This is a genomic window from Marinomonas flavescens, from assembly GCF_004352835.1.
GTDB classification, from domain to species: domain Bacteria; phylum Pseudomonadota; class Gammaproteobacteria; order Pseudomonadales; family Marinomonadaceae; genus Marinomonas; species Marinomonas flavescens.
The window spans coordinates 112,854-170,043 of the sequence record NZ_SJSB01000006.1 but is presented as its reverse complement, the minus strand read 5'-3'; the positions used below and the strand labels follow the sequence as shown (position 1 = coordinate 170,043).

The 57,190-nt window shown below is 41.8% G+C and carries 57 protein-coding genes, 1 other RNA gene and 2 pseudogenes (2 of these 60 only partly in view); 43 read left to right on the top strand and 17 right to left on the bottom strand.

All coding sequences use genetic code 11. The annotated features are described in order from the left end of the window. Together glnE and E0D70_RS08440 are read left to right on the top strand one after the other, a co-directional pair. Positions 1–289, top strand: the end of a protein-coding gene (gene glnE, locus E0D70_RS08445) for a bifunctional [glutamate--ammonia ligase]-adenylyl-L-tyrosine phosphorylase/[glutamate--ammonia-ligase] adenylyltransferase (RefSeq protein ID WP_133011830.1). Its footprint begins 2,642 nt before the window's first position; the window shows 289 of its 2,931 coding nt (coding positions 2,643–2,931); its start codon lies beyond the left edge, outside the window; its stop codon occupies positions 287–289. 174 nt (positions 290–463) lie between these two features. Next, the gene (locus E0D70_RS08440) at positions 464–676 is read left to right on the top strand and encodes a hypothetical protein (RefSeq protein ID WP_133011829.1); all 213 of its coding nucleotides are present in this window, start codon (positions 464–466) and stop codon (positions 674–676) included. Positions 677–809: 133 nt separating this feature from the next. Here the strand turns inward: E0D70_RS08440 and sbmA are convergent, their stop codons facing one another. The 3 genes from sbmA to E0D70_RS08425 all read right to left on the bottom strand — a co-directional run bounded on the left by sbmA (position 810) and on the right by E0D70_RS08425 (position 8,543). Further along, positions 810–2,084 carry a peptide antibiotic transporter SbmA gene (sbmA, locus tag E0D70_RS08435; protein WP_133011828.1) on the bottom strand — a complete coding sequence of 425 codons (1,275 nt, stop codon included), beginning with the start codon at positions 2,082–2,084 and terminating at the stop codon, positions 810–812. Between the two features lie 358 nt (positions 2,085–2,442). Beyond that, positions 2,443–3,669, bottom strand: a complete 1,227-nt coding sequence (locus tag E0D70_RS08430; RefSeq protein ID WP_276312844.1) for an aspartate aminotransferase family protein — start codon at positions 3,667–3,669, stop codon at positions 2,443–2,445. A 50-nt stretch (positions 3,670–3,719) separates the two neighbouring features. Beyond that, the gene (locus E0D70_RS08425; protein ID WP_133011826.1) at positions 3,720–8,543 is read right to left on the bottom strand and encodes an NAD-glutamate dehydrogenase; all 4,824 of its coding nucleotides are present in this window, start codon (positions 8,541–8,543) and stop codon (positions 3,720–3,722) included. A gap of 293 nt (positions 8,544–8,836) precedes the next feature. Between E0D70_RS08425 and E0D70_RS08420 the strand changes: the two genes are divergently transcribed. The 5 genes from E0D70_RS08420 (at position 8,837) to E0D70_RS08400 (ending at position 13,062) form a co-directional block, all read left to right on the top strand. Next, positions 8,837–9,856 (top strand): GlxA family transcriptional regulator, encoded by a 1,020-nt coding sequence (locus E0D70_RS08420; RefSeq protein WP_133011875.1) that lies wholly within the window; start codon positions 8,837–8,839, stop codon positions 9,854–9,856. Between the two features lie 133 nt (positions 9,857–9,989). Further along, positions 9,990–10,757, top strand: coding sequence for an ABC transporter ATP-binding protein (locus E0D70_RS08415; RefSeq protein WP_133011825.1), 768 nt, complete (start codon positions 9,990–9,992; stop codon positions 10,755–10,757). Between the two features lie 66 nt (positions 10,758–10,823). Then, positions 10,824–11,579: a transporter substrate-binding domain-containing protein gene (locus E0D70_RS08410; RefSeq protein WP_133011824.1), complete on the top strand. Its 756-nt coding sequence runs from the start codon at positions 10,824–10,826 to the stop codon at positions 11,577–11,579. Positions 11,580–11,658: 79 nt separating this feature from the next. Next, the gene (locus E0D70_RS08405) at positions 11,659–12,348 is read left to right on the top strand and encodes an ABC transporter permease (RefSeq protein ID WP_133011823.1); all 690 of its coding nucleotides are present in this window, start codon (positions 11,659–11,661) and stop codon (positions 12,346–12,348) included. Positions 12,349–12,351: 3 nt separating this feature from the next. After that, the gene (locus E0D70_RS08400) at positions 12,352–13,062 is read left to right on the top strand and encodes an ABC transporter permease (protein WP_133011822.1); all 711 of its coding nucleotides are present in this window, start codon (positions 12,352–12,354) and stop codon (positions 13,060–13,062) included. Positions 13,063–13,216: 154 nt separating this feature from the next. Here the strand turns inward: E0D70_RS08400 and E0D70_RS08395 are convergent, their stop codons facing one another. Continuing rightward, on the bottom strand, positions 13,217–13,555 hold the full coding sequence (locus E0D70_RS08395; protein ID WP_133011821.1) for a P-II family nitrogen regulator: 339 nt from the start codon (positions 13,553–13,555) through the stop codon (positions 13,217–13,219). 128 nt (positions 13,556–13,683) lie between these two features. On the opposite strand from E0D70_RS08395, the gene E0D70_RS08390 reads away from it, so the two are divergent. Further along, entirely contained in the window at positions 13,684–14,055 is a 372-nt protein-coding gene (locus E0D70_RS08390) for a hypothetical protein (RefSeq protein ID WP_133011820.1), read from the top strand. Between the two features lie 94 nt (positions 14,056–14,149). On the opposite strand, the gene hemE is transcribed toward E0D70_RS08390, so the two are convergent. From hemE to E0D70_RS08375, 3 genes are all read right to left on the bottom strand, one after another. Next, positions 14,150–15,256 carry a uroporphyrinogen decarboxylase gene (gene hemE / locus E0D70_RS08385; RefSeq protein ID WP_133011819.1) on the bottom strand — a complete coding sequence of 369 codons (1,107 nt, stop codon included), beginning with the start codon at positions 15,254–15,256 and terminating at the stop codon, positions 14,150–14,152. A gap of 150 nt (positions 15,257–15,406) precedes the next feature. Further along, on the bottom strand, positions 15,407–16,216 hold the full coding sequence (locus E0D70_RS08380; protein WP_133011818.1) for a DUF2927 domain-containing protein: 810 nt from the start codon (positions 16,214–16,216) through the stop codon (positions 15,407–15,409). Further along, positions 16,173–16,709, bottom strand: coding sequence for an NUDIX hydrolase (locus E0D70_RS08375; protein WP_133011817.1), 537 nt, complete (start codon positions 16,707–16,709; stop codon positions 16,173–16,175). The genes E0D70_RS08380 and E0D70_RS08375 overlap by 44 nt, the downstream gene beginning before the upstream one ends. 226 nt (positions 16,710–16,935) lie before the next feature. Between E0D70_RS08375 and astE the strand changes: the two genes are divergently transcribed. From astE to traF, 7 genes are all read left to right on the top strand, one after another. Beyond that, positions 16,936–17,967, top strand: a complete 1,032-nt coding sequence (astE, locus tag E0D70_RS08370; protein WP_240537039.1) for a succinylglutamate desuccinylase — start codon at positions 16,936–16,938, stop codon at positions 17,965–17,967. Between the two features lie 107 nt (positions 17,968–18,074). Further along, the gene (gene znuA, locus E0D70_RS08365) at positions 18,075–19,070 is read left to right on the top strand and encodes a zinc ABC transporter substrate-binding protein ZnuA (RefSeq protein ID WP_133011816.1); all 996 of its coding nucleotides are present in this window, start codon (positions 18,075–18,077) and stop codon (positions 19,068–19,070) included. Positions 19,071–19,220: 150 nt separating this feature from the next. Then, on the top strand, positions 19,221–20,231 hold the full coding sequence (locus E0D70_RS08360; RefSeq protein WP_133011815.1) for a KpsF/GutQ family sugar-phosphate isomerase: 1,011 nt from the start codon (positions 19,221–19,223) through the stop codon (positions 20,229–20,231). Between the two features lie 68 nt (positions 20,232–20,299). Beyond that, the gene (kdsA, locus tag E0D70_RS08355) at positions 20,300–21,157 is read left to right on the top strand and encodes a 3-deoxy-8-phosphooctulonate synthase (protein WP_133011814.1); all 858 of its coding nucleotides are present in this window, start codon (positions 20,300–20,302) and stop codon (positions 21,155–21,157) included. A gap of 3 nt (positions 21,158–21,160) precedes the next feature. Further along, entirely contained in the window at positions 21,161–21,745 is a 585-nt protein-coding gene (locus E0D70_RS08350; RefSeq protein WP_133011813.1) for a KdsC family phosphatase, read from the top strand. Continuing rightward, on the top strand, positions 21,742–22,515 hold the full coding sequence (gene kdsB, locus E0D70_RS08345) for a 3-deoxy-manno-octulosonate cytidylyltransferase (protein WP_133011812.1): 774 nt from the start codon (positions 21,742–21,744) through the stop codon (positions 22,513–22,515). Before E0D70_RS08350 ends, kdsB begins: the two co-directional genes overlap by 4 nt. A gap of 201 nt (positions 22,516–22,716) precedes the next feature. Next, positions 22,717–24,021 carry a conjugal transfer protein TraF gene (gene traF, locus E0D70_RS08340; RefSeq protein ID WP_133011811.1) on the top strand — a complete coding sequence of 435 codons (1,305 nt, stop codon included), beginning with the start codon at positions 22,717–22,719 and terminating at the stop codon, positions 24,019–24,021. A gap of 136 nt (positions 24,022–24,157) precedes the next feature. Here traF and E0D70_RS08335 read toward each other — a convergent pair whose 3' ends face one another. From E0D70_RS08335 to E0D70_RS08325, 3 genes are all read right to left on the bottom strand, one after another. Beyond that, entirely contained in the window at positions 24,158–24,748 is a 591-nt protein-coding gene (locus E0D70_RS08335; RefSeq protein ID WP_133011810.1) for a 5-formyltetrahydrofolate cyclo-ligase, read from the bottom strand. Between the two features lie 4 nt (positions 24,749–24,752). Beyond that, positions 24,753–24,930: non-coding RNA, 6S RNA (gene ssrS / locus E0D70_RS08330), on the bottom strand. A gap of 135 nt (positions 24,931–25,065) precedes the next feature. Beyond that, complete coding sequence (locus E0D70_RS08325; RefSeq protein ID WP_133011809.1) at positions 25,066–25,359, bottom strand: cell division protein ZapA; 294 nt, start codon at positions 25,357–25,359, stop codon at positions 25,066–25,068. A 145-nt stretch (positions 25,360–25,504) separates the two neighbouring features. Between E0D70_RS08325 and prfB the strand changes: the two genes are divergently transcribed. The 9 genes from prfB (at position 25,505) to E0D70_RS08280 (ending at position 35,471) form a co-directional block, all read left to right on the top strand. Further along, positions 25,505–26,600, top strand: a protein-coding gene (gene prfB, locus E0D70_RS08320) for a peptide chain release factor 2 (RefSeq protein WP_133011808.1) whose coding sequence is annotated in 2 segments (ribosomal slippage) — positions 25,505–25,576 and positions 25,578–26,600 — 1,095 coding nt in all. Because the reading frame shifts where the segments join, the coding sequence is not laid out codon by codon here. A 37-nt stretch (positions 26,601–26,637) separates the two neighbouring features. Continuing rightward, positions 26,638–28,140 (top strand): lysine--tRNA ligase, encoded by a 1,503-nt coding sequence (gene lysS, locus E0D70_RS08315; RefSeq protein WP_133011807.1) that lies wholly within the window; start codon positions 26,638–26,640, stop codon positions 28,138–28,140. A 131-nt stretch (positions 28,141–28,271) separates the two neighbouring features. Next, positions 28,272–29,339, top strand: coding sequence for a histidinol-phosphate transaminase (hisC, locus tag E0D70_RS08310; RefSeq protein ID WP_133011806.1), 1,068 nt, complete (start codon positions 28,272–28,274; stop codon positions 29,337–29,339). A 1,329-nt stretch (positions 29,340–30,668) separates the two neighbouring features. Next, a complete protein-coding gene (locus tag E0D70_RS08305; RefSeq protein WP_133011805.1) occupies positions 30,669–30,920 on the top strand; it encodes a hypothetical protein in 252 nt (83 codons plus the stop codon). A 147-nt stretch (positions 30,921–31,067) separates the two neighbouring features. After that, positions 31,068–32,153 carry a DUF262 domain-containing protein gene (locus E0D70_RS08300; RefSeq protein WP_133011804.1) on the top strand — a complete coding sequence of 362 codons (1,086 nt, stop codon included), beginning with the start codon at positions 31,068–31,070 and terminating at the stop codon, positions 32,151–32,153. Next, positions 32,153–32,635: a HEPN domain-containing protein gene (locus E0D70_RS08295; protein WP_133011803.1), complete on the top strand. Its 483-nt coding sequence runs from the start codon at positions 32,153–32,155 to the stop codon at positions 32,633–32,635. Before E0D70_RS08300 ends, E0D70_RS08295 begins: the two co-directional genes overlap by 1 nt. Before the next feature lie 927 nt (positions 32,636–33,562). Further along, complete coding sequence (locus E0D70_RS08290; RefSeq protein ID WP_133011802.1) at positions 33,563–34,306, top strand: hypothetical protein; 744 nt, start codon at positions 33,563–33,565, stop codon at positions 34,304–34,306. Positions 34,307–34,430: 124 nt separating this feature from the next. Then, complete coding sequence (locus tag E0D70_RS08285) at positions 34,431–35,033, top strand: hypothetical protein (RefSeq protein WP_133011801.1); 603 nt, start codon at positions 34,431–34,433, stop codon at positions 35,031–35,033. Positions 35,034–35,174: 141 nt separating this feature from the next. After that, positions 35,175–35,471, top strand: coding sequence for a hypothetical protein (locus E0D70_RS08280; protein WP_133011800.1), 297 nt, complete (start codon positions 35,175–35,177; stop codon positions 35,469–35,471). Between the two features lie 35 nt (positions 35,472–35,506). Here the strand turns inward: E0D70_RS08280 and E0D70_RS17625 are convergent. Then, positions 35,507–35,680 (bottom strand): annotated as a pseudogene (locus E0D70_RS17625) (IS110 family transposase); the annotation flags it as partial. A 142-nt stretch (positions 35,681–35,822) separates the two neighbouring features. On the opposite strand from E0D70_RS17625, the gene E0D70_RS08275 reads away from it, so the two are divergent. The 11 genes from E0D70_RS08275 to E0D70_RS08225 all read left to right on the top strand — a co-directional run bounded on the left by E0D70_RS08275 (position 35,823) and on the right by E0D70_RS08225 (position 43,339). Next, a complete protein-coding gene (locus tag E0D70_RS08275) occupies positions 35,823–36,215 on the top strand; it encodes a DUF3465 domain-containing protein (RefSeq protein ID WP_133011799.1) in 393 nt (130 codons plus the stop codon). A gap of 42 nt (positions 36,216–36,257) precedes the next feature. Beyond that, positions 36,258–36,596 carry a DUF805 domain-containing protein gene (locus tag E0D70_RS08270; protein ID WP_133011798.1) on the top strand — a complete coding sequence of 113 codons (339 nt, stop codon included), beginning with the start codon at positions 36,258–36,260 and terminating at the stop codon, positions 36,594–36,596. A gap of 803 nt (positions 36,597–37,399) precedes the next feature. Further along, entirely contained in the window at positions 37,400–37,846 is a 447-nt protein-coding gene (locus tag E0D70_RS08265) for a hypothetical protein (protein WP_133011797.1), read from the top strand. A 256-nt stretch (positions 37,847–38,102) separates the two neighbouring features. Then, a complete protein-coding gene (locus E0D70_RS08260) occupies positions 38,103–38,852 on the top strand; it encodes an SDR family oxidoreductase (protein WP_133011796.1) in 750 nt (249 codons plus the stop codon). Between the two features lie 293 nt (positions 38,853–39,145). Further along, a complete protein-coding gene (dhiT, locus tag E0D70_RS08255; RefSeq protein WP_133011795.1) occupies positions 39,146–39,403 on the top strand; it encodes a type II toxin-antitoxin system toxin DhiT in 258 nt (85 codons plus the stop codon). Positions 39,404–39,410: 7 nt separating this feature from the next. Next, entirely contained in the window at positions 39,411–39,935 is a 525-nt protein-coding gene (dhiA, locus tag E0D70_RS08250; RefSeq protein WP_133011794.1) for a type II toxin-antitoxin system antitoxin DhiA, read from the top strand. 392 nt (positions 39,936–40,327) lie between these two features. Continuing rightward, positions 40,328–40,594 carry a type II toxin-antitoxin system Phd/YefM family antitoxin gene (locus E0D70_RS08245; protein WP_133011793.1) on the top strand — a complete coding sequence of 89 codons (267 nt, stop codon included), beginning with the start codon at positions 40,328–40,330 and terminating at the stop codon, positions 40,592–40,594. Between the two features lie 99 nt (positions 40,595–40,693). Next, on the top strand, positions 40,694–40,891 hold the full coding sequence (locus E0D70_RS08240; protein ID WP_240537038.1) for a type II toxin-antitoxin system RelE/ParE family toxin: 198 nt from the start codon (positions 40,694–40,696) through the stop codon (positions 40,889–40,891). Positions 40,892–41,255: 364 nt separating this feature from the next. After that, positions 41,256–41,717, top strand: coding sequence for a YccF domain-containing protein (locus E0D70_RS08235; RefSeq protein WP_133011792.1), 462 nt, complete (start codon positions 41,256–41,258; stop codon positions 41,715–41,717). Between the two features lie 117 nt (positions 41,718–41,834). Beyond that, complete coding sequence (locus E0D70_RS08230; RefSeq protein WP_133011791.1) at positions 41,835–42,083, top strand: Rho-binding antiterminator; 249 nt, start codon at positions 41,835–41,837, stop codon at positions 42,081–42,083. A 146-nt stretch (positions 42,084–42,229) separates the two neighbouring features. Then, on the top strand, positions 42,230–43,339 hold the full coding sequence (locus tag E0D70_RS08225; protein WP_133011790.1) for an NAD(P)/FAD-dependent oxidoreductase: 1,110 nt from the start codon (positions 42,230–42,232) through the stop codon (positions 43,337–43,339). A 118-nt stretch (positions 43,340–43,457) separates the two neighbouring features. Here E0D70_RS08225 and E0D70_RS08220 read toward each other — a convergent pair whose 3' ends face one another. Continuing rightward, positions 43,458–45,515 carry a right-handed parallel beta-helix repeat-containing protein gene (locus tag E0D70_RS08220; RefSeq protein WP_133011789.1) on the bottom strand — a complete coding sequence of 686 codons (2,058 nt, stop codon included), beginning with the start codon at positions 45,513–45,515 and terminating at the stop codon, positions 43,458–43,460. 366 nt (positions 45,516–45,881) lie between these two features. Between E0D70_RS08220 and E0D70_RS17785 the strand changes: the two are divergent. From E0D70_RS17785 to E0D70_RS08205, 4 genes and pseudogenes are all read left to right on the top strand, one after another. After that, positions 45,882–45,980: pseudogene (locus E0D70_RS17785) on the top strand (IS30 family transposase); the annotation flags it as partial. 61 nt (positions 45,981–46,041) lie between these two features. Continuing rightward, the gene (locus E0D70_RS08215; RefSeq protein ID WP_133011788.1) at positions 46,042–46,332 is read left to right on the top strand and encodes a hypothetical protein; all 291 of its coding nucleotides are present in this window, start codon (positions 46,042–46,044) and stop codon (positions 46,330–46,332) included. 62 nt (positions 46,333–46,394) lie between these two features. After that, positions 46,395–46,841 carry a methyltransferase family protein gene (locus E0D70_RS08210; RefSeq protein ID WP_133011787.1) on the top strand — a complete coding sequence of 149 codons (447 nt, stop codon included), beginning with the start codon at positions 46,395–46,397 and terminating at the stop codon, positions 46,839–46,841. A 172-nt stretch (positions 46,842–47,013) separates the two neighbouring features. After that, positions 47,014–47,466 carry a DUF302 domain-containing protein gene (locus tag E0D70_RS08205; protein ID WP_133011786.1) on the top strand — a complete coding sequence of 151 codons (453 nt, stop codon included), beginning with the start codon at positions 47,014–47,016 and terminating at the stop codon, positions 47,464–47,466. Here the strand turns inward: E0D70_RS08205 and E0D70_RS08200 are convergent. Continuing rightward, positions 47,440–49,257, bottom strand: coding sequence for an ABC transporter transmembrane domain-containing protein (locus E0D70_RS08200; protein ID WP_207923233.1), 1,818 nt, complete (start codon positions 49,255–49,257; stop codon positions 47,440–47,442). The genes E0D70_RS08205 and E0D70_RS08200 overlap by 27 nt on opposite strands. A gap of 261 nt (positions 49,258–49,518) precedes the next feature. On the opposite strand from E0D70_RS08200, the gene E0D70_RS08195 reads away from it, so the two are divergent. Both E0D70_RS08195 and E0D70_RS08190 read left to right on the top strand, forming a co-directional pair. After that, a complete protein-coding gene (locus E0D70_RS08195; protein ID WP_133011785.1) occupies positions 49,519–49,851 on the top strand; it encodes a YnfA family protein in 333 nt (110 codons plus the stop codon). A 138-nt stretch (positions 49,852–49,989) separates the two neighbouring features. Beyond that, positions 49,990–50,379: a VOC family protein gene (locus tag E0D70_RS08190; protein WP_133011784.1), complete on the top strand. Its 390-nt coding sequence runs from the start codon at positions 49,990–49,992 to the stop codon at positions 50,377–50,379. 125 nt (positions 50,380–50,504) lie between these two features. On the opposite strand, the gene E0D70_RS08185 is transcribed toward E0D70_RS08190, so the two are convergent. Further along, positions 50,505–50,768, bottom strand: a complete 264-nt coding sequence (locus tag E0D70_RS08185) for a hypothetical protein (protein WP_133011783.1) — start codon at positions 50,766–50,768, stop codon at positions 50,505–50,507. A 534-nt stretch (positions 50,769–51,302) separates the two neighbouring features. Here E0D70_RS08185 and E0D70_RS08180 point away from each other — a divergent pair. Further along, positions 51,303–52,694 carry an MFS transporter gene (locus E0D70_RS08180; protein WP_240537037.1) on the top strand — a complete coding sequence of 464 codons (1,392 nt, stop codon included), beginning with the start codon at positions 51,303–51,305 and terminating at the stop codon, positions 52,692–52,694. A 346-nt stretch (positions 52,695–53,040) separates the two neighbouring features. Beyond that, positions 53,041–54,201 carry an N-acetylmuramoyl-L-alanine amidase gene (locus E0D70_RS08175; RefSeq protein WP_133011782.1) on the top strand — a complete coding sequence of 387 codons (1,161 nt, stop codon included), beginning with the start codon at positions 53,041–53,043 and terminating at the stop codon, positions 54,199–54,201. A 93-nt stretch (positions 54,202–54,294) separates the two neighbouring features. Here E0D70_RS08175 and E0D70_RS08170 read toward each other — a convergent pair whose 3' ends face one another. From E0D70_RS08170 to E0D70_RS08160, 3 genes are all read right to left on the bottom strand, one after another. Continuing rightward, positions 54,295–54,930, bottom strand: a complete 636-nt coding sequence (locus E0D70_RS08170) for an SDR family oxidoreductase (RefSeq protein ID WP_133011781.1) — start codon at positions 54,928–54,930, stop codon at positions 54,295–54,297. Positions 54,931–55,144: 214 nt separating this feature from the next. Beyond that, positions 55,145–57,025, bottom strand: a complete 1,881-nt coding sequence (gene dxs, locus E0D70_RS08165; protein ID WP_133011780.1) for a 1-deoxy-D-xylulose-5-phosphate synthase — start codon at positions 57,023–57,025, stop codon at positions 55,145–55,147. A 53-nt stretch (positions 57,026–57,078) separates the two neighbouring features. Next, positions 57,079–57,190, bottom strand: partial view of a polyprenyl synthetase family protein gene (locus E0D70_RS08160; RefSeq protein WP_133011779.1) — the end only. It continues 770 nt past the right edge of the window; 112 of the gene's 882 nt are visible here — the last part of the coding sequence; the start codon falls outside the window, past its right edge — the gene reads right to left on this strand; its stop codon occupies positions 57,079–57,081.

Sequence of the window (57,190 nt, the reverse complement as noted above, 5' to 3'; positions counted from 1 at the left end):
AGACATTGAGTTTATTGTCCAATACTTTGTTCTGGCTTGGTCTTGTCGTTACCCAGAACTTATGGAGTATTCAGACAATGTACGTCAGATAGAAGCGGCGTCTAAAGTGGGTTTGATTTGTTCTGAAACCGCAGAAAAAATGATCGATACCTACACGCTTTATCGCTCCCATACCCATAGATTAACCTTGCAGAAGCAAGGTCGAGTTATTCAGGGGGATGCATTGATAGCGAATCAAGAGTGGGTTAGTCGTTACTGGGATGAATTCGTAAACTCACCAGACCTTTAATGAGCAGGTCTTATTGCGAAGTAAATCTACCGATACAAAGATGGTAGTCTAGAATAAAAGTTGGTCGTAAAGTGATCAACTTTTCGTTATAGTGACTTAATAGGTTTATTTTTGATCAGTGATAGCTGTGCTTTATCTATTGCAGCTACATGAATAGATTGGGAGTGGTTGATTATGTCAAGTATTAGCGATTCAAGCTCGGCAGTGTCTTATGCAAAAGAAGCGTATGGCGCCAGTTTGGCTAAAGTGGCTCAAGTCGATAAAGGTCAGCAAGCTTTAGATTTGCTAGAAAGCGCTAAAGTGGTGAATCCTACTACTCCGGCTGCGAGCAGTGGTAGTCATATGACAACAGATAATCTTGGCCAAAGTGTGAATATTCACGTTTAATGCCGCGTATCTTTTTTATAGGTTCATAACCAGTTCAGTGAGATGATTTTTGACCAAACTGTCGATGTAAAAAAGCCCGTATGTTTAATTTCATACGGGCTTTTTTAATGTCTATGAGAGGGATTAAGTGGTGTTATTTACCAATAAACTCTTTATCAATCTCAGGTAAAGGCTGGTCGTTAATCGCTGCTTCAAAAGCTTTTAGGCGCTTATGAATAGACAGTAATTCCACAATGGTTGTCCAAGAATTTACTAAGAACTGGAAAGAGCTTTCAACTTGACCAAAAGCATTGGAAATTCGCTGCATTATACCTAGAGTAAAGGCACCTGCGACGATAGAAGGACCTAAAGCGATCAGTGGAATTAACACCCCAGCTTGTAGATAGCCATAACGAACAACGTTGAAATATAGGTAGTTAAAATAGAGACGAAAATAGTTTTTTCGTACATTGGCGAACAGCTCTGATAACTTAGCCGGTTCTGCACGGTCTTCGAAATCTTCCCCATAAACCAATTCTTTTCGATAAGCGGCTTCAACTCGTTGGTTTTTGAATTCCAGACCAGGTAAGCGAATACCTGCAACCGCTAATAAAGTGGTACCAATAATAGCCCAAAGAATAGCGACAAATACCAAAGCCTGAGGTACTTCTCCTATTAGAGGTAGGGAAGTCACGTAAGAAGAAAGTCCCCATAATACAGGCAAGAAAGCCAGTAAAGTCATGATGGAGTCTAAAAAGCGAACGCCAAGACTTTCTACAATACTGGCAAAGCGCATAGTATCTTCTTGGATACGTTGTGACGCCCCTTCTATTTGACGTACCTGCTGCCATTTTGACGTGTAGTAGTTATTCATCGCGGTGCGCCAGCGGAAAACATAATGGCTGACAAAAAAGTTGTTTAGAACAGAGACCGTAATGGCAACAAGTGCGATGGTTGCGAAGGTCGATAGCTCTGAATAAAATTCGGTTAACGTGATGCTGTTAGGTGCGCTTAAGGCTTTCTGGATAAGGTCGTAAAAACTACCATACCACTCGTTAATCATGACGCTAATTTGTACTTGGAACCACGTTATAAAGACGATTAAACCGGACCCTATAACAGACCATTTAGCCCATTTTTGGCCGCCGTAAGCAACCCACGCCCCGATAAAAATGGCATAACAAACAATCATGTATTGGTATAACCAGACGTCGAGTGCGACCTCTTGATTATGAGAAAAAGCCGCTTTTTCGGCGGCACTAGCACCTTGTGCTAAGGCTTCAGGAAAGTGCACATTAAACAATGAACCTAAACTTAGCGTATCGCCTAAATTTTGTACCGCAAGATACCAGCCGATAACACAGACAAGTGCCCATAAGGCAAAGCTCAAAAAGAATAACTTGGGTTTCGGGAAAAAGGATAAAAACACGGATAGTTCTCTCTTTGGCTAATTTAAAATCGAAGGGTAGGCTAAGCGATTGATCTAACAAATACTTGCCTAATAATGCTTATTTGAAGCTTAAACTAGTACCGAGTGAAGAACAATAAAACTCCCATTAAGGAAGCTGTAAACAAAGAATAAAAATGCGTGAGTTATTGGAATTGGTAAATAAGCAGCTCGAAATCGAGCATAACGTTAGCGGCGACTTAACGGTTCTATATTTCATGATTTAAAGGTAAAAAAAACGGGCCTTAGATAAAATCTAAGTCCCGATTTTTAATGTTGATTAAGTCTAATAACGCTCTCTAAGTGTTGTTACCTGAGAGTAAGAAGCGTTAGATTAATCTTATTTAGTCAGATTATGCTCTGCAGCAACTTGTGCAACAGCACGCTCTAAACGAACGAAACCTTCTGCAATATCGGCTTCAGGGATGATAAGAGATGGCGCAAAACGAACCACATCGGCACCCGCTACCAAGATAAATAAGCCTTCTTTCGTCGCAGCGTTAAGAATCGCTTTCGCTTGGCCTTTCAAACTATCAACCACTTCAGCGCCAATCAACAATCCCATACCACGAATATCTTTAAAGACATGATATTTTTTATTAATAGCCGTTAAGCCAGCAACAAAAAGATCGTGGCGTTTGTTTACTCCACTTAGTACGTCAGGCGTGTCGATAATATCAACCACGGCTTCTGCAATAGCACACGCCATTGGATTGCCGCCGTAAGTACTACCATGAGTACCAATCGCTAAGCTTTTAGCCACGTCCGCAGTTGCCAGCATGGCACCAACAGGGAAACCATTGCCCAGAGCTTTTGCTGTTGTAAGTACATCAGGTTTAACGTCTAGTTGCTCATAAGCATAGAAGGTACCTGTACGGCCAACGCCTGATTGCACTTCATCGAACACAAGCAGTGCATTATATTGATCACATAATTCACGAACTTGTTTAGCAAATTCTTTATCTGCTGGAATAATACCGCCTTCGCCTTGGATGGGTTCCATGACAACCGCGCAGGTCTTATCAGATATTAAGGCTTTTAGCTGATCAATGTTGTTGTAGTCACAGTGGCTAATGCCTGCAGGTGTTGGCTCGAAACCTTCTTTATATTTAGGTTGTCCGCCAACAGAAACTGTAAACAAGGTGCGTCCGTGGAATGATTTATTAAACGCGATAATTTCGTTTTTTTCTGGACCGTAATGATCAAACGCGTAACGGCGAGCAAGTTTAAACGCAGCTTCATTCGCTTCGCCACCGCTGTTACAGAAAAATACACGATCAGCAAATGTTTTTTCAGTCAGCTTTTTAGCTAAGCGTAACGCTGGCTCATTTGTCATAACATTTGATAAATGCCAAAGTTGGTCAGCTTGCTCGCGCATGACGTTGACTAGCGTTGGGTGTGAATGACCTAATGCCGTTACCGCGATGCCGCCAGCAAAATCAATATACTCTTTACCTTCCTTGTCCCATACGTGAGAACCTTCACCACGTACTGGAATAATCGCAGAAGGTGCGTAATTAGGAACCATTACTTCGTCAAATGTTGCTCTCGTTACTTGTTCAGTCACTTGTATACACCTCTTAAAATGGGCGGCTGTAGTGCCAGCCGCCATTTGCTTTATATCAGATTTCTCAACTCGCGAATAGCGACAGTTACCATAGCAAGTGTGAGTTCACCTCCAGATTTAATTTCTTTGAAAGTGGTTCTGTAATGCTTGATATTGTCACTATTTTGTTCGCTCCAGTAGGCCAACCTTTTGTCGAGTTCTTTGATGTCAGAACTCGACTGAATGACTTCCTGAGTGAGGGTTCTTAAACTGTTATCGACTTCGTCTCCAAGACCTGCTTTTGCACGGCGCTGCCACATATCATCCGCAGACAATTCTTGAACACTGTGGCGTAACCAATGCAGTTCTAGGTCCATCTCCAAAGCAAAGTACGTTTGTGCGACATCTAATACTTCTTTTTCAGTATTAGAGGCGACACGAATAATGTCTAATCCGTAGAAAAGGTAATGCAGAGCCGATAGCTTTTCAGCAACGTCAGCGGTAATACCTTGTGCAATGAGATCAGCATTAATTTCTGCTAAATGCGCTTGGCTAGGTTCTGTTAGAATCGCCTGCATATTGGCACGAATAATTTCAACACCCGGTTTGTAAGTGTCTTTCAAGCGTTGAATAGACAGACTTTCACGAGTATTGCGTAGCAACCAAAGCGTAGCTCGTTCTAATAACGCCTGAATGCGGATTAACAAACCATTTAAGACAGTATTAGGTACTTGGAAATCCAAGCTATTAATTCCGTCCCATAGCGATGAAATATCAAAAATATCTTCCGCAGCCATATAAGCGCGAACAAGATTCAGAGCCGATGCGCTGGTTTCTTCTTGCACATAAGTACTGAATGTTGGCCCCATTCGATTGCCAAGGTTATTCGTTACATGGCCGGCAATGATTTCTTGTGCCAATGGGTGCGACGCCATTTGATCGCCAAAGCGTTTGCTTAGTTCTTTCGGGAAGTACTGATGGATTTGGTTTATCAAATCTTCATCTTCGCCAATATTATTTTCAACCAACTGCTCTGATAACTTAATTTTGGAATAAGCCAATAATACAGAAATCTCAGGGCGGGTTAAGCCTTGATGTTTGTTCAAGCGTTTTTTGATTTGTGCATCGCTTGGTAAAAACTCAATGTCACGATTGAGTCGACCTTCTCGAACCAGCGATTGGATTAAGCGCCAGTGATCAGCCAAACGTTCGGGTGCTTGAGCATTGGCTAAGGACAATACATGGCTTTGTCCTAAGTTATGATGCAGAACAAGATGACCAACTTCGTCTGTCATTTGAGCAAGCAAAGTATTACGTTGCTTCTCTGTCATATCGCCATTTTCGACAACACGGTTAAGTAATATCTTGATGTTTACTTCATGGTCAGAGCTGTCTACGCCTGCGGAGTTATCGATGGCGTCTGTGCTGATTAAGCCGCCACTTTGCGCAAACTCAATACGGCCAAGTTGTGTTAAGCCAAGATTACCGCCTTCGCCAACTATTTTACAGCGCAGTTCTTTACCATTAACGCGCAGTGAGTTATTACCGCTGTCTCCAACGTCCGCGTGTGTTTCGCTTTCTGCTTTGACGTAAGTACCGATACCACCGTTCCAAAGCAGATCTACTTCCGCTTTTAGAATGGCATTAATCAAGTCTGTTGGTGCCATAGACTTGGTATTGCCTTCGATGCCCAGTGCTTTACGAATATCTGCATTAATCGGAATAGATTTCGCAGAACGGTTAAATATGCCGCCGCCTTTTGATATCAACTCTTTGTTGTAATCTTCCCATGATGAGCGCGGTAATTTAAACATACGCTGGCGTTCTTCAAAGGAACTAGCAACATCCGGTGTAGGGTCAATGAAAATGTGCATATGGTTAAATGCAGCGATGAGACGGATATGTTTAGACAACAGCATGCCGTTGCCAAATACATCACCGGCCATATCGCCCACACCAACCGCCGTAAAGTCAGTGGTTTGGCAATCTATGCCAATTTCTTTGAACTGACGTTTAACCGATTCCCAAGCGCCGCGAGCGGTGATACCCATTTTCTTATGGTCATAACCGTTGGAACCACCAGAAGCAAAAGCGTCGCCTAACCAGAAACCATATTGTTCAGAAATGCTGTTAGCGAGATCTGAGAAGGTGGCGGTGCCTTTGTCAGCAGCAACAACTAAGTATGGGTCGTCTTCGTCGTAACGTTCAACAGACAGAGGTGCAACCACTTCGTTTTGTACTAGGTTATCGGTGATGTCTAACAAGCCACTGATAAAGGTGGTGTAACAACGAACGACTTCCGCTTGAACTTCTTCGCGAGAGGCATTTTTCTTAAGCTGTTTGGCAACAAAGCCACCTTTTGCACCGGATGGCACAATGACGGCGTTTTTCACCATTTGCGCTTTTACAAGACCAAGGACCTCAGTACGGAAATCTTCCATACGATCTGACCAACGCAAGCCACCACGTGCGACTTTACCGCCACGCATGTGAACACCTTCAACCCAAGGAGCGTAAACGAAGATCTCAAATTTAGGGCGAGGCAGTGGCACCGCAGGAATCAAAGAAGGGTCTAATTTGAAAGACACGTAATCTTTAATTTCGCCATTGACATCAGGTTGGTAGAAGTTAGTACGAATCATCGCCTGAATGACAGACAAGTAATGTTTCAGAATGCGATCTTCGTCCAAGTTCGCCACTTGATCCAATTCTAGATCAATTTTCTCAAGCAGTTTCTGTACTTTTTCATCGCGTTTAGCCGTTAGGCTAGGATCGAAACGTTGTTCAAATAATTGCACTAATAAACGCGCAATGCTGGCGTTCTTTTCTAGCGTTTGTTGCATGTACTGTACTGAGAAGGGTACTTGTAACTGCATTAAGTATTTGGTCAATGCGCGCAGCATAGTGACTTGGCGCCACGTCAAAGAGGCATCCAATACTAGGGCGTTAAAGCGGTCATTCTCAATACGACGGCTAAAGACTTGGTTGAATGCATCTTGGAAAGCCAAACGTTGTGCACTTTTCTCAAGATTTACGTCGGCATCCACACTAATGGCAAATTCTACAATCCAAGTGTTTTTGATGTTTTCTTCGTGATTGTCTAATTCGTAAGGGCGCGCTTCAAGAACGCGTAATCCCATACATTCAAGGATCGGCAATACATCAGACAGTACTAAAGACGTACCAGAGCCGTAGACTTTAAAGAAGTAGTTGTTTTTGTTTTGACCCACTTGGCGGTATAGGTGAGTACTAATGTCGCCTTCACCGGCTAAAGAGTTAAGACGCTCAATATCTAAAACAGCCGTGTTTGGAGAAAAATCTTCACGGTAAGCCGCCGGTAAGTAATGGGCGTATTGAGAAAAGAGGGTGTTGCCCGTCTCTTCACCATTGCTGGTTTGTAATGCGGCTAGGAGCTTGTCTTCCCATGAACTCATCGCCTCTTGCATCTTACGTTGGATGTCTTCCACGTCGATAGAAGGGCTGTTCTGTGGATCAGCGATTTGAATAGTGAAGTTGACCCGGGCCAATACCAGCTGAGAAAACTGAACATTAAACTCAGAGCTTGTCCCATTGCAGGCATTCATCAAGATGCCTTGCATATGAACACGCAATTCAGTGTTGTAACGGTCACGAGGTACATATACCAAGGCGTTTAAGAAGCGGCCGTAAATATCTTTGCGCAAGAATACACGTAATTGACGGCGTTCTTGAATTGCCAAGATGCTTTCGATTGTATCGTACAATTCCGCCACTGGAGCTTGCAGCATTTCATCGCGCGGGTAGCTATTTAGAATGTGCTTAAGGTTCTTGCCTTTATGGCTATTCGGATCCACATTTGCACGCTCAATAATATGATCGAGCTTTTTACGCAATAAAGGAATATCTTGTAGACGAGCAACATACGCGGCAGAAGAATACAAACCGAAGAAGCGCCATTCACCAATAACCTTGCCTTGTTTATCGAAACGTTTCACCCCTAAATAATCTAGGTGAACAGGGCGGTGAACGGTGGATATCGCGGTTGATTTTGTCAAAATAAGCACGTTTGTGCTGTCTATTGCCAATTCGGCTAGGCGATTATTAAGAATAATATCGCGCTTGACCTTTTTGTCATTCACATCGCGGAACGTGCCAAGACCTGATCCGTTAACTAATTTAAGATGCGTTTCTTCTTTTTCGACAACGAGGTCATAGGCGCGAAAACCAATAAATGTAAAATGGTTGTTGGACACCCAGCGTAAAAAATCAAGGTTCTCCTGGTGTTCTGCATTGCCTTTTAAATGAACAATTTTTTCAGATTCACTGATGATTTCATTTAGATTTGTGCGCATCGTAGGCCAGTCAGTAACGGCTTTTTTGACATCGATTAAGCTTAAAAGTAGTTCGTCTTTTATTTCATCTAATAAATTGGTATCAGACAAGTGATCAATCTCAAAGCGCATTAGGGCTTCATGAGATTCGACAGGACCATCTACATTGATAGATTGCAGATCGCCTTTTTTATTACGAGTAGTAGAAATTACCGGATGAGCGGTTAAATGAATGGTATGACCCAAACGTACCAATGCCATATTGAAAGAGGAGACGAGGAAAGGCATATCATCGGTTAAAATTTCGATAACAGTGTGTGTTGAATGCCAGCTATGCTCTTCATAGTTTGGGTTATAAACACGAACCTTAGGCTCGGAACCGGATCGTTGTTGTAAAAAATCCCATAGGCATACAATGGTGCCATATAAGTTTTCGATGGATTCGTTCACCATGTCTTCCGTTAATGAATCTTGGAAGTATGAATGGGTCAGATGAACGAGATTTTTAGCTTCGTTAGCACTAAAGTTATCTCGGATTTCAGCTTCAATTCGGTCGATTAATTCGCATTTTTTATTATCAGTCATTAGAACTCATCCTCATGAGTGGTGTTCTTTATAAAACGAGTTGTCATAGCAAGATCACAAAAGTACTGTATTAGGACTGCAAAGTGATTATTATGAAAACTAGTCTCCTTTGAAAGGGGTTAATTTTTGTAATAGCGACATTTAGTTCTCTTATTTGAATGTTTTTAATAAATAGAGCTTGATTCAAACAGGAAAACCCTTTGTTATCCATTTTAAACGAAATAAACTTCTTTTTTACTCACTGATCGCAGGATAATAATTTGTACAAGAGTGAATTTGCATCGAGAGAAATCATGCAGGCGAGTAAAAAACCACAAAAATACGGTTTTTTGCTGCTACCCAACTATTCAATGCTAGGTTTTTCTTCCGCTATAGAAACTTTGCATATGGCAAATTGGGTAACAGGAAAAGACTTATATCGTTTCTGTACGATTGGTCATGGAGGGAGTGAAATCCTCTCAAATACAGGCGTTACAACGCATACTGACTACCTAACAGTGGACACACCTAAGGATCTGGATGCTATTTTTGTGTGTGGTGCCTCACCTGTGACACAAAACGAAAGTCAAACTTTAGAAAATTGGTTGAAAAAACAAGCGCAAAAGCAGATTCATCTTGGTGGACTTTGCACTGGAAGCTACTTATTGGCCAAAGCTGGGCTGTTAAATGGTTACCGCGCGACCATACATTGGTGGAATATTGCCAATTTACGCGATGAGTTTCCCGATACGATTGTATCGAGCCATCTTTTTGAAGTTGATCGTGACCGGTTTACTTGCAGTGGCGGAACGGCAGCGATGGATATGATGCTGTTTCTAATTGGCAAACAGCATGGCATGACGTTGGCAAGTACGATATCTGAGCAGTTTGTTTGCGAGCGAATTCGGACTCACGATGACCCTCAGCGAATTCCATTGCAGGCTCGTATTGGGACAGGCCAGCCAAAATTGGTTGAAGCCGTGCAATTAATGGAAGCGAATATTCGAGAGCCTTTATCTTCTGATGATATTGCTTATCATGTGGGTGTCTCTCGACGTCATTTAGAACGGTTATTTAAACAGAATTTGAGTGCAGTGCCCTCTCGATACTATTTAGAGCTACGACTACAGCATGCAAAACAAATGCTAGTGCAGACGGATAAGTCGATTACAGAGATTGGATCAGAGTGCGGATTCACCACCGCGCCCCATTTTAGTACAACGTATAAAAGCTTTTTTGGGTTGTCTCCAAGGGCTGAAAGAAAGAATTTGCAAATTAAGGTGAGTCAACCTGATCAAACCGACAGGAAAAAAAGACAATTGTGGAAAAAATAATTTAAAATACGTTCAATGGGTTGTTTTGAGCTACGAATGATTTTTTTTCGTGCTCATCGGAAAACTGGAACAGTATTTGAATGTGCTATTTTCGTACTTGAAAATAAAAACGATATATAAAAAGGTAATAAACATGTCGAAAGTCCCAGCTCTAGAGCTAATAGACATTCATAAGACGTTTGGTGATGTAGAAGTGCTTAAGGGTATTTCACTTAAAGCCTATGACGGTGATGTTATTTCTATTCTTGGATCAAGTGGCTCAGGAAAAAGTACATTTTTGCGTTGCATCAATATGCTGGAAAATCCAACCCAAGGAGAGATCATTTTTAATGGCGAATCCTTGAAGTTGACTCCTGGTGGAACCGACTTGGTTCCTGGGGATATGAAGCAACTGACGAAAATGCGTCAACAAATTGGTTTTGTTTTCCAAAGTTTTAACTTGTGGCCACACATGACTATTTTGCAAAATGTCATGGAAGGTCCAGCTCATGTGCTTAAGCGTCCACGACGTGAAGTGATTGAATACGCAGAGCATCTACTGGATAAAGTGGGCATCGCAGATAAAAAAGACATGTATCCAAACCAATTGTCTGGTGGTCAGCAGCAGCGTGTTGCGATTGCTAGAACCTTGGCGATGGACCCGCAAGTCATTTTGTTTGATGAACCTACTTCGGCGCTTGATCCAGAATTAGTGGGCGAGGTGTTAGGTGTCATGCGTAAATTAGCTGATGAAGGCAGAACCATGCTAATCGTAACTCACGAGATGAATTTTGCTCGAGAGGTATCCAGCGAGGTGGTGTTTCTTCATCAGGGTGTGGTTGAAGAAAAAGGCACACCAAGTAAAGTCTTTGGATCTCCAGATTCAGAGCGATGCAAAGCGTTCATATCAAGTGTGTTTTAGAAAAAAGACTAAGCAGCTGTTTGGTCGCAGAAATGAAAAAAATAATTATTCACTAAGGAATCTTTCATGAAATTAAAAACTATTATAATCGGGTCGGCTCTTTTTGTTGGTGCTGCACTAACAGGTGTTTCTGCTCAAGCAGCAGAAAAAATTCGTTTTGCTACAGAAGGTGCTTGGGCACCTTTCAACTACATTGATTCCGCTGGCAAGCCACAAGGTTTTGATGTCGATATTGCTCACGCACTGTGTAAGCAAATGAAAGCAGATTGTGAAGTGGTTACTCAGGATTGGGATGGTCTTATTCCTGGTCTGAAAGTACGTAAATTCGATGCTATTATCGCGTCTATGTCCATCACGCCTGATCGTGAGAAAGTCGTTGATTTCACAAACAAATACTACTCTGGCGGTTTGCGTTTCTTAGGTCGCACTGGAGAAAAATTTGATCTTAAGAATTTAGACGGCAAAACGATTGGTGCACAGCGTGCAACACTTGCCGCGCAATATTTGGAAGATCACTACACAGGCAAAGCAAAACTTAAGTTTTATGACAACCAAGACAATGTTTACCTAGATCTAGTATCTGGCCGTCTTGATATCGTATTGTCTGACGAACTGCCTACTTACAACTGGTTGAAAACATCAGGCAACGGCAAAAAATTCGATTTTAAAGGCGCTGCCTTCATGAAAAATGACAAAATCGGTATTGCTGTTCGTAAAGGCGATAAGTTAAAAGATAAATTAAATGAAGCACTAAAAGAAATTTTAGCGAACGGTACTTACCAAAAAATCAACGCTAAATACTTCCCATTTTCTATCTACTAAACAATAGAAAATCGACATACCCTTTGGCTCTGTTACTGAGTCAAAGGGATTGTTTTCTGCTTAATTCTGAGAAAAAAATATGATTGATCTTCATGGATTCGGTCATCAGCTGTTACAAGGCGCATTGGTCACGGTAGAGCTTGCTCTTGCTTCTTTAGTTGTTGGTCTTGTGCTTGGTTTATTAGGCGCCGCCGCTAAGTTATCGTCAATAAAACCGCTACAGTGGATTGCGAATATCTATACGACCTTGATTCGGGGTATTCCGGAATTATTGACAGTATTGATTATTTATTTTGGTGCTACGTCCGTGTTAATGGCGATTGCCAGTGTGTTTGGTTACGACAAATATATTGAAATAGGTCCGTTTGCTGCCGGTGTAACGGCGCTAGGATTGACGTTTGGTGCTTACGCGACAGAAGTGTTTCGTGGTGCTTTACAGTCTATTCCTAAAGGACAGGATGAAGCAGCCGTCGCATTAGGGATGGGGCCAGCTCGTAAGTTTTATCGAATAATTTTACCGCAGGTTTGGCGGATTGCTTTACCAGGTTTAGGTAATTTATTTTTAGTATTGCTAAAAGATACAGCATTGGTGTCTATCGTTGGTCTAGAAGACATTATGCGTAAGGCTAATATTGCAGTGAGTAGCACTAAACAGGCTTTCTTGTTCTATCTAGTGGCTGCTTTTATGTATCTGGCATTGACCGTAGTTTCTATGGTTGTGGTTTCTTATTTGGAAAAGCGCGCACGTCGTGGCTTAACAAGAGGGTAGACGATGGATTTCTCAGTAATCGTAGAATACTTCCCTCGTTTATTAGAAGGGGCTTGGGTTAGTTTACAATTGGTTATCTTGTCGATTGTACTAGGCGGAGCTTTAGCATTACCGGTAGCGTTAGCACGCATTTCTCCTGTGCTATGGATACGCGCGGTACCATTTGCTTATATCTTCTTTTTTCGCGGTACGCCGTTGTTGGTACAGATTTTCTTAGTTTATTATGGCGCGTCACAATTTGATGCCGTTCGCGATAGTTTTCTATGGCCAATTTTGCGAGAGCCATTTTGGTGTGCAATTATTGCCTTTACCTTAAATACTTCTGCTTACACGGCAGAGATATTTCGTGGCGCTATTCAGGCGATTCCACAGGGTGAAGTGGAAGCCTGTAAAGTGGTTGGTATGAGCAAAGCACAAATGTATCGTCGTGTACTGTTACCACGTGCATTTGGTATAGTGTTGCCTGCTTACGGTAATGAAATTATCTTGATGTTAAAAGGCAGTGCCTTGGCCAGTACCATCACGATTTTGGATTTGACCGGTATGGCGCGAACCATTATTGCTAGAACGTATACGCCAATGGAAATATTCCTAGCAGCGGGTGTTATTTATCTAGCGATTAGCATTGTTATTATTGCTATTTTCCGTCAGATAGAAAAACGTCAAAATCGCTATTTGGGAACAGTATCCATTAAGGTGCCAAATAAAGGTTAATCCACTACGTGGACGGATCAGTATAAAAATGGTGGTGTGAGGTGTTTTACCAAACGCCACCATAAAAAAAAGAGGCTCAGCCTCTTTTTTTTATGGTGATTTGCATTGTGCTTTTTTGTTCAGACAATACCTTTAGGGCTAAACAGCGAGACGCTTAGATCGCATCGGCACCTGTTTCACCGGTACGGATACGGATAATCTGTTCGAGATCGGTAACAAAGATCTTACCATCGCCAATTTTTCCTGAGTTTGCGCTGTGTTGGATTGCTTCAATAGCACGTTCCATTTGATCAAGATCAACAGCAAGTTCGAGTTTCACTTTTGGAAGAAAGTCGACAACATACTCTGCACCTCGGTATAGCTCAGTGTGACCGCGTTGGCGACCAAACCCTTTTACTTCAGTGACGGTAATACCACTAATACCTATCTCAGATAACGCTTCGCGTACCTCATCTAATTTAAAAGGCTTAATAATGGCGGTGATTAACTTCATTGTTTTTTCTCCATACAAGTAAATATGCATTGTTTAAGTAAAAGTAACACTCTCGTGTAAAACTCGCTACTGACGAATCCGTTATGGTCTATATTAGTTATCCCACTGATGGATCGTTGAGGTGTAATATGCAAAATAATGACTCTTTTCTTGTCTTCAAGTCTGAAGTAGAAGGATTTATGGCACGCTTAATCCAGAGTTTACAGAAAGTGGCCAAGATGCATTTTACCAGAACCTCAGCGCCGCAGAATTTAATGAGTTTTTCTGTTCAAAACAGCAGCATGGATCTTCAACTTAGATTTGTTGTGATCGGCCAAGGAAACGACATGACACTAGGTCGATTGTCTTGGTTAGACCAAAGAGGCTATGACCACGTTTGTTGTTATGTAAATGATGACTTTAAATGTATGAAACGTACAGGAAATGGCGTTTGGTGTGAGCAAAATAAACGCGTAGACGAAGCCTGTACCCATCGTTTATTAGCCATCAAAGCCGCTTAACGCAAGATTGTAGAATAAAAAAAGCGCCTGCTTTAATCGCTATTAAAGCAGGCGCCTTTTTTTGTGCTAGCAAAATCACATCGTCAAATTGACGTTATGAATCCAAGTCATTTAATGAGTCTAGGTCATCGAATTTTTGTTCGTGGTATTTTGCGCTAAGTTCGTGAACCGCGTCGATCATGTATTTCGGTTGATCAGGGTCTACAAATTGATGAATACCATGGCCCAGATTGAAGACATGCCCGGTGCCATGACCAAACCCTTCTAATACCGTTGCCACTTCTCTTTCGATAATGGCTTTATCCGCATAAAGCACACATGGGTCCATATTGCCTTGAAGTGCGACCTTATCACCAATGCGTGCACGAGCTTCAGCTATGTCGGTTGTCCAGTCCAGGCCGATAGCATCAGGCCCAGTAGCGGCGATGTTTTCTAGCCATTGTCCGCCGTTCTTGGTGAATACAATGACTGGAATTTGTTGACCTTCATGATTGCGGATCAAACCATCCATAATTTGTTTCATATACATCAGTGAAAATTGTTGGTACATAGGGCCGCTTAGTACGCCGCCCCAAGTGTCAAAAATTTGAACCGCTTGAGCGCCAGCAAGAATCTGGCCGTTAAGATACGCCGTAACAGATTGAGCAAGCTTATCTAATAATGCGTGAAGGACTTCTGGAGACTGGTACATCATCGCTTTGATATGGCGGAAATCTTTACTTGAACCGCCTTCAATCATATAGGTTGCGAGAGTCCATGGGCTGCCAGAGAAGCCAATTAACGGTACGCGACCATTTAGGGCATGACGAATCGTCGTGACGGCTTTCATCACGTAATCTAAATCGTTAGCCGTGGTGATAGGCAGGGCGTCAACGTCTGCTTTTGAGCGAATGGTATGCTTGAATTTTGGACCTTCACCGGTTTCAAAGTACAGACCTAAGCCCATAGCATCAGGAATGGTTAGAATGTCTGAAAATAGAATGGCAGCATCTAGCTCATAACGTTCAAGTGGTTGAAGTGTTACTTCGCAGGCGAAAGCATCATTTTTACATAGGCTCAAAAAATCGCCAGCGTGTGCACGACTTGCTCGATACTCTGGTAAATAGCGACCTGCTTGACGCATCATCCATACTGGCGTTACATCAACAGGCTGCTTGAGTAGGGCACGCAAGAAGCGATCATTTTTGAGCTCAGGAAACATTCAGACTCTCCGATTAGTTCTTTGGTGAGGGTATTTTACCTAACTTGCTTAGTAAAAGTAGATTCAATAAATACAATTTATGGGAAGTTATGTAAAAAAGACTGAGAAGTTGATTTATCTCATACTTTCTTACGATGATCTAAAGTCCGATTAGTCTCCTACATAGCTCCGTAAACTGTCAATTTGTACGCGACTGGCTGCATTTTCAATATCGCCGGAAGCATGTAAGTCTTTGAGTACCTTGGGAAAGGCGGCTTTGGTTTGTTTTACTGTCATCCCAGGTCTGAGGTGAGGCGAATAAAGTGCCTTTAGTAAAATATAATCTAATGGGCTTAAATAAGTATCGATACTGACGTCATTAAACACAGAAGGAAATACATCGTTTGAATCGTTAGGTAAGCCCAGTGTTTGGGTTATTTCTTCAACGACGCAATCAAGCAAACGTGCTTTTTCTCTTGCGAAATCTACAGGAATGATAATAACCGCCCGAGTTATTTCGGAGCGCTTATTGGTACGAAAGTTACCCAAACAAACGGCTTCATTTAGTGCTTTACGGATTTTCTCTGGATCACCAATATAGGTTCGAACCTTATCTTCTATGGTGTTATAAGAGGTAAATATTATTAAAATCCCAGCGTCTTTTGCGTAGGGTGTAAAGCTGATAGGCATACCTGAAATATGGGCAAGATGCTGCATCTGTATGGTGAGTAGGTTGCGTTGAAGTTGAGCATCGCCCATATCGCTTTTGAAAAATACCTTAATGGGCTTTTCCCAGCGAATGAGTTTGGGGTGTTTGGACTCTTTATACTCGCGCTCCAGTGCTATTTTGATAAAGCTCTGTTGTATATAAGCGTCTGTCTGCCAACGTTCTTGAGCAACCGCTTTGCCGGATAAAAGCAAAGCGACAAGCATAATGTTAGGCAGGATCGCTTGGCAGCGGTTGAGTAAGTTTGTTTGCATAGTGTCGTAAGGCATCCAAAGAGTCTGGTGTGAAAAGCAAATTATCTGGGTTTTCTAGTATGTTATTTATACTCATTTCGTGGATAGATGCCACTTCTTTAGCTTGAAGTTTGAGTTCACCATCACGCTTCTCATCATAGCAACAGGTATAAATTTTCCCCCAAATTCTAAAGCTTTCTCCTTCAGTAAAAAAAATACCTTGAGAAGTAAGTGGCAAGTCTATACCGAGCTCTTCTTCCAGTTCTCGGTGAGCAGAGTCAATATAAGATTCTCCACTATCGACAACGCCCCCCGTCGAGACGCCATAGTAACCGGGGCAAAAAGCCTTGTTGTCAGTGCGTTTTTGGACGATTAAATGACCACTTTTATTAAACACTAAAATGTAGGTGACTCGGTGATAATCTTCTCCAAAATTCATCAAACGGCGAGGAATTTCTCCAATGACAGTATTGTGTTTATCCACTAAAGTGATGATTTCGTCGGTGGTGGGCATAAGGGTCTCGGAATGTAAAAGGATGTGTCAGAACAAAGGGTATCGGCATTTTTAATGAAAGAAAAGGATTGCTGCTAGAGTCTGCTGTCTAAAAGTCGACCTTAACTTTTCTTTCAGGTCTTTTGGGTATCTGAGAAAGGGATACTAACGAGTAAAAAAGGTATGATAGAGCAGCCTAATTTGTTTTTTTATTTAGATATTTAAGACTCTTCAATAAGCCGTTTTAATGGAAACTATGATGATCCCTGATAATGATTTTCTTGCTCTGACCCTAAAAAATCCTACTGCTCTTACTCCTTTTGAGGTGGCTTTTTCCAGCGGCGTTGGTTTTATTGAGGAAACAGGGATTTTAAGATTGGAGCCTAAGCAAAAGTCCGACATTAATCTCGTGTTATCCGTGGGCATTCATGGCAACGAAACAGGCCCTATTGAACTGGTTAATCAATTGGTGAAAGCCATTTTGGAAGATCGTCTTGTTTTGAACGTTCGTCTTTTAGTGATTATTGGCAACCCTGTTTCAGCCAACATTGCTGAGCGTTTCTGTGATGTTAACTTAAATCGATTGTTTAGCGGAGCATGGCGCAACCATGAGGGTATTGAAGTGCCCAGAGCTCAGCGATTGGAGCAAGCGGTAACGAGTTTTTTCAATGAAAGCCCTAAAGGAAGCCAGCGTCTTCATTATGATCTGCATACCGCCATTCGCGGCTCTGAGTACGAAAAATTTGTCGTATATCCTTTTATTGGTGACGCGGCATACGATAAAGAGCAGTTGGCGTTTTTGGCGGCATCAGGCATTGATGCGGTGCTGTTATCTCATCAGCCTACGACCACATTTTCGTATTACTCTTCAGCTGTACATGGTGCTCATGGGTTCACGGTTGAACTAGGCAAAGTATATCCTTTTGGTGAAAACGATTTATCTCGTTTTGATAGTATTAAACACACTCTGACATCACTTATCAGCGATGGCTTTTTTCAATCAGACGCGGTTCAGTTAGACAATCACCCAATGAAATTGTTTGTCGTACAGGACGCCCTGTTGAAAGACCATGAAGATTATCAACTGACTATTTCTGACGACGTTAAAAATTTTACCGAGTTTGAACAAGGTTATGAATTGGCGCATTCTTCTAAAAGTCAGTATTTAGTTAAAGCGACGGGTGATGCGATCATTTTCCCTAATACCAATGTGCCGATTGGCCAGCGTGCCGGTTTGGTAGTGCGCCCAATTACCTTAAATTCTTTGCAACTTAAGTAGAGTGAGTAGGTTTAATCTTTAGATAACTTTGTTAAACCTACTTGAAACTAGCTCGTTAATTTTGTAATGTTACGTTATAACATTTATTTAAGAGTGATTTAACAACAATGAATAAGCTTCTGGTTGCCTTGAGTGTGTCTGTATTGTCTCCGGTTTTGTTTGCTAAACCTACGATAGTTACCAGTATTAAACCGGTATCTATGGTGGTTGCTGCTATTGCTGGTGATCGTGCGAATATAGAGCAAATTGTTTCTAGTACTGCTTCTCCCCATGACTTTGCGTTACGTCCTTCTGACCTTAGAAAAATCAACCAAGCTGATACTGTCGTTTGGGTGGGTGAATCTTTGGAACGTTTCTTAGAGAAACCATTAGAAAATGCGGGGAAAGAAAAATCGTCGATTGAATGGTTGGCGTTAAAAGGCATGACCTTACAAGAATTTGATAAAGGTCATGAAGAAGAACATCACGAAGAGCACGTAGGTCATGATGAACATGCAGACCATGATGATCATGCAGATCACGAAGAGCATCATGACGGAGATATGGACCATGATGAACATGCCAGTCACGAAGAAGGGCATCATCATGAAGGCGTCAATCCTCATGTTTGGTTATCACCAAACAATGCCAAAGTTCTTGCTGAAGCAGTAACAAAACGATTAGTCGCTCTAGACTCAGCAAACGCTAGCTATTATCAACAAAACCTCGTTACCTTTGAAAAAGGGTTAGCGAAAAAAGATGCAGAAATTAAAGCCTCTTTAGCGTCTGTTAAAAATGTACCTTATATCGTATTCCATGATGGTTATGGCTACTTTGAGCAGCACTATGGCTTAGACCATGTTGGGGAAGTGACAGTGAGCCCAGAGCGTAAACCTGGTGCGAAAAAAGTGGCCGAACTGCGTGACATGATTAATGATCACAAGGTGCAATGTGTTTTTAGTGAGCCGCAATTTAGTCCTGCTATCGTCAAAACATTGTTAGAAGGCACTAAGGTTAAATCGGTTCCTCTAGACCCATTAGGAACAGACATAGTGATGAATCGTGGTGCTTATCTGGCCTTTTTGACAGAAATTAGCGGCCAGTTCATGAGCTGCCTTCGTTAAGCGGTTACGACATCATAACGCAGCCTTAATACACCAATAGCGTAATCATGCGCTAAGTCACCACAGAGTGAGCGGGAAAGTTCGCTCTGTGGTAGGCGACCTGCTTCGACCTCTGTATAATCATTTAACTTAATTATTCAGAGATGTCTTATGAGCGATCCATCTTCTACTAGTCCATCTTTTATCAAAGCTTCTTTAGAGCCTAAAAGTATTCACTCTGATACCCTTATCGAGAGTGCTCATCGGACCTTATCAATACAAGCTCAAGCCCTAGCCAGCCTAGCGAATCAAGTGACGGAAGAGTTTGCTAAAGCCGTTCGCATGATCTTGTCTAGTAAAGGTCGAACGGTCATTTGTGGAATGGGTAAGTCTGGTTTAATCGGCAAGAAGATCGCCGCCACCTTAGCTTCTACAGGCACTCCAAGTTTTTTTCTTCATCCCGGTGAAGCGTTTCATGGCGACCTTGGCATGATTCAGCCACAAGACACCTTGGTATTAATTAGCTATTCAGGTGAAACCGAAGAGTTGATGCGTTTATTGCCATCATTAAAAAGCTTCGGTAATCCCAGTATTGCGATTGTAGGTAATATCCATTCTACCTTGGCGAAGCATTGTGATTGTGTCTTGGATATTTCCATCGACCGTGAAGTTTGTCCCAATAATTTAGCACCTACCACCTCAACCACAATGACCACCGCCATGGGCGATGCGTTGGCGGTTGCGTTAATGGAATGTCGAGATTTTCAGCCACAAGATTTTGCGCGTTTTCACCCCGGTGGCAGCTTAGGTCGTAAGTTATTGACCCGAGTTAAAGACCTTATGCACAGTGATAATCTACCTGTGTGTGAACCTGACGCTACGTTAAAAGAGGCGATTTCAGTAATGACCCATGGTCGTATGGGGGTGGTGTTGATACAGGAAAAAGGTCATCTTCTGGGTATTTTTACCGATGGCGATTTACGTCGCGCCATGCTCAAAGACAGCGCGGGTATGATCGATAAAAAAATGTCTGAATTGATGACGCCGAATCCCAAAACGATCAATGAAAACATCATGATCGTACAAGCTGAAGAGCAAATGTTGCGCGATAAAATCACCTTGCTGGTGGTCACGAACGACGAAAATGCTCTGACCGGTATTCTAGAAATTTACGATCGATAAAAGCTATTTTATTTGTTGCTCCCGTTTAAAGAGGAGCGCATGAACCAAACTATAAACTGGAGCGACTAATGTCACACGGAAATAAAATTATTAAAATTGGCGCGAATATCGAAGTCGCAAACCACCTTCCTTTTGTGCTTTTTAGTGGTGTGAACGTATTAGAGTCCCGTGACTTGGCAATGAAAGTGGCGGAAGAGCACGTTAAAGTGACCGAAGCATTGGGCATTCCTTATGTGTTTAAAGGCTCTTTTGATAAAGCGAATCGCTCTTCTATCAACTCTTTTCGTGGCCCAGGCCTAGAAGAAGGGTTGAAGATCCTACAAGAAATCAAAGACACCTTTGGTGTGCCAGTGATTACCGATGTTCATGAAGAACACCAATGTGCCGCTGTGGCAGAAGTAGCTGACGTAATCCAATTACCCGCCTTTCTTTCTCGTCAAACTGATCTTGTAGTGGCGATGGCCAAAACGGGTGCGGTTATTAACATCAAGAAAGCACAATTTCTTGCGCCACACGAAATGAAACATATTTTGACCAAGTGTGAAGAAGCCGGTAACAGCAATCTTATGCTGTGTGAGCGTGGCACCATGATGGGTTACAACAACTTGGTGGTGGACATGTTGGGCTTTGGTGAAATGAAGAAATTCGAATACCCAGTGATGTTTGACGTAACGCATTCTTTGCAGCGCCCTGGTGGCCGTTCTGATTCGGCCGATGGTCGTCGTGCGCAAGTGACTGAATTGGCACGAGCAGGCATGTCTCTTGGTTTATCCAGTTTATTCTTAGAAACGCATCCTGATCCTGATAACGCAAAATGCGATGGTCCATGTGCCTTGCCATTAGGCAAATTAGCGCCGTTCTTAAAGCAAATGAAACAGCTTGATGAATTGGTTAAAACATTTGAAACGCTAGATACGAGCGCCTAACCAATGGATGTGGATTTTCTTGCGTCTTACCCATCGTTATTAGAAGCAAAAGCCCTTAAAGAAAAGCTATCAGCCTTGAAGCTAGTTGTGTTTGATGTGGATGGCGTTTTAACGGATGGCGGTCTGCTTTACTCCGCTCAAGGGGAAGAAATTAAGCGCTTTAATGTCAAAGACGGGGTAGCGATGAAGTTGCTACCCAAGTGGGGCGTTACCGTGGCGGTGATTACCGCCAAAGATTCTGCGCCTTTGCGCAAACGCATGGAAGATTTGGGGGTAGAGCATTTTTATCCGGGTTGTCATGATAAAGCCGCCGCCTTTGATGAGCTGGTTGAAACGCTTCAATTAACCCCAGAGCAAAGCGCGTATGTGGGTGATGATGTGATAGACCTACAAGTGATGCCCAAAGTTGGGGTGTCTTTTTGTCCAAGCGATGCCCATGTTTTAGTACAGCGTCACTGTCACTTTATATTAAATAAAGCCGCAGGGCAGGGCGTTGCTCGTGAGGTCGCTGATGTGATTTTAGCCTTTCGTATGGCATTAGAAGACGCTTATGCACTGGCACAAAAACCGGAGTTCGAGAAAAAATGAGTGTATCCTTGCCTGATTTCCACATCGTTATTCCTGCTCGCTATGCGTCTCAGCGTTTTCCGCAGAAGCTCATGGCAGATTTAGGTGGTAAGCCTGTTTTGCAGTGGGTTTATGAGCTGGCGTTAAAAGCCGGTGCAAAATCTGTCACTGTCGCGACCGATCATGAGGTAATTGCACAAGCCGCAAAAGCCTTTGGAGCGCCCGTCGTAATGACCCGTGATGACCATGAAAATGGCACTGAGCGCCTAGCGGAAGTCGCATCTATTATGGGTTGGCAGCAAGATGAAATCATCGTGAATGTACAAGGTGATGAACCGTTTCTGCCAGTTGCCCTTATCCATGCTACGGTCGCAGCCCTAGCAGATGATGCTGACTCTGAAATGGCGACCATAGCTTGTTTGATTGATGACGTAGAGGAATTGTTTAATCCTAACGTCGTCAAAGTAGTGTGTGATGAAAAGCAGCGAGCGCTGTATTTCAGTCGCGCGGCAATACCATGGGATCGCACTGGTTTCATGGACAAAACGCAACCGCAGTCGCTTCCTGCTGACTTCCCAGCGCTACGCCATATTGGCTTGTATGTTTACCGTGCGAGTCTGTTGGCAAAATATGCTACCTTGCCAATGTCGCCATTGGAAAAGTGGGAAAAGCTAGAGCAGCTTAGGTTTCTACACCAAGGCATTAACGTTCAGGTTGCGAAAGCAGATGGATTGCCGCCGCACGGTGTGGATACAGAAGAAGATCTAGAGGCATTGCGTCGCCTGCTTTGATTCTTGCTTAACAGTTGTCATCTAATGTAATGACTTAAAAGCCGTTTAACGTACCCGTTACACGGCTTTTTTTGTGGAAAATTATCACTGTCAGTTTTTAGTCAGTTGATGTTCGTCTTTTCTTCTATATTATGAGGTGATGGTGATCTACTTTTACCTCTTTTGTACACTCCCTAAAGGAAGAAAGGCGTGGTTGAAAACATGAAGAAGTCTCTTACTTTGACAGCAATGTGCCTGCTGAGCAGTGCTGCCATGGCTGCCATGCCAGTGTATTTACCGGTTGGTTCCAGTTACACATTAAGTGGCGCAGTGAATCCTCGGGCCTTATCCACATCGCTTTCTAACCCAGCAGCACCCTATGTTATGGCCAGTACATCGGCGGGTAAAAGCTGGCGAGCGGGGTTTTTAGGGCCCATTGGTTTGTCTTACGAAGTGGGTAAAGTGAGTCATTTCACCGATCGAGTGGATGATTTAGAGAATATTCTAGATCGCACTAATTATTCGTCAGTGGCAGAAGCGAACGCAGCCATAGGCGATGCCAATTCTATTATTAGTGATATTGCCGATAGTGCTTATGTCAAAGTGTCTGGCAGTACTCAAGTGCCTTTTATGCCTTTCATTTATAAAACCCGTACGCGCGGTGCGTTTATACTGGATGCCAGTGGCTCTTTTGTTGGTAAGGCAAATGTCTTATCAGACGACATTACTTCCACAGCATCAGGTTCAGATTATAAGCTGAGTTCAAATACCTCTTTGTATGTGAAAGCCGCCACAGACATTCGTGTTGGCCTTGGTTACAGTCAATTAATGCTAAGAACACCGGTTGGCGAATTGGTCGGCGGCGTGAAAGCCAATTTTCATAGAATCTCGTTAGGTCGTTCTTTAGCAGTATTAACAGACGAGAATGACGATGCGAGCGATGTCTTCATGGATTCGTTAACCGACGGAAAAAAGGCCTCGTCGGGCGTGGGCATTGATCTAGGGGCGATTTGGGTAAGCAATCATTATCAGCTTGGTGCGACCCTTGCCAATATAAATCAGCCCACGTTTGATTTTGGTGATTTGGGCGATTGCTCAGGATTATCGGGCTCTTCATTGACCAGCTGTCAAGCCGCCAATGCGTTGGCTGGTGATGGCAAATTATCACTTTCAGACACCTATAAAATGGAAGTGCAAGGCACCATTGATGGGGCGATTACTTCACGAAATAGACAATGGATCTTATCTGCATCTTACGATGTTAATGGCGTAAAAGACCCAGTAGGCGATGATTACCAATGGGGCGTTGTCTCGCTGGCGTACTTTAGTGATTCGGTGTTTGCACCAGGCTTAAGAGTTGGTTATCGCGAGAACTTTGCTGGTACGCAACTGAGTTATGTGACCGCAGGTTTGACCTTGTTCCGTCGCCTTAACGTCGATGTCGCTTATGGTTTGCAAAAAATAGAAGGTGGTAGCGTGCTGCCAAGAAGCATGGCTCTTTCTATTGGTTATGATATGGCGTTTTAATCCATGCGCTGGTTGAGACGTCAACGCTAGCTACGTGACGCATAAAAAGACCGATAAGATTGCCTCATATCGGTCTTTTTGTATTTGATCTTGTTCGTTGTCACCACTAGGCGCTAAGTGTTCTAAGTATTGGGCGCTAGGGATTAAGTTGAATCAAAGAAGAAGGCGTCAGTATGATATCAAGAGGCACATCCCAGCTTTCCACTGGCAGTTTAGCCACTTCTTGGCAATCATGAGCCAATCCGATTAAAACAGGAGTAGAGTGGGCTTGTTTATGCTCAAAGGTGCGATCATAAAAACCACCGCCCATGCCTAAACGACCGCCTTCAACATCAAAGCCGACCAAAGGCAAAAATACCGCGTCCAGTTCTAATCCATCAATGGGGTCTGAATCAATGGGTTCTTTAATGCCAAAACGATTTTCAGTCCATTCGGATGTCGAAGTATAACGTGCAAATTTTAGTGCGTTGTCATGGATGACTGGCAAATAAACGTCAATGTTGTGTTGCCAAAAATATTGGCATAAGGAATCTGGGGAGATTTCACCATCGTTGCTCAGGTAAAGTGCAATACGAGTACCTTGAGAAAGAGTGTCAGATAAAGGGCTGGTAACGAATTGAGCAATAAGTTGCTCAGCAGCAAGTGCTTGTGCTTCGTTGGACAAGTGTCGTCTGGCTTGACGCAGTTGGCGTCTGAGTATTTCTCTAGAATTAGAAGGTGAAGGCATAAAAGAGTTTCCCAAGTTGCCGTTTCGACTATTGGCCTTGAACCCAGTGGTTCAAGGTGGAGGGATCTGAAGTTTTTTAGGCTTTCCGACGCACGGACATGCACACCAAACTCACAGTCTCCTTCCGGGGTATTACTCATAGGCTCAAGGGCGTTAAGCCGCCTCGAACAACCCAGGAAACAAGAGAAGTATAAAGTAACTTCTAGTAGAAATCACCCATACTCCTCTTATGTTTTCTGAGCTATATGAAGAATATTCGTGTTGTCTAGCTTGCAATGCAAAAAATAGGTTAAAGAATAATCCGTGTGGATTACTCTTTAACCAGCTTTTGTTTTATGCGTTAAAGCCGAATCCAACTGTGAAGTCAGTTCTCGCAGTTGTTGCTCGTTTGAACGGGCGTGTTTTTGCCCTGAAAGCATATCGTGAGTAATATTCAATGCAGCTAATACGGCAATCTTTTCTAAACCGATGATTTTTCCACCGGCTTTGATTCCGCGCATTTGATTGTTGAGATACTCAGCGGCTTCTTTCAAATCTGCTTCATGCCCTTTAGGGCAATTTATCTTAAATGTTTGTCCCAATATATTCACTGAAACGCTTGGCTTGTCCATATAGACTCCAGTCGATAGCAAGGCCCACAAAAAAATGGTCTGTTTTTCCATCATTAGGTAGCAAATGGCATTTTATGCTGCGGGTAAATTCGTTACAATTCTAGATTCACTTTATCCACACTGTTTATAGCAAATTGACGCCAATATGGAAATCAACCCGATACTTTCTAAGATAAAAGACCTGTCTGAACGTGCTTTAACCCTCCGGGGGTATCTTTGACTACGAGTCAAAGAAAGAGCGCCTAGAAGAAGTTAACCGAGAACTTGAAGATCCAGATGTTTGGAATGACCCAGACTATGCTCAAAAACTAGGTAAAGAACGCGCTTCTTTAGAAGCCGTGGTCGATACGTTAGAGAGTATGGAAAGCGGCCTAGTAGATTCCAAAGATTTATTGGACCTTGCTGTTGAAGACGACGATGAAGAATCCGTAGACGCGGTTAGGCTTGAATTGTCCGACCTTGAAGAACTACTGGCCAAACTTGAATTTCGCCGTATGTTTTCCAAGGAGATGGATGCCAGTAGCGCCTTCCTTGATATTCAATCTGGTTCCGGTGGTACCGAAGCTCAGGATTGGGCGAATATCCTATTGCGCATGTATTTGCGTTGGGGTGAAGACAAAGGCTTTAAAGTTGAGCTGATGGAAGTCTCCGCTGGCGATGTAGCAGGTATCAAATCGGCAACGATTCGTTTTGAAGGCGAGTACGCCTTTGGCTGGTTACGTACCGAAACAGGCGTTCATCGCTTGGTTCGTAAATCGCCATTTGACTCTGGTAATCGTCGACATACCTCATTTGCCTCTGTGTTCGTTTCTCCAGAAGTAGACGACAACGTAGACATCGAGATTAATCCGGCGGATATCCGTACTGACACCTACCGTTCATCCGGTGCTGGTGGTCAGCACGTAAACACCACTGACTCGGCTGTTCGTATCACGCACATTCCAACGAACATCGTTGTACAGTGTCAGAATCAGCGCTCGCAGCACGCTAACCGTGATTTCGCCATGAAACAACTTCGTGCCAAATTGTACGAATTTGAAATGATGAAACGCAACGAAGCAGCGCAAGCAGTAGAAGACAGTAAGTCTGACATTGGTTGGGGCAGCCAGATTCGCTCCTACGTGCTAGACGCGTCACGCATTAAAGATTTGCGTACCGGTGTGGAATCATCAAACACAGGCGCGGTGTTGGATGGCAATCTAGATCAATTTATCGTCGCAAGCTTAAAACAAGGCCTGTAAAGCGCCAGAACCCATTTTGAAGAGTAGCTAGCAAATCATGTCTAACGAAAACAGCACAGAGTTAAACACACAATCTGAAGACAATCGCTTAGTAGCGGAACGTCGCAGTAAATTGTCTGCCATCCGTGAGCAGCGCAATGCCTACCCTAATGCGTTTCGTCGCGACGCTTACGCCGCCGACCTACAAGAAGAATTTGGCGACATTGAAAAGCCAGCATTAGAAGAAAAGAATCACGTTGTTAGCATCGCCGGTCGTATCGTGCGTAACCGTGGTGCTTTCATGTTGTTACAAGACATGACAGGTCAGATCCAAGCCTACATCAACCGTAAAGTGTTGAGCCCTGAATTGCTTGCAGAACAGAAAACATGGGATTTGGGCGATATCATTGGTATCTCAGGCCCAGTGCATAAGTCTGGTAAAGGCGATTTGTACATTGACATGCACGAAGCGCAATTGCTAACCAAATCATTACGTCCATTGCCAGATAAGCACCATGGTTTGTCTGACATGGAAATGCGCTATCGCCAGCGTTATGTTGACTTGATCGTTAACGATGAATCTCGTGCTACGTTCCAAATGCGTTCAAAAATCATCTCTACGATTCGTCGCTTCCTAGAAGATCGTCGTTTCATGGAAGTAGAAACGCCAATGCTACAAACCATTCCTGGTGGTGCGACGGCGCGTCCTTTCATTACGCATCACAACGCAATGGACATGAGCATGTACTTGCGCATCGCTCCTGAGCTTTACTTGAAGCGTTTGGTCGTGGGTGGTTTTGAGCGCGTATTCGAGATCAACCGTAACTTCCGTAACGAAGGGACTTCCACTCGTCACAACCCAGAATTCACCATGATCGAATTCTACCAAGCGTACGCTGACTACAAAGATCTAATGGATCTAACAGAAGCGATGTTGCGTGACGTAGCAGATAAAGTATTGGGCACAATGACAGTGACGTACCAAGGGTCTGAATACGACTTCGGCGCGCCGTTTGTTCGCATGACCATGCTTGAGTCTATCCTGCACTACAACCCAACGTTGACCGCAGACGACCTAAGCACATTAGAAAAAGCCACTGCCGTAGCGAAAGGACTTAAAATCGACGTTAAACCGATTTGGGGTCTTGGTAAACTATGGACTGAAATCTTTGAAGAAACGGCTGAGCACAAATTGGATCAGCCGACATTCATCACAGAATACCCAGCAGAAGTGTCACCTCTTGCACGTCGTAACGACGACAACGACTTCATTACTGACCGTTTTGAATTCTTCGTTGGTGGCCGCGAAATCGCCAATGGCTTCTCGGAGCTTAACGACCCTGAAGACCAAGCTGAACGTTTCAAGCGCCAAGTAGCAGAAAAAGACGCGGGTGATGATGAAGCCATGCATTACGATGCAGATTACATCAACGCCCTAGAATACGGCCTACCACCAACCGCTGGTGAAGGTATCGGTATCGACCGCTTGGTGATGTTGTTCACCGATGCGCCATCTATCCGTGACGTATTGTTGTTCCCTCATATGAAGCCTCAGGACTGATCCTAGGCCGGACAGTGACTGACGAATCGTAATGTATTTATAAGGCCTCAATTGAGGCCTTATTTTATGGATACCCAGCAGCAAATACCACAGCGTAAAGGGTCTGACCCCTTTAACAAATGGAGAGTAGAATGAGTCGTTTTTGGACAGATAAAATAGCTTCTCTTGACCCTTATGTGCCAGGCGAACAACCGCAAGACAAAAAGTACATCAAGCTAAACACCAACGAAAGTCCCTACGCGCCATCACCAAAAGCGCTAGTTGCCATGCAAGAGCAAGTAAGTGAACGCTTACGACTTTATCCAGATCCAAATTGCGTGACGCTAAAAAATGCACTCGCAACCAGCTATCATCTCAACGCGGATCAAGTGTTTGTGGGCAACGGTTCAGACGAAGTACTGGCCTTGGCATTTATGGGCTACTTTGCGGGTGGCAAGCCATTAGCGTTTGCCGACATTACCTACAGCTTCTATAAAGTGTACGCGGGTTTATACAGCATCGAACCTAAGCTGATCCCACTGGATGACGACTTCAATATCGTACCAGCAGATTACCAAAACCTAGACGTTTCTGGCGTCGTCGTCACTAACCCGAATGCACCAACGGGCATGGCATTACCGCTGGCAGACATCGAAGTCATCCTAAACGCCAACCCAGAAGTGGTTGTGTTAGTAGACGAAGCCTACGTCGACTTCGGCGCACACAGCGCCGCGACCCTAGTGAACCAATACCCGAACCTACTCGTCGTGCAAACCCTATCAAAATCCCGCGCCTTGGCCGGTATTCGCGTCGGCTATGCACTGGGTCACCCAGACTTGATCGAAGGGCTAGAGCGTTTGAAAAACTCCTTCAACTCCTACCCAATCGACCGCATCGCCTTAGCAGGCGCAACCGCCGCGGTAGAAGACGAAAGCTACCTAAAAGAAATCTGCGACAAAACCATCGCCACACGCGAACAGTCTGTCAACGACCTAAAAGCCCTAGGCTTTAGCGTACTGCCATCGGCAACCAACTTCGTCTTCGTGACACACCCAGAGAAAAACGCCGAAGCCATCTACCTTGCACTCAAAGAACAAGGCATCCTAGTGCGCTTCTTTGGCAGCAACAAACCACGCATCGGCAACTACCTACGCATCACCATAGGCACAGACGCCGAAATGACCGCATTAACTAATGCATTGAAAGCCCTACTTTCATAAGTACTTGAGCTGTGAACAAAGACAAACCGCTGACCTCAGCGGTTTTTTTGTTTAAAGGATTCCGCCACTAGTTCAATCGGTGTTTCTCTTCGAAACTTTCTCTTCAAAACAAGCGCCTACCTCATCGAAAACACCGATTGACCTTACCTGAAGCATTTCTTTTACAAGAATTTACAGCTGCAAAACTGGCTGAATACGATGGCTTGTCCCTTCCCCTTTTTTCTTCCAAGGGGAAGGCTAGGATGGGGTTGTATCTTTGGTTTTACGGATTCCATTTCAACGCTTTGTTTTCCTGACCTTTATTACGCTCTGCTGAACGTGTAACTTTTTGCTAGCGTCCAAAACTCAATGAATGCGATTTTCTTGTAGGTTGGTCTTTAGGCCAATAACTGGAGATTGTCTAAAGCCAATCATCGGTTAAAGTCGAAATAACTGGTGATGTAATGAAGCAAGGGTCGAACCCCTTTTTGCACCATGAGCCTCTCGTAACCAGAAACACGGCTTCAAAAAGGGCTTTGACCTGACCTTCACCTCACCACTCGACCATCACCAGCTCAATCGGTGTTTCTCTTCGAAACTGCCGCCTACCTCATCGAAAACACCGATTGACCTTACCTGAAGCATTTCTTTTACAAGGATTTACCGCCGCGAAACTGAATAGATACGATGGCTTGTCCCTTCCCCTTTTTTCTTCCAAGGGGAAGGCTAGGATGGGGTGCACTGGAACTAGAGCTTGTGGGTTGGAATACCTAAAAAAGAGCAGCCAATAACTGGAGATTGTCTAAAGCCAATAACTGGAGATTGTCTAAAGCCAATCATCGGTTAAAGTCGAAATGATCGGCGACGTTATGAAGCTTCACGTGATTTAAGTTTTTTGAAGTCCTTGCTCCAAAAAGCCAACATACAACCGCTTTCGTTCATAATGTAAGGCTGTATATTATTTCTTTAGTTATCAGAAACTTATGTAATCTGTCTAAAAAATAATCACTATTTTGTGAGGTTGTACTGGTAGATGAATAAAAAGGCTATTAGTATCAATGAATAAGAATTTTCAGCTCAGAGGTGACGCGCTGAGCTTCCCTAATAAATAGATGTGATAGAGCACGCTCGTTTAGCCAGTTTTTGATTTTGTGGATATGTTCATAAACTGATTATAATTCAGTGATTTATAGAGAAATTTGAATAAGTTTGAAAATGTGTAAACGCGCGTGCGAACTATTAAGCTGTTATATTTTTATTGTAGTATGAGTTTTATTCAACTATTCCCTTGTATTCCGTAAGGTTAATCTCTATACCTTTATTGATGCATTTCACAACTTGGAGAGCGCTATGAGCATTAAAGATATAATTCATTCCGCAGGTAAAAACCACCATACAATTATCCTTACGGCTCGAGAAAAGGATGGTTCCGTTGAAACGAGAGAAGCTGAACCATATAGTTACCGAATCACCGCAGGCACAGAGAAATTTTTCTGTTACGATATTCGTAAAGGCGGCACGAGAAACTTATTAGTATCAAACCTAATTTCAGCTGAAGAAACAAATAATACATTTATACCTCGCTGGAACGTAGAGGTTTAAAAATATAACAAGCCGTTTAAGCAGGAAAATTAACAGTTGGCTATTTTCGCTTCGCTCAAAATTTTAGTCAATTTATTAATTTCCCCTTAATGGGGTGTTAACTCGCTATCGTAAACTTTAGTATTTACATCACAAAAAAGGATATATATGGATATTGAATACAACGAAGGACTTGAGGTGCTTCAAAGTGAAGATGCAGACCTTGAGACGCCTCCTGCATCATATGAGGTTATAACTTACCCAGCTGATTTCACATTAGAAGGATTAGTTTCTAAGTTCAAAAAAGGGAGTATGACCGTCCCTGGTTTTCAAAGAAATTTTGTTTGGAATATTAAACAAGCAAGTCGCCTTATTGAATCTTTTTTACTGGGTTTACCTGTTCCAGCAATATTCTTATTCACCGACGATGCTAAAAATGAACAGCTTGTAATTGATGGTCAGCAACGTTTAATGACTGTTGTTTATTTTCTTGATGGTTATTTTGGGGAACCAGATACAAATGGAAGAAGAAAAGTGTTCAAACTGACTGGTTTGAATGAAGATAGCCCATACTTTAATAAGACTTACCAAGATTTAGAGGAAACCAATACACCAGCGTTTAATAAATTAAACGATAGTGTACTAAGAGCATTTGTTATTAAGCAAATTACTCCTAATGGTAATACAAGTGTTTACCATATCTTTGAAAGGTTAAATACTGGCGGGACACAACTTGTTGGGCAAGAAATTAGAAATTGTGTTTATCATGGTGCTTTTAATGACTTGTTGTGTAAATTAAATAGCTACAGAAATTGGAGGAAAATCTTTGGGAATGAGGTTCCTCACAGAAGGCAAAAAGATGTTGAACTAATTCTTAGATTTTTTGCTTTCTATGAAGATGGAGAAAACTACGCAAGACCTATTAAAGACTTTATGTCTAATTTCATGTGCAAAATGCAAGATGTTTCTGAGGAAACATCTATTGAGCTAGAGCTATTATTTACAAGTACTTGCGATAAAGTAATTGAACACCTTGGTGAAAAACCATTCCATATTTGGTCAGGTTTAAATGTAGCTGCATATGACTCAATATTTACAACTTTAGCTATAAATGGTTTTTCATCTAATTTACAAGAAAGATATGCTGAATTGAAACTAGATGAAGACTTTATTAAAGGGGTTCGAGGAGCGACAGCCGATGAAGCTATTGTTGAATTAAGAATGTTATTAGCTAAAAAATATTTGGTGGATTAATGCTTTATCAAAGGATTGAAAACGCAATAGCTATATGCGATGGACACATTAAAAGCCTTGATCCAACAAATATGCAAGACAAAGAATTGGAAACATTCTTGGTCGCAGGTTTAATACTTTTAATTGTCTCGGAATATGAAGAATATCTAGAATCTATTTTTGTGAAAAGAGCTGAGTTATGTGGTGATTTATATGCGACTAATTACATAAAAAAAACTTTGTCACAGAAATTTAGAAGCCCTGATTTAAGCAAAATTAACGAAACGCTAAAGCGTTTCGATACCACATATAAAGAATCGTTTTTAAGTGAAGTTGAAAACTCGCCTAATCATGCCGCATGGGACTCACTCTTAAAAGCTAGACATGCTGTTGTTCATAAAAAAGGGAGTTTAAATTTGACGTTTTTAGAACTGAAGAGCAATTATCCGTTAACGAAAAAAGTTATTGAAAACGTTGAACTTACATTGGGTATAGCTAGTTAATCGGGTAGCCGGAGGTCTCTAACCTCCTGCCCCACAACACCCTGCATGCGGCTCCGCACAGGGTGTTTCACTTAGAGTAGTGAAGCTTGATCCATCCATTACGTAGTGGTAATAATCCGGCTTTCTTTAAATAAGCATTGTTCAATGCCTGATTGATCCCCTGTGTTTTCGAACTGAGCCATGGGCCTTTAATAATTAGGGTCAGATAAAAATTAAGCTTTATTTTTATCTGACCCTAATAATAAATAACTTATGCCTTGATGAAATCTAAAATCGGTTAAAGTCGAAATGATCGGCGACGTTATGAAGCTTCAAGTGATTTAAGTTTTTTGCAGTCTTTATAGTGATTCAAGGGTCGAATCCCTTTTTGCACCATGAGCCTCTCATAACCAGAAACACGGCATCAAAAAGGGCTTTGACCTGACCTTCACCTCACCACTCGACCATCACCAGCTCAATCGGTGTTTCTCTTCGAAACTGCCGCCTACCTCATCGAAAACACCGATTGACCTTGTTCTAGGCACTCGCCTTGCGTCTCTGATCGCTATCTCAACGTAAAAACCGGACTCCAATGGCCTAAATTTACGTAGTCAATTCATGATAGGAAAAACCAATAAGTAGAAAGGTTATTTTTAAATCAGCCTATTACTTGCTCGTTTAGACATTTTAAATGGCTATATTTTGACCGTTTACGCTGGCATAAAATAAAAAATCGCCTTAAGATCAATGATTAAGTATTCACAGTGCTGAGATAAGGGGCTGGGGATAAAAGTGATAACGCGCACGCTCGTTTATCCATTTTCTAATTTTGTGAATATGTTTATAAACTGATTATAATTCAGTGGTTTATAGAGATATTTGAATGAGTTTGAAAATGTGTAAACGCGCATGCGCACTATTAAGCTGTTATGCTTCTCAAGGAAGATCATGAGTAAAGTCAGAGTTAAATTGGCAACTATCGGGCATATGCCTTTAAACTTTAGTGCTGCGAAAATAAAAAAATGGAAATCTTCTACCTTTGAGGTAGTGGAAGACATCGATAGCTTCACACTTAATTGCGATTCGGATGGTTACAATTGGGAGTTTTCCGACCAACTTGTAAAAGAACAATTACCTAAGCAATTTAACGCTGATTTCATGATTGCTATTGTTAATGTTCCAATTGAAGATAATTGGTATTCCCGAAGGTTAGGTAATAATCAGGTTGTATTTACGTTTAATGAAATCAAAGAGATCTTAGAACATTCAAATATTCCCCTAGAAAACGTAATTTATCGTGTTTTATACGCTTACACTTTATTGTATCGCCGTGCTGCAAATAAAATACCTGATTTTGGTGAAGTAACTGGCTATACACATGACGAAACTCGTGGGTGTTTATTTGATATGAATGGTATCAAAACAGACCTAATTGCTTCGTGTCATGAACCAATTATCTGTGATGAATGCCAAGTTAAACTAAGTAATGAACGGGTTTCTAAATCTGATATCGATCTATCTAAAAAAGAAATTAAAAAAATAAGAAAAGATCTATATTTTAGAATTTTGGGTGGTGTTAAAAAATACCCCGTGTGGGCTTTAACACTTTCAAGTTTGTTTGCTATTTCTTTAGGTGTAACTAGCTCTTTAATTGCTTCTTATATATTAGCTTGGGTGCAGGCCAAAGCATAACAAGAAATTAAACAAGGACAAAAAATAGTTGGCTTTTTGTTCACTCCGTTCACTTATTTTAGCCAACTACTTTTTGCCTGTTAATTAGGCGTTATGTTCATAGGCTGGCTTGGAGTTAAATGTAATGACTGTGGATTTAGAATTGTTACGAACCATTTTCTCAGGAGCTACTTTAGTTTCTGTTGTTATCGCATATTTCTCATTAAGAGCAACTAAAAAGAAACAACAAGATGATTTTGATGCTAACCATGACAAAGAAATAATAGTCCAAGCAAAATTATCCTTGGGCTGGGCATATGAAACGATTGAAATAAGTTCCGAATCAAATATGCCTAAAGCAGACCGCCTTATGTGGTTAACTTCTGCTCGGCATATATTGAGGTATTATAATTTAAGGGATAGCCTTAAAACTTCGATGTATAAAACAATATGTGCAGAACATGAAGAATATTCTAGGCATAAGTTTTATCGTATGTTTTTCAATTCAAATTTTTTATTCGGTAGCTATTTCAAAAAATCTGATGGTTCGGGTTATTCAGAAAATATAGAAGTACGGTCTGCTATGGTTTTATCAATTTTCTCTCAATGGAACGATAACATTGTTGATCCTATCGATAGTTTTACAAAAGAAGACCTAGAAGCACAGAACCCTTACCGCGGAGATCTTGGGCGTGGTATTCAGCACTATCAAGAAATCCTTGAATGTGAACTAAGTAAAATGAAATAATGAACATACAAGGCAATTAAATCGGACGCGTAGGTTGTCGCGATTTTTGCTAAAAAGAAAAGGCGCAAAAACAGCGCCAACCTACGCGCCAGTTAACGAAGCGTTATGTCATTATGTAATATCAACACTAAGGAATAGATTATGAGCTTAAGTTTAAAAAAAGCATTTTGGATTATTAAGAATTTTGCCGATGAAGTCGGTTATACAATTGAAGAAATAGGTGACTATTCTATACAGTTGCACTTAGAAAAATTTCATGGCGTTGATTTTGAAGTAGTTGGAAACGCTTCTGGTTATATTCAATGTAGTCAGTGGGATGAACACAGAGAGGAATATAATAGAGCGGTATATTCTATTAGAAACGTAACAGATGTAATTCGTTTTTGTTCTATTTTAGAAAATAGTGAAAAGCTTCGAGCTAAGCGAATTGAAGAGTAGAGTTTAGATATAACAAGTGACTATGGTGTCAATTCCTAATGTTCAACCGTTTTAGGGTCACATATGACATCGTTTCTCACTATCGAATTTATGATCACGACGAGCTTTCTGCTATACGCAATGGTGGCTACTGTTTTAAGTTTTCCAGCTGCGACCAGTTGAGGATAAGTCTCTTTGAATTTCGGTTTGCATTGAATGGCTGAGATCATTTCCCTTGATAAACGTCGCTTTCACGATTGATTAAGAGAGGCTTAAGGTGTGGCGCTCTTGGTTTTTACTCGTATCTCGTTATTATAAGCAACTGTTTTAGTCCATTTGACACTGCGTTATTAAGCAGGGAAGGTTTAGCACATGAGAAAATTATTATTTATTTTTGTTAGCTTCATATTATTCCAATGGGCAAGTTTTGCTAACGCTTCAGCTCTTCAAAATGCATATAACCATCATCAAAGTGATGTTCAGGTTCAAGGTGTGGGTACTGTTGTCCGTATATTAAGAGACGATAATAAAGGTATTCGTCATCAGAAATTTATTCTTAAAGTGTCCTCTGGCCAAACTGTCTTAGTCGCTCATAATATTGATATTGCACCAAGGCTTGATTCAATTTCAGTTGGCGACCAAGTCCAATTTTATGGTGAATATGAGTGGAACAAAAAAGGTGGTGTTGTTCATTGGACTCATAAAGACCCAAGAGGTTATCATATTGCTGGTTGGTTAAAGTTTAAAGGCAAAACATACCAATAGCGTTAGGGGTTAAAACTTTTTTAATAATAAGGAAAGATTGAAATGGATTATTTTATAGGTGCGCTGAAGAAATACGCCGACTTTTCAGGTCGAGCACGTAGAAAAGAATATTGGATGTTTATACTTATTTATATAATTATCAACGTAGTGTTGGCGGTGCTGGGTTTAAATGTGATTTCTATGTTGGTAGGCCTTGGATTACTCATACCAAGCATTAGTATTGCGGCAAGAAGGTTACATGATACTGGACGTTCTGGTTGGTGGCAGCTGATAGTGTTACTCCCTCTTATTGGTTTCATAGTGTTGATCGTTTTCTTAGTTCAAGATGGGCAGGAGACAAATGATTACGGTGTTAATCCTAAATTTGTCGAGCCAGCATAAAATCTGACAAGTCGTTTAAACGGAATAAAACTAGATGGCTATCGCTTCGCGATTATCCCACTGTTTTTATTCCGCTTAACGAGGTATTGAGTCTGTGGCGTTTCTTCTAAAAGAACATGTCTATGTTCTTTTTAATTGTCTATTATTTCATCAACTTCACTTCCTGCCTTTGATTCTATTATCGATCAAGTCTCTTGATTTCACGCCTTTTTATTGCTTAACCAGCCAATTAAGAATTAGGGTCGAATCCCTTTTTGCCCCATGACCCTCTCGTAACCAGAAACACGGATTCAAAAAGGGCTTTGACCTGACTTTCATCTCACCACTTTGAACAGCGTAAATATCAACGTCCAACGTTACTTTTTTAGATAGCCGTTTGATCTTGTTCTAGGCACTCGCCTTGCTTCTCTGACCGCTATCTCAATGCAAAAACCGGACTCCAATGGCCTAAATTTACGCAGTCAATTCATGATAGGAAAAACCAATAAGTAGAAAGGTTATTTTTAAACCAGCCTATTACTTGCTCATTTAGATATTTTAAATGACTATATTTTGACCGTTTACACTGGCATAAAATAAAAAATCGCCTTAAGATCAATGATTAAGTATTCACAGTACTGAGATAATAGGCTGGGGATAAAAGTGATAACAGGCACGCTCGTTTAGCCATTTTTTGGTTTTGTGAATATGGTTATAAACTGATTATAATTCAGTGGTTTATAGGGATATTTGAATAAGTTTGAAAATGTGTAAACGCGCATGCGCTAATATTAAGCTGTTAGGGCAAAAAATAGGGGCGTCCAATGGAAATAATAAAAGGTATCGCAACAAAAGTTAGAAACACTTCCGAAATAAGCGGAGGAGGAAGGGATGACCATGTGTCAACATCTCATATCTCAATATTTCTACTAGATAAGCAGCAGGTTAAAATAAAGTCTAGTGAAACGCCTATGATAAATGAAAATGATTTTGTTTCTGTGGCGGGTAAAATTAATAATGGCGTTTTTAAAGGTTACGCATATAAAAACGCCACGACTGGTGCATCTGGAAATGCAGGAATTTTAATTATGTTTTTATTTGGTCTCCTTTTCCCAGGCGCAGGAATTTTTGCTTTTATAACATTCTCTAACCCTTTTTTTGGTTTTTTACCAAAAATAATTAGCTTAATCTTTATAAGCGCGGGGCTGTATATTTTCTATCACGGCATTCAAGTTTTAAAAGCAACAAATTTACTACGATCTGATAATTAGCCCTAACAAGTTGCTGCACTCAGAAAAATTACTCGCTGCGCTCCTAATTTTCCGGTGAGCAAGGCGTTGAGGCTGTAGAATTACTCTTTATTTAGAAAAATAGCCTTTTTTATGGGGTTAAAATGCATTACCTAGTACGCTAAAAGCGCTTAGGGTGGAGCTCAGAGACTCGTTTTTTAATTGAATTTGGCTGTTGGAGTAATTCTACAGCCTCGTTAGGCGTCACTTTGCATCAATCCAATTTTGGAGTATTTTAATGGAATCTAAATTAGTTTTAATCACTGGCGGTAGTCGGGGTATAGGAGCAGAAACAGCAATATTAGCAGCCCAAAAAGGTTGGGATGTTGTTATTACTTATAGAAATGAAATTTCAAAGGCTGAATTAATTGTTAATAAAATTATAAATCTCGGTTGTAGAGCTTTAGCAATTAAAACTGATATTGCCAACGAGCAAGATATATATAATTTATTTAATATTATTGATAAAGAGTTTGGTCGTCTGGATGCACTTGTTAATAATGCAGGAGCTATAACTGTTATATCTTCGTTTGTTGATATGTCACCTGCAAGAATCCGTGATGTTTTTAATATTAACGTAGTAGGATCATTTATTTGTGCTCAAGAAGCTGTGAAGAGAATGTCTCATGAAAGTGGTGGTAAAGGTGGATCTATTATTAATATTTCTTCTGCAGCTGCAAGAATAGGATCTCCAAATGAGTTTATCGATTACGCAGCCTCTAAAGGAGCAATTGATACTTTAACTTTAGGTTTGTCTAAAGAGGTCGCCTCAGAAGGAATAAGAGTTAATGCTGTCCGTCCAGGGCTTATTAGTACAGATATGCATGCCGATGCTGGGGATAGAGACAGACCAGAAAAATTGAAAAAATTCATACCTATGCAACGCGCTGGCAAACCTTCTGAAGTAGCTAATTCTATAGTGTGGTTAATATCCGATGAAGCATCATATGTAAATGGCGCTTTACTCGATGTTGCGGGTGGTCGTTGATCGCCATACAAGGCAATTAAACGGAACTAAAACAGTGGGTTAGGTATCACTCCGCTACACATTATAACCCACCAATTTAGTTACTCACTGCTCGATCTTACGGCTCGACATCATCAATCAATGATTGAAAATAAAATGGCCTGTTGAATCTTATGAGTATGGTGAAATATTGCGGATTTAAATTAATTGAACTGGTTGAGAATGCGGAATTCTATAGCCTCGTTATACGCTAAGGTTGTCTCTTTTTAGATACAGCGCTATAGTTTAACTAGATTTGATAATTAGAGGTTGCTATGCCAGAAATAGATGCATTGCTTGGGCTTTCATTTTGTTTGTATTTTTTTGACAACAAGCAGCATCAATTACCTCATATTCATGTCAAATATGGCAGTTATGAGCTAATCATAGCAATTGAAAAAGGTGAGTGCTTAGAAGGTTATTTGCCAAATAAGCAACGAAAACGAGCAGAAGCTCACATTGAAAACAATCGAGTAAAGTTGATGGCAATGTGGGAACAAGCAGTTGCTGGTATTAATCCGGGTAAATTATAGGTGACGTATGTTAAAAGTAATTGATGTTGATTTGGTCGCTGATTTTACACTTGAGCTTACTTTTAGTGATGGTTATACCGGTGAAGCCAACTTAACTGAGTATTTCCAAAAAGAAGCATTTAGCCATGTGGCTAATTTTCAAAAATTTGCATTAACGGCAGACGGCTCTCTTGATTGGAGTGGTGTTGAATTATCAGCAGCAACGTTAAAAGCAATTACGGTTGGTCGTTATACTGAATCTAATTTAACGCCTTTTGACGTTAAAGAAATGGAAACTGTAATCAAGCAGGCTTCATGGGATTCAATGCAAGAAGGTCGAGCAGACATTCTGCAAGCGGCTATCCGTTCTTATGTTGAGCAATTTGGTCATAGTGTTGTCATTGAGCGTGCAGGAATCAAAAGTAGAACGAGTGCTTACCGTTCTTTAAAGCCTGAAACGACACCAAGTTTTGGAACTTTGGTTCAGCTAGGTCATGCCGTTATTGAGCTGGCTAAAGATAGAGCATCTGCTCATTCTTTAAGTCGCATGTAACCAATGCATCAAGATTATTTACTACACTCGGCATCTCAGGCTGTCGAGTGTTTCTCGTTTTAGGGCGTTAATTTTTACTATAATTGCATAGTAGTAAACGTGTTATGCAGACATTGAGAAGCTTAGGAATCGTCTGCATTAGGCAAAAAGTAAGCCTCTCACACTATTTAGCTACTCACTGTTCGATTCTTAAGCACACACTTCCTTTACGGCTCGACATCATCAATCAATGATTGAAAATCGAAGGACCTATTAAATCTTAAGTGTGTGGTGAAATATTGTGGATTTAAATTAATTAAGTAGGCTGAGAATGTAGAAATTCTACAGCCTCGTTATACTCTTACAATAGATCTAAACAGGTGCTACAAAAAGGTCTTTGAAGGGGCGTTATTATGCAAACTAAATTTTCCGAAGATATTATTTCGTTTTCAGGCCTTAAGGTTAATCCTGGCAAGGTCGTGAACCACGCTAAAGATAGCCACAGACCTGTACTCTTAACTAGCCGAGGTCGCGGGGTGGCGGTAGTTCAAGGGCTTGATGATGACGAGAGCGCCAAAGAAGAGCTGGAGTTTGTTAAGGCAGTAACTCAGGGGTTAATGGAAATAAAGGAAGGCGATACTACTGATATCAATGATGTGAAGAAGAAGTTAGGTCTATAGTAAATGAATATTTCTTTTTCCAAGTCTGCAATCACAGATCTTGAAATCATCAAAGAGTACTATTTAGAGTAAGGTGTACCCGATATCGGTCATGAGTTTGTGGCGGCAATTATTGAACATATTGAAACTCTTAGTGCTCATCCTGATATCGGTCGGGTGGTTCCAGAATTTAATGATGAGTTGGTTCGCGAACTTATTCACTCACCGTATCGCGTCGTATATTTGCGTGAAATGAAATCAATAAAAATTATTAGGGTCTGGCGTAGTGAGCGGCTACTTAAATTACCCGAAAGTTGAGTATAACCAAGCGTTCAACCGGACTCAGCTTCAGCTCGCACTATGTACGCGGCGTTAGCTTGGTATTGAGTCTGTGGTGTTTCTTCTAAAAGAACATGTCCATGTTCTTTTTAATTGTCTATTATTTCATCAATTTCACTTCCTGCCTTTGATTCTATTATCAATCAAGCATCTTGATTTCACGCCTTTTTATTGCTTAACCATCCGGTTCATATTCTATTGATGCTTCGATATCATCGATCTATGATGATGGGCAGTGCGGTCTGTTGAATCTTCAGTGGTAGTGCAACTCCATCGCCTCGTCAGGCTCATTTTAAGAGGTATATGAGAAGGTGATATTAGAAGGTAGAAGGTAGAAGGTGATATGAGAGCAATTGGGAATTTAATTTGGTTTATATTTGGCGGTCTAGTGATGGGCTTAGCTTGGTGCGTTTTTGGGCTGTTGGCTTTTATAACGATTGTCGGTATTCCATGGGGCAGGGCGTGTTTTGTCATCGCGGGTTTCTCTTTTTTCCCATTTGGAAAAGAAGCCATTGCTCGAAATGAGTTAACGCAAGCCGAGGATGTGGGGACTGGCGGCTGGGGAGTAGTAGGCAATATTTTGTGGTTTATCTTTGCTGGATTTTGGTTGGCGATAGGTCATGTTATTTCTGCTATCGCGTGTTTTATTACTATTATCGGTATCCCGTTCGCTTTACAGCATTTAAAACTTGCTGGCATTTCAATTGCACCTATCGGTAAAACGATTGTCTCTAAAGAAGTGGCTATGGCGGCTCGTCATGCGAATGCCAAAATCAGTGTTGCAAATTTAAGGGCAAAAAAATAGTCGATTTTTCTGAGCCGTTGCTATGTCGGCTCGCCATAATTTTCTTTTAATGCTGCGGTCTTTCAAATCGGTCTTTTTAATCGGTCTTTTTAATCGGTATTTTATTAGAGGTTTCTTATGATTACTTGCCATGAGTACGATTATGTTGAGATCGTTTGTTTGTTCCATTACCCGATCAGGTTAACGATGAATACGGGAGAAAACATAGACGGCGTTGCGCTGGATACTGCCCGTAACGAAAGCCGTGCTGAGTGCATTAAAATACAAACAGACGATGGCGTTATGTTGGTGGTGTTAGCGGATATGGTCAAGCTGGCGATCACCGTTGAAAACCCTCACTTTACGGAAGTGCGTTTTCAGTCGTGATTTTCTCCTTTGTAATAGGTGATATTTTTTAGGATAGGTTCACGCTTTTTGGTTCCCGTGGGTTAAGAAAGAAATAGCCGCATTACAAGGTGCTTAGGGGCCTTAGTAGGGCATATTAATCATAGTTAACAACTGAAGAAACCGATATGAAGCGTCTTGTTTTGATTGGGGGTGGTCATGCACACATGATTACTCTAAGTAAATTAGAGTCCTTTATTGAGAAAGGATATCAAGTCACGGTTATCCAACCCTCTGATTATCACTATTACAGCGGTATGGGACCGGGGATGCTTGGCGGCACTTACGAGCCGGATGATATTCGCTTTGAGACCAAACAGCAGGTTGAAAGTAAGGGTGGGAGGTTTGTTAAAGCCCACGCTAGCCGCATTGATCCAGACAAGCAGCTTGTGTATCTCGCAGAAAGTGATGAGACGATTCAATACGATGTGCTTTCTTGTAATGCAGGTTCTTATGTTCCTAAAAGCATTGTTGAAGGCGCTGATGAGAATGTGTTTACAGCGAAGCCAATTGAAGAGCTATATCGAGCTAAAGAGACCATTCTTCGAAAATTGAACGATGGGCCTATTTCAATCGCGGTTCTCGGTGGCGGGCCTGCGGCGGTGGAGATAGCAGGGAATATCCATCAATTATGTAAGAGAAAGTCATTGCACCAGCCGAATATACGCTTGTTTAGTGGACCTAGGCTGATGTCTAAAGCGCCTGTTCGGGTGCAGTATTTGGTTCATAAATTACTGGTTCGTAAAGGTATTACCATAATAGACAAAGGGTATGTTGAGCGCGTTAGTGATGGAAAAATCACGGTAGAAAATGATACGACCTACGACGCTGATATTATCTTTCCGGCAATCGGTGTTAAGCCTTCCCCGCTCTTTGTCGCATCTGGTTTGGATGTTGGCCCTGATGGTGGCTTAAAAGTGAATACATTTTTGCAATCAACTGGCCAAGCAAATATTTTTGGCGGAGGGGACTGTATCTATTATGCCGATCATCCTCTTGATAAAGTGGGCGTTTATGCGGTTCGTCAAAACTTAGTGCTATATAACAATTTAATGAGCGCGCTTGAAGGAAAATCGTTAGAACCTTTTTCGCCAGCGAGCGATTATCTTTTGATTTATAACCTTGGTGATGGTGAAGGGGTATTGTCTAAATGGTCGCTTACCTTCTCAGGTAAACTGGCTTTTCGTATGAAGGACTACATTGATAGAAAATTTATAAGGCTATTTCAAGGCTCATAATAAGCCCATAGAATAGAGCCCCTATCAGTGTGATTGCTGAATACCAGTGGGGCTGTTTAAGATCAGTGGGACAGATTTCTCTCAAGACAATTGCAGGTAAATGACTAGTTGAAGGTGTTTATTTTTTCGGTATCGCTTTAGCGCCAGGGGTTGCTTCATCGCAATTCATTGGTGCAAAACATGGTCTAGCGATACTTGCACCTGGTACCCAAGCAGGCTGACCATATTCATAAGCGCCGATATCAGGCGTACTTCCCACAAAGTTATTGGTAATGCCCGCAATCGTTTTTCCTTTGTTTATGGCATCTGTTGCGCTAGCTCGTAAACGAAAATCTCCATTTAAATGATCCACAAACGTGTCACTTGGATTAGCATCATTAAGTTCATTTTCATGTGTAATACATTTTAATAATGTATTTGTACTTTCTAAGTCAACCATCGGGCCCGCGAACAAATTATTGGTGAAATTTGTACTATTAATCGCGCCTTGCCTATCACGATTCCATAAACGAATACGGTAATGGGTGTTATAAACCGTATTATTATAGTATTTTACGTTTTCAATCGTTGTACGACGGGGACCTAAATAAACAAAGGTGCCATCGTCTTTAATATCTGTTTGAAAATTCCAAATAACGTTGTGATGCGCTGTATAGTTTTTTACATCTTCTAAATAAAGCGCCACCACAAACTGCTTACCACTATTGCCGTTGCTTGCAACAGCTTTTGACGTTGGCAGTGTTGAGCTGTCATGAATATGATTGTAAGCGATTACACTATTCTTAATATCTAATGCTGTGTCGTAAGCACTACCACTCGTTGCTTCAATCGAACCAGCATCTTGTCCTAATCTCGTCGAGTCGAAAATATCATTATATAAAATATTGATTTTATCATTAAAACGAATATGGAATCGGCCTGTTGAGCCTAAGGTACTATTAGAAATAGTGGTGTTAAACGCATGGGTTAATACACTTGACGTAAATTGTGCGTTCCAGCCAATATCTTCAATAATACAATTGTGGATGGTGTTATTGTGACCATCTTCTATTGAGAAACCATTGCCCCAGGTGTGGGCAACATAACATTCTCCAAAAGTATTATTGTTGCCGTTTACATAAATTCCACCTTGCTGTTTGAATGAGGAATTATAATTGGCACGGGAAAAATAGGGGAATATATAACGAAAGCTCGTTTTTTTAATCACTGTGTCATCTGATTTTAACTGTAGTGAAGCGGCTTTAATGTTTAAACCTGAAATGCTGGTGTTATCTTTACCATTAATGATAAAAGCCCATTCGCGCTTTTGTGCTTCAATTTTAAGGCTGTTAACATCAATATTATCTTCAGGTTTAAAGTACAGTTTACCGTCTTGTGCATACCATTCGCCCGCTACGTCTAAAGCATTCAAATGGAAGATAAAGCCCCAACCACTGCCTGGAATGTTTTTATTGTTTTTTGTCCAATCAGTCAATTCAGATTTAACCTGAATCAGGTTACCGCTATTACTTGTAATTCGACCATGAGGGTTCTGCCATGTTTTACCTGAAATACCTCTGAAATAACCACCAACCCAATAATCATCAGGAATGTTATTCATGTCATTAAAGACAACGCGTTTATTACTTGTGGTGTCGTTTTTATCCGCGGCATTATTGACCACGATATCAGCGTAGCCAGATCCGCTTTCGCGCACACTTAACATGTCGCCATTGCTTTGATTTGGGTAACGCGCCATTTGCATATAAGCGTCGTTAGCAAAAACCTGTGTAAATTGCGTTTCAAAACCAGAAAAATTTGCTTGGTAAATACCATCTTTATATAACGACCACCCAGTGACAACATCAAGGCCTGTCACTGTGACTTCTTCATTGGGATAATTGCTAAAGGATTGATGGGCATAAGCAACCGTCACTGTTTCACGGTAAACGCCTTCTCGGATAACGATATCACCACCGTTTGGTAATTTATTTGACGCTGACTGAATTGTTCTGAGAGGAGAGCTTTCGGTGCCATCATTAGAATTTCGTCCGTTATGGCCATCGACATAAATACGATGCGATCGAATCTCTTCAAGTTCAGCCCCTTGAGCTGAAAAAGCAGAAACGGGTAATAGGGTGGTGCAAGATGCCAAGATCAAATGTCGAATAAAAGTGCGTCGGTTATGGTTAATCATAGGTACGTCTTGTCATAGGTACTTTTTTCATAGGTACTTTTTTCATAGGTACTTTTTTCATAGGTACTTTTTTTCATAAGTGCTTCTGTCATAAGCACTGGCTGTGTATAGATTAATGATTGATAAAAATATAATCTGCGCGATGAACGGCGACTCAATGTATTGCAAAATAACAACAATCACGTTGAACATCAAAAGCAGGTTAGAAGCTTTACACAAAACTGCAAACAGCCGCCGCAACTGCAAAGATTTAGATCAACTTACTACTCTTCAAAAATAAGCAGCACCTTTCGTTGTCATCACATAAAGGCATCTAAATGAGTGTGATAACGCATCGCTGCTAGGCTGGTACACACCTGTTAATTCGCCAAATATCGCCTATCATCAAGGGCGATTGATTTTATTCGTACTTTAATTGAAATCGACTGGCGTCTTGAGCAAGTCTCTAACGTACTCAAAAACTGTCTTGCTTGTACCAAACTGGCTACAATGAGGCTTCACTTGTCAGTATTCCCAAGGAATCATCATGGTTGAGAAAGACATTATTTACGTAAGAGCGAATAACGCCGGCAGCACCGCGGGGATAATTGCGTGTGTATTAGCGGTATTTGGTATATTCACTTTAAGTGTTGTCTTCGTACCGCTTGCTATTATTTTTGCCATATTTGGCACATTAGCCGCCATCTTGCAAATGAATGGCTCAGGCATTGGTGTCAATCTATTGGCTTGGATATTAGTTATTGCTGGAATTGTAACCTCACCAGCGCTGATTGCCTTTATTCTCATGATTGGTGGGCTAATACACCTCACGCCTTAGTTCGATGCATGACTGAAATAACACGGCTTGATTTTCTTTAGATAGATAGCAAAGGACTGAATATGCTCGCATTAAAAATCCCACCACCGGTAATTTTTGCTGTGACTGCGGTGAGTATGTTTGCTCTTTCTGGTTTTCATTTTCAAATTGATCTCTGGCTATTCGTGTTGAGCGGTTTCGTGTGGTTTGTGGCTTTGGGCGTTGCTGTCTCTGCGATACTGTCTTTTACCCAATCGAAGACCACGGTAAACCCGCATCAACCTGATAAGTCTACGGCTCTGGTGGTGACGGGCGTTTTTCACTATTCGCGTAATCCTATGTATTTGTCACTGGCTATGATATTGCTTGGCTGGGCCATTTTGTTGAATACGTTCTGGGTCTTTCTGCCTATTGTTTTTTTTGTTCTGTATTTGACATATTTTCAGATCAAGCCGGAAGAGGCGATTTTAGCGGGCAAGTTTGGTGAAGATTATCAGGGTTATTGCTGCCGAGTTCGACGTTGGATCTAATATCTGAATAGCGCAGGATATCTCGAGAATATTAACTCTTACCGTTAAGTGCAGCATTAATGGCTGTTGTATTGCTGTTGCGCACTCTTACTCCGAAAATTATAAAGTTACGATGGAACGGTTGATGAATTAGTCGGTCGAATTAAATCTATTCTTATGGAAGGAGGTGTTTATGATCAAGTTTATTTCGTTGGGCGCTGTGGTTCTGTTGTCTTCTTTTTCTGTCCATGCGACAGAAAGTTTAGTGAAGTATGAGAGTCATTATTCAGTACAAGAAACAGCGGATCGATTTGAGTCGATTGCAAAGAGTAAGGGGCTCAATGTTTTTGCTCGGATCGATCATCAAAAAAACGCTGAGAACGTAGGTTTAACCCTTAGGCCAACGCAAGTGATTATTTTTGGTAGCCCAAAAGTGGGTACGCCTTTGATGCAATGCGCTCAAGACATGGCCATTGACCTGCCTCAAAAAGTGCTTGTTAGTGAAGATGTAAACCAGAAGGTTTGGTTGTCTTATAACAATCCTCAATATTTGAAAGAGCGCCACGATATCAAAGGCTGTGACCCTGTTATCACTAAGGTGACGGCTGTGCTGAAGAAGTTAGCTTCGGCTGCAATCGCTCAATAATTTCGTTTTTAGCGACTGCTCGCCGAACTGTAAATCTGCTAGGCGTTTGTACAAGGCACAGCTTTTGAGCAATTCAGAATGTGTGCCTTGGGCAATAATTTCCCCTTGATCCAATACGATAATTCGATTTGCATTTAAAACGGTAGCAAGTCGATGGGCGATGACGAGAGTCGTTCTACCTTCCATGAGCAGTTCAAGAGCCGCTTGTACTTTGTGTTCGCTCTGAGCATCCAGCGCGCTGGTTGCCTCATCTAATAATAGAATTGGTGCGTCTTTCAAAATAGCACGAGCAATAGCAATGCGTTGCCTTTGTCCGCCGGATAAACGTACGCCATCTTCTCCTAAGCGAGTGTCGTATGTCTTATCTAATTGCTGGATAAAGTCATGGGCATTGGACTTTATTGCCGCATCTTGAATGGTTGCTTCACTGGCGTCACGGTTCGCATAGCCTAAATTGTCTGTCACGGTTTGATCGAATAAGGCGGTTTCTTGTGGCACTAAGGCCAGTTGATGACGCCAAGCGCTTATGTCGTAATCTTTGATGTTGTGGTCAGCAAAGCGCAGTTGCCCTTGTTGCGGATCATAGAACCTTAGGAGTAACTCAAAAATAGTTGATTTCCCTGCACCGGATGGGCCAACGAGGGCGACAGTTTCACCTTGCTGAATGGTAAAGCTGAGGTTCTTTAGTACCTGTGTTGTTGGTCGTGTTGGGTAACTAAATGTGACCTCGTTAAATTCCAATACGGTGTTGTTTGTGACTGAATTGTCTGGATTAACCGGATTAGGAATAAGTTGTTTGCCACTGATAATGTCACTGGTTTCGTTGAGTAATTCCATAATACGCTCGGCCGCACCTGCTGCGCGTTGGAGTTCACCCATGACTTCCGATAGCGCTGTCACGGCACCAGCGACAACAATTGAGTAAAACAGAAAGCTGGCCAGATCCCCCGCGCTGATGGCGCCAGAAATAACGTCTTTCCCGCCAAACCACAACATAATACCAATACCACCCATGGAGAGTAATATGGCCATTAAGGCTAGCCAAGAGCGTTGTAAAATTCGTTTCACACTCACGCTAAAAGCCTGCTCAACGGCACTGGAAAAGCGTTGTTCGTCGTGTTTTTCATGGGTAAATGCTTGTACCACTTTAATATGGCGCAAGGCTTGTGACAGGTAACGTCCTACATTGGCGATCTCATCTTGGCTATTACGAGATAAACGACGCACTCGACGACCAAAATACAGTACGGGTATGACCACAAAGGGTACGCAGATAAGTAAGATCAGGGTTAATTTAAAATGCATGACTAAGAGGAAAAGAATACCTCCGATCAGCATTAAACTACTGCGTAAAGCAATGGAGAGAGAAGAGCCAATCACACTTTGTAATAATGTGGTGTCTGAGGTGATGCGTGACTGAATTTCACTGGGTGAATTATCTTCAAAAAAAGACGGGGAAAGCGTGAGTAAATGCGCAAAAACGGCTTTTCGTATATCAGCAACGACTCGTTCACCGAGCCAAGAGACAAGAAAGAATCGGCAAAAGCTGCCCACACCTAATAGTAGAACTAGCCCCATAAAGATAAATAAAGCCTTGGTTAGATCCGCTTCTGAACCTGACGCCAAGCCTCGATCAATCAAAAACTGAACGCCTTTACCAAGGCTTAACATCGCGCCTGCGGTAATAACTAAAGCGATTAAAGCGCCTATCACTTGGCGGCGATAAGGTCGTAAAAAAGGTAAGAAGGTTGCAAGGCCGGTACTTATGTTGGTTTTATCGTGCTGTTTCAAAAAGTGCTTCCATCAAGTTCTATCGTCAGGGATCATTACTATAACGGATCTTAGAATCAGTAATGGATAAAAAATGTGCTATTTGATGGCTATTGCCTCGTGGCTGCGAGTTTTTAGAGTGGAGCTGTTTGGATTAGAATCTTTCTGCTATTAAATTTTATCAACAGCAGGGGGCATTTTGTGTTGATGATATGCGTATTTATCGCTTATTACCGGATTAACTAGCTGCCAATGCGGCTTTATTTTAAGGTTTTTTATGTTATGCCTGAGTTAAAAACGCTTGGCCTTTTTATGATTACTGCATTAGCAGAAATTATTGGCTGTTACCTTCCTTATCTCTGGTTGCGTGAAGGTAAGTCGATCTGGTTATTATTACCTGCGGCATTGAGTTTGATCGTGTTTGCATGGTTACTTACTTTGCATCCTGCTGCTGCGGGTCGAGTGTATGCGGCTTATGGCGGTGTGTATATTTTTACGGCGATTGTATGGTTGTGGCTTGTTGACGGCATTCGTCCAACCAGCTGGGATCTAGTGGGCTCGGGTGTGGCTTTATTGGGGATGGCGATTATTATGTTTGCGCCGCGAGGCGCCTAGTCACATTCAATATTTATACATGTAATGAAAAAAAGTGTTTATATACTATGGTAAGTTTCACATGAAGCGAGAGCGCGTCATCTGATCCTAAACGATAAGCGGTTGTATAATCGCCTTAATTTTAACGAGGTTGTAGCTATGTTTAGTCATGTAATGTTGGGCACAAATGACATTGAAAAGTCGAAAATTTTTTATGATGCCACCTTGGCTGTGTTGGGGTTTGAGCCTGCGGTGCTTGATGAAGCAAAGCAGCGTTTTTTTTACTTAAGTGAAAGCGGTGTGTTTGCCATTACAAAACCGATTAATGGCGAAGCAGCAAGTCACGGAAATGGTTCGACAATTGGTTTTAAAGCAGCCACTCCTGAGCTGGTGGATGCATGGCATGCTGCGGGTGTTGCTGCCGGCGGCGAAACATGTGAGTCCGCGCCAGGAATAAGGGACGGTGGCGCTAGAAAATTATACTTAGCGTATTTACGTGACCCATCAGGTAATAAAATATGTGCCACATGTATGCTATCTAATGACTAAAGAAGCGATGTTTTATTCAGACGTTCAAGCAAGTTAGCGTGCTTTCATCTTTTCTGATGCTAAGATTTTCTTACTAAAAAATGGCGGGTGATATTGTATCCCCCGCCATTTTTTATAGTGCAAAATTACTTTGCGGCCTTTTCAAAGCACAAAGTTAATTCTGTCGTTGATTTATTATCTGTAGTGTATTCAGAAGCGTAAACCATAGACCAACCATCGTAGGCCTGTAATTCTTCATTGGTATCAGAATCACCGGTTTCAACTGTCACACAACGCAGCATTTTTTCTGATGTAGTAGCATCAAAATCACGGATTTGACTGGTAACGTTGGCGCCAGAGCAAGCTGTTAATAGTAGTGCGGCAGAAGTGATTAGTAGGGCTTTGTACATTCTTATCTCCTTGAAAAAAAATAAAGCCAGCAGAATGTAAAGATTTCGTCTTCTCTTGGCAAGAAAAAATCACGGTGGATCTCGTATAAAAGATAGATAACAAGGAAAATAACCACCCATTACCTTCAGCTTGTTCTTGTTCAACGCTATTTTATATTAAATGTCATGGCGGATTCGTGTGCATTCAAACAACATTTTCCCGATAAGACAGCTGTGTTGTACTAAAAGAAGGATTACTAATAGGTTGTTTTATGATCAGTCATAGTAATATGAGTTTGGTTAGTATTGGTTGAGTTAGAGGTTGGTGTTCATTGTCGATAATAGCCCTTGGTTACCGTAATAAATAAAGGTAATTAGTATTTCTGAATGAGGCGTCAGTCGCTTATCTCTTTTAATTATTGCTGAATATAAAGTATCGTAAATAAAATCCATAATTCGGCTTTCTTTTATTGATAAGCCTCAGTAGTATTCATCTCCCCTGCTATAAAATAACGCTTTTCACTCGAAATAATTAAAAAATAATTGTGATTAGGGATGGCAGTCTTTCTTAAACAAAAAGTGGCTATTAATAAAATAATCATGAACTCAAAACATAATAATACTCATCCAAATAGTGGTGCTGGGGCTCATTCTGATCAGCATCGTAAACTTAATAAAAATGATGCTAAAACATTAGGTCTGTCGGCACTCGGTGGCGCGCTGGAGTTTTATGACTTCGTCATTTTCGTCTATTTTGCCAATGTAGTTGGTAGTTTATTCTTCCCTGCGGATATGCCTGAATGGCTTCGTCAGGTGCAAACCTACGGTATTTTTGCCGCCGGTTATCTAGCTCGCCCATTAGGCGGCATTATTATGGCTCACTTTGGTGACATATTCGGACGTAAACGTATGTTTATGATGAGTATTTTACTAATGGCGTTGCCTACTTTTGCAATCGGTCTTATGCCAACTTATGCCAGTATTGGTATTGCTGCTCCATTATTATTGCTTTTCTTTCGCGTGTTACAAGGTGCCGCGATTGGTGGCGAAGCACCAGGTGCTTGGGTTTTTGTGACAGAGCATGTTTCTAAGCGTCATGTTGGCTTAGCGTGTGGCATTCTTTCTGCTGGGCTTGTGGCCGGTATTTTGATTGGCTCTCTTGTTGCAACCGGAATGCATACTGCTTTCACTGCTGAAGAAATTAGTGACTACGGCTGGCGTCTACCTTTCTTATTAGGTGGTGTGTTTGGCTTTATTGCTATGTATTTACGTCGTTGGTTACATGAGACGCCAATATTTAAAGAAATGCAGGAAAGCCGAGAATTGGCCGTTGAATTGCCAATCAAAACAGTATTAAGGGAACACGCTCCTTCTGTTGTTGTTTCTATGGCGGTGACTTGGGTTCTGACGGCGGCTGTTGTGGTTACAATTTTGATGACGCCATCTTTGCTGCAAAAGCTGATTCATTTAGATCCGCAGGTGTCTTTAGAAGCCAATAGTATTGCGATTATCTGCCTACTGTTCGGTTCTATTATCTGTGGTGCCTTGGCAGACCGTTTTGGCAATGGCCCAATTATGATTATTTTCAGTATTGGTCTTGCCATTAGTTACTGGTTCTTTTTCAGTACTATGATGCATGACACAACGCATTTATTCTCTTTATATGGTTTGGTTGGTTTCTTTGCCGGATTGACGGGTGTGGTGCCAGCCATTGCAGTGAAAAGCTTCCCAGCCGCTATTCGTTTTTCAGGGTTGTCATTCTCATATAACGTGGCATATGCGATCTTTGGGGGTACAACACCAATGATAGTGAGCCTTATGTTAAGTGAAGATCCGCTTTCACCAACGTATTATGTTGCGTTTGTTTGTGGTGTTGGTGTGTTAGCAAGCCTAGCTGTGATGCGTTATCACACTCGTTTGGATTTGATCGCATCACCTGTAAGATAGCGTTTTAATTTAGTGCCATCGGTAAAGCAATACTGACACTGAAAACGTTTTAAAGACCTCGTAATTTTATATTGCGGGGTTTTTTTATGCCTTAATGTGATGGTGGCGAAGTGAGCTTTTTATTTTAAAAGGGCGGTAAGTTGGCTTAAATCTTTGCGATTGGAGTTTGAGTTTTGTGTAAAGCTTCTGGTCTGCTTTTGATGTTCAACGTGGTTTTTGTTATTTTATAACACATTGAGTTGCTGTTCATCGCTCAGATTATGTTTTGCTCAATCATTAATCTATACACAGCCAGTGCTTATGACAGAAGCACTTATGAAAAAAGTATTTATTACAAGCCGTATCTATGACTAACCATAACCGACGCACTTTTATTCGACGTTTGATCTTGGCATCTTGCGCCACTCTACTGCCCGTTTCTGCTTTTGCTGTTCAAGGAAACGAACTTGAAGAAATTCGATCGTATCGAAATGGCAGTAAAGCTCAACTGACGTTAAAGCTATCTCAAACGCCCAACTATAAGGTCTTCACGCTTAAGAATCCTGATCGCTTGGTGGTAGATTTACATCAAACGAAAAATGCCTATGGCTTTAAATCGCTTAATAAGCTGGGGTTGTTCAAAGAGGTTCGCTGGGCTATGCACCACGGTGATACCTTGAGGCTGGTATTCGATCTCGAAAATCATATTGCGTTTAGCACCACGTCAGTTCATAAAAATACTCATAATGATGAGCTGAGAATAGAGCTAACAGACTCTGTTGTTGTGCAGCACAAACCGGTGGCGAGAAAGCCGGAAAAACGTGATATTTTAGTGGTGATTGATCCCGGTCACGGTGGTAAAGATCCCGGTGCAACAGGCAAGCATGGGACTCATGAAAAGGATGTTGTTCTGTCAATAGGGCGAATGTTACGCCAGAAATTAGATCGCAGCCATGGCTTTAAAGTGGTCATGACGCGTGATAAAGATGTGTTTATCCCTTTGCGAGAGCGCGTTATTATTGCTCATAAGTATAAGGCGGATGTGTTTGTTTCCGTCCATGCGGATGCTTGTGATGATCGAACGGTAAAAGGTTCTTCCGTTTATATTTTATCGAATAAAGGTGCAACGAGTGTTATGGCTCGGCGTCTTGCGAATCGGGAAAATAACTCCGACTTGATTGGCGGGGTGTCGTTAAACACAAAAGATAATATGCTGGCCAAGGTGCTGCTTGATCTCTCTCAAACAGGAACGCTTCAGGCGAGTACTGATTTAGCCAATACCGTGATAAGCAATCTAGCCAAGACGGAAAAAATATTGCACAAGCGAGTGGAGCGAGCTGCGTTTGCTGTTTTGAAATCCCCTGATATTCCATCAGCCTTGGTAGAAACAGCCTTTATTTCTAATCCACGGGAAGAGAAAAAACTTCGTACTAAAGCCTTTCAAAATAAGATAGCAGATGCACTTCATGATGGTATCAAACGATATTGCTTAGAAAGCATCCCTGAACGAAATCTTATTATTAGTTGATTTTTCCATTAAGCCAATAGAATAAGCGTAATAAAATAAAAGCCAAGAAAGTCGACCTTTCTTGGCTTTTATTGTATTCACTGAGAAAGTCTTTTAGACCAATATATTTTCAAATTCATAGGTGCCATTATACAGTTCAAATGTTTTGCCTTTGAGCTGTTCTTTTCCAAGTACAAACAGGGCACATGTCGCGACATCTTGACGTGATATAGCCATTTCTTCTCGTGCTTGTGGGCGTTTGATTGTTATTTTCCCTGTGCCTTTTTCATTGGTTAATGAGCCCGGTCGCAAAATAGTATAAGGAATATCGGCTTGTATGAGATGTTCATCGGCCATGTGTTTGGCGACTAGATAGGGTTTGATCTTGCTGGGTAATTTATCAGGGTCATCTGCGCCAATCGAGCTGATCATTACAAAGTGTTTTACGTTTGCTTCTTTGGCGTAATCGACGGATTTTTTAGCGGCCCAAAGGTCGATTAAGAGTGTTTTATCTAGGCCAGTTTGACCACCAGATCCAGCGGCGAACATGACGTTGTCAACGCCTTCAAACGCGCGGCTGAAATCTTCCTCTAGGTCTATTTCGACTATTTCTAAAAGATCGCTCTCTAAGTCTGCTAATTTACTTTTGTCACGCACTAACGCGCGTACGCTGTTCCCCGACTGAATAAATGTGCGGGTCATCATTTTACCTATCTGACCACTTGCGCCGATGATGAGTGTTGTGCTCATAGTAATGCTCCTCTTTGCTACGGTAATTAAGTGTTCTTACTACCATATGGTCAAACAGGAGAGATTAAACCAAAGAGGCGGGTGTTTCATATTTACTGGTTATTGCTTATGAAGTGTTGGCGAGAGCGTTGAAAAGAGCGTTGAAAAGAGCGTTAAAAAAAATACCAGCGGCTTGCTGGTATTTTTTATGGAGGAGAGCTTAAACCAAAGTCTGTTACTGGATATGGGTTAGCTTTTGTTTGATTTGCATTTCGATGCCCTTAGCATCTAGGTGTACGTGCTTCAACATGGACTCATGGCTAGCATGATTTTCATATTGATCCGGTAGGCCAATATGAAGTGTCGGAATGTTGAGATTATGAGAAAGTAAGAACTCACTAACCGCAGAACCTGCACCACCCATGATGGCATTTTCTTCTACGGTGACAATTAATTTGGCATCCGCTTGCGCTAGTAACGCTTCTTCATCTATGGGTTTCACAAAGCGCATGTCTAGTAGTGTGGCGTCTAGATTTTTAGCAGCTTGTAATGCATCGTAGCTAGGTCGACCAAATCCGCAAATTACAATGCCAGATTGGCCCGTGTGTAAGGTGCGTGATTTGCCTATCTCGATAGTGCTGAGAGTGGGTTCTATCGTGACGCCGCGGCCTGTTCCTCTAGGGTAGCGAACCGCAGCAGGGCCTTGATGTTCATAACCTGTTTGTAGCATTTTACGGCATTCATCTTCATCTGATGGTGCCATAACAAGCATGTTCGGAATGCAACGTAGAAAGCTTAAATCATAAGCGCCTGCGTGAGTAGGACCATCTTCTCCGACTAAGCCGGCGCGATCGATAGCAAATAAAACGTCTAGATTTTGCAGTGCAACGTCGTGGATTAGCTGATCATAGGCGCGTTGTAAAAATGTGGAGTAGATAGCAACGACGGGTTTTACGCCATCGCATGCCATGCCAGCAGCGAGGGTGACGGCGTGTTGCTCTGCAATGGCGACATCAAAATAGCGCTTTGGAAAACGTTCTGCAAAGTCGATAAGGTCAGAGCCTTCTTTCATTGCTGGAGTAATCGCGACTAGCCGATCGTCTTGCTCGGCGGCATCGCAAACCCACTGACCAAAGACATTGCAATATTTGGGTAATTTAACCGCTGGTTTCGTTACTTTAACGTCTGGTTCTGTTTTATTGATCGCGTGGTAGCCAATGGGATCGCCTTCAGCGGGTTCAAAACCTTTGCCTTTTTTGGTAATGACGTGAAGAAATTGAGGGCCTGAACGATCTTTCAAATTGGCGATGGTGGTCAAAAGATGATCCATATCGTGACCATCAATTGGTCCAATATAGTTAAAACCTAGCTCCTCAAACATGGTGCCAGGGGAGACTAACCCTTTCATGTGCTCTTCGGCTTTGCGGGCGATTTCTAATGCGGTGGGTAAGCCTGAGAATACTTTACGGCCACCTTCACGAATATTCTCGTATGTTTTGCTTGCCCACATGCGAGCGAAATAACTCGATAGTGCACCAACGGGTTTTGAAATAGACATTTCGTTGTCATTCAAAATTACCAGCATGTCAGCTTTTACATCACCAGCATGGTTGAGCGCTTCAAACGCCATACCAGCAGACATAGCGCCATCACCGATAATAGCAACGGCTTTACGTCCTGTTTTTAAATGGCGAGCGGCCAAAGACATACCCAGCGCAGCACCGATGGAGGTACTAGAGTGACCAACACCAAAGGTGTCGTATTCACTTTCTTCGCGTTTTGGAAAGCCGGAAATGCCATCCTCTTGACGAATGGTTAATAGCGCATCGCGACGGCCTGTAAGGATTTTATGGGGATAAGCTTGGTGTCCTACATCCCAAACAAGGCGATCTTCAGGGGTGTTGAAAATATAGTGCAACGCGACGGTCAATTCGACAACGCCTAGTCCTGCGCCAAAATGTCCACCTGTTTGGCCAACACTAAAAAGCATATATTCGCGTAGCTCTCGTACTAGGGCAGGCAGCTGTTCTTTTTTTAATGCACGTAAATCTGAAGGTGCATTTACCTGATCTAGTAGTGGCGTTTCGGGACGCGAGGTTGGGATTTCATCAAACATTGGCACCAGTAAGGTCTCACAAATTAAGGCTAAATTGTTAACGCGCTAGTATATCAGTGGTTGCGACCAATAATATAGTTTGCGAGCTCAACTAAGGGTTGTGCAGATTCTCCAAACGGGGAAATATGCTCAATGGCTTGCTTGTGTAATTGCTTAGCCAGCGTT

Bases quoted from the DNA above. Each gene is read 5' to 3' on its own strand.
- E0D70_RS08380 (WP_133011818.1), bottom strand. From the start codon at position 16,216: ATGCAAACAAACTTACTCAACCGCTGCCAAGCGATCCTGCCTAACATT.
- E0D70_RS08275 (WP_133011799.1), top strand. From the start codon at position 35,823: ATGAGAAAATTATTATTTATTTTTGTTAGCTTCATATTATTCCAATGG.
- E0D70_RS08395 (WP_133011821.1), bottom strand. From the start codon at position 13,555: ATGAAGTTAATCACCGCCATTATTAAGCCTTTTAAATTAGATGAGGTA.
- E0D70_RS08350 (WP_133011813.1), top strand. From the start codon at position 21,161: ATGGATGTGGATTTTCTTGCGTCTTACCCATCGTTATTAGAAGCAAAA.
- E0D70_RS08175 (WP_133011782.1), top strand. From the start codon at position 53,041: ATGACTAACCATAACCGACGCACTTTTATTCGACGTTTGATCTTGGCA.
- E0D70_RS08415 (WP_133011825.1), top strand. From the start codon at position 9,990: ATGTCGAAAGTCCCAGCTCTAGAGCTAATAGACATTCATAAGACGTTT.
- E0D70_RS08360 (WP_133011815.1), top strand. From the start codon at position 19,221: ATGAGCGATCCATCTTCTACTAGTCCATCTTTTATCAAAGCTTCTTTA.
- E0D70_RS08285 (WP_133011801.1), top strand. From the start codon at position 34,431: ATGACTGTGGATTTAGAATTGTTACGAACCATTTTCTCAGGAGCTACT.
- E0D70_RS08280 (WP_133011800.1), top strand. From the start codon at position 35,175: ATGAGCTTAAGTTTAAAAAAAGCATTTTGGATTATTAAGAATTTTGCC.
- E0D70_RS08300 (WP_133011804.1), top strand. From the start codon at position 31,068: ATGGATATTGAATACAACGAAGGACTTGAGGTGCTTCAAAGTGAAGAT.
- E0D70_RS08375 (WP_133011817.1), bottom strand. From the start codon at position 16,709: ATGCCCACCACCGACGAAATCATCACTTTAGTGGATAAACACAATACT.
- E0D70_RS08220 (WP_133011789.1), bottom strand. From the start codon at position 45,515: ATGATTAACCATAACCGACGCACTTTTATTCGACATTTGATCTTGGCA.
- E0D70_RS08230 (WP_133011791.1), top strand. From the start codon at position 41,835: ATGATTACTTGCCATGAGTACGATTATGTTGAGATCGTTTGTTTGTTC.
- kdsA (WP_133011814.1), top strand. From the start codon at position 20,300: ATGTCACACGGAAATAAAATTATTAAAATTGGCGCGAATATCGAAGTC.
- dhiT (WP_133011795.1), top strand. From the start codon at position 39,146: ATGCCAGAAATAGATGCATTGCTTGGGCTTTCATTTTGTTTGTATTTT.
- E0D70_RS08420 (WP_133011875.1), top strand. From the start codon at position 8,837: ATGCAGGCGAGTAAAAAACCACAAAAATACGGTTTTTTGCTGCTACCC.
- E0D70_RS08170 (WP_133011781.1), bottom strand. From the start codon at position 54,930: ATGAGCACAACACTCATCATCGGCGCAAGTGGTCAGATAGGTAAAATG.
- znuA (WP_133011816.1), top strand. From the start codon at position 18,075: ATGAATAAGCTTCTGGTTGCCTTGAGTGTGTCTGTATTGTCTCCGGTT.
- astE (WP_240537039.1), top strand. From the start codon at position 16,936: ATGGAAACTATGATGATCCCTGATAATGATTTTCTTGCTCTGACCCTA.
- traF (WP_133011811.1), top strand. From the start codon at position 22,717: ATGAAGAAGTCTCTTACTTTGACAGCAATGTGCCTGCTGAGCAGTGCT.
- E0D70_RS08235 (WP_133011792.1), top strand. From the start codon at position 41,256: ATGAGAGCAATTGGGAATTTAATTTGGTTTATATTTGGCGGTCTAGTG.
- E0D70_RS08425 (WP_133011826.1), bottom strand. From the start codon at position 8,543: ATGACTGATAATAAAAAATGCGAATTAATCGACCGAATTGAAGCTGAA.
- E0D70_RS08390 (WP_133011820.1), top strand. From the start codon at position 13,684: ATGCAAAATAATGACTCTTTTCTTGTCTTCAAGTCTGAAGTAGAAGGA.
- E0D70_RS08400 (WP_133011822.1), top strand. From the start codon at position 12,352: ATGGATTTCTCAGTAATCGTAGAATACTTCCCTCGTTTATTAGAAGGG.
- E0D70_RS08410 (WP_133011824.1), top strand. From the start codon at position 10,824: ATGAAATTAAAAACTATTATAATCGGGTCGGCTCTTTTTGTTGGTGCT.
- E0D70_RS08265 (WP_133011797.1), top strand. From the start codon at position 37,400: ATGGAAATAATAAAAGGTATCGCAACAAAAGTTAGAAACACTTCCGAA.
- E0D70_RS08210 (WP_133011787.1), top strand. From the start codon at position 46,395: ATGCTCGCATTAAAAATCCCACCACCGGTAATTTTTGCTGTGACTGCG.
- E0D70_RS08180 (WP_240537037.1), top strand. From the start codon at position 51,303: ATGGCAGTCTTTCTTAAACAAAAAGTGGCTATTAATAAAATAATCATG.
- E0D70_RS08260 (WP_133011796.1), top strand. From the start codon at position 38,103: ATGGAATCTAAATTAGTTTTAATCACTGGCGGTAGTCGGGGTATAGGA.
- hisC (WP_133011806.1), top strand. From the start codon at position 28,272: ATGAGTCGTTTTTGGACAGATAAAATAGCTTCTCTTGACCCTTATGTG.
- E0D70_RS08215 (WP_133011788.1), top strand. From the start codon at position 46,042: ATGGTTGAGAAAGACATTATTTACGTAAGAGCGAATAACGCCGGCAGC.
- hemE (WP_133011819.1), bottom strand. From the start codon at position 15,256: ATGTTTCCTGAGCTCAAAAATGATCGCTTCTTGCGTGCCCTACTCAAG.
- E0D70_RS08225 (WP_133011790.1), top strand. From the start codon at position 42,230: ATGAAGCGTCTTGTTTTGATTGGGGGTGGTCATGCACACATGATTACT.
- dhiA (WP_133011794.1), top strand. From the start codon at position 39,411: ATGTTAAAAGTAATTGATGTTGATTTGGTCGCTGATTTTACACTTGAG.
- E0D70_RS08335 (WP_133011810.1), bottom strand. From the start codon at position 24,748: ATGCCTTCACCTTCTAATTCTAGAGAAATACTCAGACGCCAACTGCGT.
- E0D70_RS08305 (WP_133011805.1), top strand. From the start codon at position 30,669: ATGAGCATTAAAGATATAATTCATTCCGCAGGTAAAAACCACCATACA.
- E0D70_RS08190 (WP_133011784.1), top strand. From the start codon at position 49,990: ATGTTTAGTCATGTAATGTTGGGCACAAATGACATTGAAAAGTCGAAA.
- kdsB (WP_133011812.1), top strand. From the start codon at position 21,742: ATGAGTGTATCCTTGCCTGATTTCCACATCGTTATTCCTGCTCGCTAT.
- dxs (WP_133011780.1), bottom strand. From the start codon at position 57,025: ATGTTTGATGAAATCCCAACCTCGCGTCCCGAAACGCCACTACTAGAT.
- E0D70_RS08325 (WP_133011809.1), bottom strand. From the start codon at position 25,359: ATGGACAAGCCAAGCGTTTCAGTGAATATATTGGGACAAACATTTAAG.
- E0D70_RS08270 (WP_133011798.1), top strand. From the start codon at position 36,258: ATGGATTATTTTATAGGTGCGCTGAAGAAATACGCCGACTTTTCAGGT.
- E0D70_RS08205 (WP_133011786.1), top strand. From the start codon at position 47,014: ATGATCAAGTTTATTTCGTTGGGCGCTGTGGTTCTGTTGTCTTCTTTT.
- lysS (WP_133011807.1), top strand. From the start codon at position 26,638: ATGTCTAACGAAAACAGCACAGAGTTAAACACACAATCTGAAGACAAT.
- E0D70_RS08195 (WP_133011785.1), top strand. From the start codon at position 49,519: ATGCCTGAGTTAAAAACGCTTGGCCTTTTTATGATTACTGCATTAGCA.
- E0D70_RS08295 (WP_133011803.1), top strand. From the start codon at position 32,153: ATGCTTTATCAAAGGATTGAAAACGCAATAGCTATATGCGATGGACAC.
- E0D70_RS08290 (WP_133011802.1), top strand. From the start codon at position 33,563: ATGAGTAAAGTCAGAGTTAAATTGGCAACTATCGGGCATATGCCTTTA.
- E0D70_RS08185 (WP_133011783.1), bottom strand. From the start codon at position 50,768: ATGTACAAAGCCCTACTAATCACTTCTGCCGCACTACTATTAACAGCT.
- E0D70_RS08245 (WP_133011793.1), top strand. From the start codon at position 40,328: ATGCAAACTAAATTTTCCGAAGATATTATTTCGTTTTCAGGCCTTAAG.
- E0D70_RS08440 (WP_133011829.1), top strand. From the start codon at position 464: ATGTCAAGTATTAGCGATTCAAGCTCGGCAGTGTCTTATGCAAAAGAA.
- E0D70_RS08405 (WP_133011823.1), top strand. From the start codon at position 11,659: ATGATTGATCTTCATGGATTCGGTCATCAGCTGTTACAAGGCGCATTG.